Genomic DNA, 55,984 nt, shown 5'->3' with positions numbered 1-55,984 from the left:
TCTCGAAGGGCAACGGCGAGATCATCCGGCTCCGCCGCGGAGCATCCATCGCGGACTTCGCGGACAAGCTCGAAGCACTGAACGGCTACACCGTCCAGCCCGGCACCCTGGTCACCATCCTGTTCAACCTGGGCGAGATGGCCACGGCCACCGAGTCCCTGGACGAGGCGACCTTCGAGGTGCTCGGCGAGGAGCTGGGCTACAAGATCCAGATGGTCTCGCCCGAGGACGAGGACAAGGAGCTCCTCGAGGGCTTCGGTCTCGACCTGGAGGGTGAGCTCGACGCCGAGAGCGACGACGACCTCGAGATCCGCCCGCCGGTGGTCACCGTCATGGGACACGTCGACCACGGTAAGACCCGTCTGCTCGACGCGATCCGCCAGTCCAACGTCATCGAGGGCGAGGCCGGCGGCATCACCCAGCACATCGGCGCGTACCAGATCTGGACCGAGCACGACGGCATCGACCGTGCGGTGACCTTCATCGACACCCCGGGTCACGAGGCGTTCACCGCCATGCGTGCCCGTGGTGCGCAGGTCACCGACATCGCGATCCTCGTGGTCGCCGCCGACGACGGCATCATGCCGCAGACGGTGGAGGCGCTGAACCACGCGCAGGCCGCCGGTGTCCCGATCGTGGTCGCGGTCAACAAGGTCGACAAGCCCGAGGCCAACCCCGGCAAGGTGCGCCAGCAGCTCACCGAGTACGGACTGGTCGCCGAGGAGTACGGCGGCGACGTGCTGTTCGTCGATGTCTCCGCGCGGCAGGGAACCGGCATCCAGGAGCTGATCGACGCCGTCCTGCTGACCGCCGACGCCGGCCTCGACCTCACGGCCAACCCGAACAAGGCCGCCCGTGGTGTCGCCATCGAGGCGAAGCTCGACAAGGGCCGTGGTTCGGTCGCGACCGTGCTCATCCAGTCCGGAACGCTGCGTGTCGGCGACGCGATCGTCGCCGGCACCGCCTACGGCCGGGTGCGCGCCATGCTCGACGAGAACGGCGAATCGGTGGAGTACGCCGCACCGTCGCGTCCGGTGCAGGTGCAGGGTCTGAACTCCGTGCCCCGCGCCGGCGACGTCTTCATCGTCACCGAGGAAGACCGGATGGCGCGTCAGATCGCCGAGAAGCGCGAGGCTGTCCAGCGCAACGCGCTGCTGGCCAAGGCCCGCAAGCGCATCTCGCTCGAGGACTTCACCCGAGCCCTCGAGGAGGGCAAGGTCGAGACGCTCAACCTCATCATCAAGGGCGACGTGTCCGGTGCCGTCGAGGCGCTGGAGGAGTCGCTGCTCAAGATCGAGGTCGACGACTCGGTGCAGCTGCGCATCATCCACCGCGGTGTCGGTGCGGTGACCGAGTCCGATGTGAACCTGGCGACGATCGACAACGCGATCATCGTGGGCTTCAACGTCCGCCCCGATCCGAAGGCCCGTGAGGCCGCAGCCCGTGAGGGTGTGGACGTGCGGTTCTACTCGGTCATCTACTCCGCGATCGACGAGATCGAGAGCTCGCTCAAGGGTATGCTCAAGCCGGAGTACGAAGAGGTCAAGTCGGGTGTCGCCGAGATCCGCGAGGTGTTCCGCTCCTCGAAGTTCGGCAACATCGCCGGTGTCATCGTCCGCTCCGGAACGATCACCCGAAACGCCAAGGCACGCGTCATCCGCGACGGCGTCGTCATCGCCGATGGCCTCGCCATCGAGTCGCTGCGCCGCTTCAAGGACGACGTCACCGAGGTCCGCACGGACTTCGAGGCGGGTATCGGCCTGGGCAAGTACAACGACATCCAGATCGGCGACGAGATCGAGACGACCGAGCTCGTCGAGAAGCCTCGCGGCTGATCGAATCCGTACGATGTGAGGGGCGCCGCGAGGCGCCCCTCATTCGTCCTCAGAGGGGATAGGAACATGGCTGGAGAACGACAGGCACGACTCGCGGATCGCATCCGCGTCATCCTCGCCGAGCGTCTCGAGAAGGGACTGCGCGATCCGCGTCTCGGGTTCGTGACCATCACGGAGGTGCGCGTCTCGGGCGACCTGCAGCACGCCTCCGTGTTCTACACCGTGCTGGGCACGGATGAGGAGCGCGTGGCGAGCGGCGCCGCACTCACCTCGGCGACCGGGCTGCTGCGCAAGGAGGTCGGGCGTCAGCTGAACGTGCGGCTCGTGCCCACGCTCGAGTTCATCCCGGACGCGCTGCCGGAGAGCGCCGGACACATCGCCGACCTTCTGCGCGAAGCGCGTGAGCGCGACGCCGAGGTGGCCAAGCTGGCCTCGTCGGCGACGCACGCCGGTGAAGCCGACCCGTACCGGCGCGACGACGAGGACGAGGACTGATCCCGATCAGCGGGGGAGCATGAGCGTTCCGCCGACGGCCGCGACGGGGCCGTCGGCGATGAGCGAGTCGATCGCGCGGTCGCGCTGGACGGGATCGGGCCAGTCGGCGACGACCTCATCGGCCGCCCGGCGATGGTCCTCAGCGGTGCGCAGCGCGCGGAGCACCGCCCCGCGCGCCTGACGGTCCGAGCCCTCGAAGCGCGCCTGCCGACGACGCGTGTCACCGGTGTCCGGTCGCCCTGCGGTCAGCCACGCGCATCCGGATGCCAGCGGGCACACCTCGCATCTCGGCGCACGCGCCGTGCAGACCACCGCGCCGAGCTCCATCATGGCGGCGTTGAAGATGGTCGACTCCTCGACATCGTCGGGGAGCAGCTCGGCCATCCGCGCGAGATCCCGCTTCGCGGGCGGGCCGGGCTGGGAGCGGCCGTCGACGGCGCGCGCGATGACGCGCCGCGTGTTCGTGTCGACCACCGGGTGCCGGTCTCCGTAGTGGAAGACGGCCACCGCCCGGGCGGTGTACTCGCCGATCCCGGACAGAGCCAGCAGCGCGGGCACGTCGCGGGGCACGACCCCGCCGTGGCGCTCCACGATCTCCAGCGCCGCCCGGTGCAGCCACAGCGCGCGCCTCGGGTAGCCGAGGTTGGACCACTGATGCACGACCTCCGCGGGGGTGGCGTTCGACATCGCAGACGGGGTCGGCCAGCGGCGCAGCCACGCCTCCAGGTGCGGGATGACCCGGGCCACCGGCGTCTGCTGCAGCATGAACTCGCTCACCAGGGTTCCCCAGGCGCCGTGATCCGCAGCGAACTCCGCGCGCCGCCAGGGCAGGTCACGTGCCGTCGCCGCGTACCAGTCCAGCAGCTCGCCACGCCACACGGGCGCGGGCGTCGATGAGGGCGCGAGCATCCGACCAGCCTATGCCGACGGCATCCCCGCTCGTCCCGTCGGCGCACCGAGGCGCACGCTCTAGGCTTGAGGAATGGTCTCACCCGGCATCCTGCTCGTCGACAAGCCCGGCGGGCTGACCAGTCACGACGTGGTCGCCCGCACACGACGGGCCTTCGGCACGCGCAAGGTCGGGCACGCCGGGACGCTCGACCCGATGGCGACGGGGCTGCTGGTGATCGGTATCGAGGGGGCCACCCGGCTGCTCACCTACATCGTCGGCGCCGACAAGACCTACACCGCGACGATCCGGCTCGGCATGCGCACCTCCACGGACGACGCCGAGGGCGAGATCGTCGAGCGCGTCGAGGCCGGTGCCCTCGACGCGGTGACCGACGCAGGCATCGCCGCGGGCATCACCGCCCTCACCGGCGCGATCTCTCAGGTGCCGAGCTCGGTCTCGGCGATCAAGGTCGACGGCAGGCGCGCCTACGACCGCGTTCGGGCCGGCGAAGAGGTCGAGCTCGCGGCCAGGCAGGTGACCGTCTCGCGCTTCGACGTGATCGATATCAGGCGCGAGGACGGCGTCGTCGACGTCGACGTCGTCGTGGACTGCTCCTCGGGAACCTACATCCGCGCCCTCGCCAGGGATCTGGGCGCGGCGCTCGGCGTCGGAGGCCACCTCACGGTGCTCCGGCGCACCCGGGTGGGCGGCTTCGCCATCGCCGACGCGGTCGGGATCGACGCGCTCTCCGATGCGCGGACACTGACCCCCGCCGAGGCGGCAGCGCGCACCATGCCCGTGCTGCCGGTGACGGCAGACGAGGCGACCGACCTGCGCCACGGCAAGCGCCTGCACGGGCAGGCCGGGCGGCTGGCGGGACCGGAGGTCGCCGCGATCGACCCCGAGGGCCTGCTCGTCGGCGTCGTCGAGGCTCGAGGAAAGGACATCAAGAGCGCCATGAACATGCCGGAGGGGCAGCGATGATCCTGTGGTTCACCATCACCCAGATCGCCGTCGCGTGCGCCGCCGGGGTGTTCTGCCTCATCGCCGGACTCGCCGGACGTCGTCCGAGCGACTGGACCGTCGGCAGCCTGCTGCTGGTCGAGCTGCTGCTCATCGTGCAGGTGATCATGGCGATCATCGCCCCGCTGGCGGGCAACCCGCCCACCGGCGACCTGCTCGAGTTCTGGGTGTACCTCGTCTCGGCCGTCCTGCTGCCCATCGGCGGTGCGGCATGGGCCCTGCTCGACCGCACGCGGTGGAGCACGGTCATCCTCGGGGTGATCGGCCTGTCGCTGGCGATCATGCTCTGGCGGATGAACGCCATCTGGACGATCCAGGTCGCGTGACCGCGCCGGTCGGGGCCGTCGTCGCGCGTAAGATGGACGACGCAATGTCCCACACCGTTTCGCGCGCCCGGATGACGGGCATCGGCCGAGTTCTCGTCATCGTCTACGCCGTGATGGCGCTGGCGGCCACCGGTCGCAGCTTCGTCCAGATCGTCCGCCGCTTCGATGAGGCACCCCTCGCGTACAGCCTCTCGGCGCTCGCGGCAGCGGTGTACATCCTGGCGACGCTCGCCCTGGTGCTCGCCCGCCGGCGCGGCTGGTACACGGTCGCCTGGGTGGCGATCGTGTTCGAGCTGACCGGCGTGCTCGTGGTCGGCGCGCTCAGCCTGCTGGTGCCGTCGCTGTTCGGCCACGACAGCGTCTGGTCGTACTTCGGCATGGGCTACCTCTTCGTGCCGCTCGTGCTGCCGGTGTTCGGCCTGTGGTGGCTGCGCACGCACCGCCCGCAGGCGGAGGCCGCATGATCGTCTTCCGTGATCCGGCTGAGGTTCCTGCCGACTTCGGTCCCTGCGTCGTGGCGATCGGCAAGTTCGACGGCGTGCACGTCGGACACCGAGCCGTCATCGAGCGGATGCGGGAGGACGCCCGCGCCATCGGCGCCCGCACGGTCGCCGTGACCTTCGACCGCAATCCGCTCGAGGTGCTGCGCCCTGAGCTGTGCCCGGAGAACGTCGTCGGCACCGAGCGCAAGGTCGAGCTCCTCGGAGAACTCGATCTCGACGCGACGCTCGTGCTGACATTCGACCGCGCGCTGGCATCCCTGCCGGCGGAGGACTTCGTCTGCGACATCCTGGTCGACTCCCTGCACGCGGCCATGATCCTCGTCGGCCGGGACTTCCGCTTCGGCCGGGGAGGTGCGGGCGATCCGGACCTGCTGCACAGACTCGGTCCGCAGCACGGCTTCACCGTCGACGTGGTCGACGACGTCACTCCCGAAGGCGGTGGCCGCCGGGTGTCGTCGACGTGGGTGCGCGAGCTGCTCGCCGCGGGCGACGTCGCGCAGGCGGCGAGCGTGCTCGGTCGGCCGGTCACCGTGAGCGGCGAGGTCGTGCACGGACTCAAGCGCGGCCGCGAGCTCGGGTTCCCGACCGCCAACCTGTCGGAGATGATCGACGCCCTGGCCCCGGCCGACGGAGTGTACGCGGGCTGGCTGCACGACCACGCCACGGGCATCCGCCATCCCGCCGCGATCTCTGTAGGCACCAATCCCACGTTCGACGACGTCGAGCGCCGCCAGGTGGAGGCGCACGTGCTCGACGAGACCGGACTCGATCTGTACGGGCATCGCGTGACCGTCGAGTTCACCGACCACCTGCGCGGGATGGTGGCGTTCGAGGGGATGGATGCGCTCATCGTGCAGATGGCGGATGACGTGTCGGTCGCCCGTGAGCGACTCGGCATCGCTTGATCCGGCAGGCGACTCGCCGTATCATCTGGGTCGGAGAGGGCCGGATGGCCTAAACTCTTAGCAGTGCTCGTCGACAGCCGCAGTATGCGTGCAGCCGAGCACCGAGATCCGCACGGTCCTGGCTGGCGCCACACGCGGATGACAGCAACGAACCGAAGGCCGCTTCGGCACTTCGGCACTCACGCTCAGGAGGAGCATGCCGAGCACGGCGACCGCCGCCCAGCGGCGAAAGAAGACGTCCCGTCGAGATGAAGAGGCGCCGCTGATCCCGATCCTCGCGCGCAAGGTGCGCGAGATCGAGGCCAAGGCGCAGCGGGCCAAGCTGGGCCCGACCAACCGGGTGAAGTTCCAGGTGATCGCTTTCCTGGTGCGCGAGGAGCGCGCCAGGGTGAAGGCCGACCCTGAGGTGACCGACGCCGCCCGCGCGGAGCTGCTCAAGCGGCTCGACGGAGTCGCCACGATCCTCGCGAAGACGGCCGCCCGCGACACCTCGCTGATCCAGCTGCTCGAAGCCGACCAGGCCACATCGCCCGTCGCGAAGCGGATGCGTCGCGACTGGCTGCTGGAGTCGGGGGCCGAGCTGGCACCCGAGGAGCTGGTGATCACCGACATCGCGCCGATCGTGCAGACCCCGGTGGTCCCGGCCGCTCTCGCCGAGAAGCAGGTCACCCCGCCGTCGATCGAGTCGCGTCTGCTGGCTTCGCCGTTCCTCGCCCCCGACCTCACCCCCCGGCCCGCGGCCGTGCCACGCCGGCGGCTCGACGGGTGGGAGCTGATGGGGCCGCTGTACAAGGCGTTCGAATCCGGCGCCGGCGGGGGAGCGGCGACGATGGACCTGCCCCCGACGCCCGAGTACGACCACATCTCGCCCAAGGGCCGCGAGGTCATGGTGCACCAGTCTCGCTTCGTCGAGGCGGTGCGCTCCGGGCATCGCAGCTTCCTGCTCGCCGACGAGCCGGGCCTGGGCAAGACCGCGCAGTCGGTGCTCGCCGCCTCGGTCGCGAACGCCTACCCTCTGCTCGTCGTCGTGCCGAACGTGGTCAAGATGAACTGGGCGCGCGAGGTCGAGCGGTGGACGCCGCAGCGTCGCGCCGCCGTCATCCAGGGCGACGGCACCGACATCGACGCGTTCGCCGACGTCTTCATCGTCAACTACGAGATCCTCGACCGGCACCTGTCGTGGCTCGGCTCGATCGGCCTGAAGGGCATGGTCGTCGACGAGGCGCACTTCATCAAGAACCTGTCGTCGCAGCGCTCGCAGAACGTGCTGGCCCTCGCGGCCCGCATCCGCGACCGGGAGCGCAAGCCGCTGATGCTCGCTCTGACGGGAACCCCGCTGATCAACGACGTCGAGGACTTCGACGCGATCTGGCGCTTCCTCGGCTGGACGAACGGCGAGAAGCCCGAGCCGGAGCTGATGGCGAAGCTGGATGCCACGGGTCTGACGCCTGCCGACAAGTCCTTCTACGCCGAGGCGCGCGAAGCCGTGATCTCGATGGGCATCGTGCGGCGGAAGAAGAAGGATGTCGCCGCGGACCTGCCCGACAAGCTCATCGCCGATCTGCCGGTGCAGCTGGACGACGAGTTCGGCCGCGGCATCCGGGCGGCGGAGCGTGAGCTGGGTGAGCGGATGGCCGCGAAGTACCGCCGGATCGTCGAAGCCCGCACGGCTGCGCACGGCCCGGCCGTGTCGACCCGGATCGACGAGGATATCGTGCGTCTGGTCGCGCACAACGAGCTCGAGGAGTCGAAGGCCGCCGGAGCGGGTGGTGACAACGTGTTCACCATGGTGCGCAGGATCGGGCAGGCGAAGGCGTTGCTGGCCGCAGACTACGCCGCGCAGCTGCAGCGGTCGGTCGGAAAGGTCGTGTTCTTCGCGAAGCACATCGACGTGATGGATCAGGCCGAGGCGCACTTCGCCGCAGCGGGGATCAGGTCGGTGTCGATCCGAGGGGACCAGACCACGCCCGTGCGTCAGCAGGCGATCGATGCGTTCAACACCGACCCCGAGGTGGGCGTCGCGGTGTGCTCGCTCACCGCCGCCGGAGTCGGCGTGAATCTGCAGGTCGCCTCGAACGTCGTGCTCGCAGAGCTGAGCTGGACCGCGGCCGAGCAGACCCAGGCGATCGACCGCGTGCACCGGATCGGCCAGGATGAGCCGGTCACCGCGTGGCGCATCATCGCCGCGCACACGATCGACACGAAGATCGCCGAGCTGATCGACCAGAAGCAGGGGCTCGCCGCGCGTGCCCTCGACGGTGAGGCCGTCGTCGAGGAGCCGGGCGAGTCGGTGCAGATGGCCGCGCTGATGCACCTGCTGCGGGAGGCTCTCGGCTCCTAGGGCCGTGCACTCCGATGCGGGCGTTAAGAACTTTGATTCTTAGCGCCCGCATTCGTCTGTTCTGCGGAGATCCGCCCAAGAATCCCGCATCGCGGCCACAGTGCTGGCAAGATCATTCGTTTTCGCGCGTGCGGAATGGCTTTTCGACACCGAGGGGCGCTAGGGTCGAGAACGGGCAGTGTCGCCTCTTCTACCCGTTCCCCTGACGCACGAAGGCAGCAGCATGAAGATCGGCATCCTCACCAGCGGCGGCGACTGCCCCGGCCTCAACGCGGTCATCCGCGGCATCGTGCTCAAGGGCACCACGACGTACGATCTCGAGTTCGTCGGAATCCGCGACGGCTGGCGAGGCGTCGTCGACGGTGACTTCTTCCCCCTGACCCGCCACGAGGTGAAGGGCCTGTCGAAGGTCGGCGGCACGATCCTCGGTACGAGCCGCACCAACCCGTACGAGGGCACGCGCGGCGGAGCCGAGAACATCGCCAAGACCCTGTACGGTCACCGGATCGACGGCATCGTCGCGATCGGCGGCGAGGGGACCCTCGCGGCCGCCGACCGTCTGGCCAAGGACGGCATCAACGTGCTCGGCGTGCCGAAGACGATCGACAACGATCTGCGCGCGACCGACTACTCGTTCGGCTTCGACACCGCCGTCAACATCGCGACCGACGCGATGGACCGCCTGCGCACGACCGGGGACTCGCACCAGCGCTGCATGGTCGCCGAGGTCATGGGCCGGCACGTGGGCTGGATCGCCCTGCACGCCGGGATGGCGGCCGGCGCGCACGTCATCTGCATCCCCGAGGTGCCGATGTCGATGGACGAGATCTGCTCGCTGGTCAGCAGCGCCGCCGCCCGCGGTCGCGCACCGCTCGTCGTCGTGTCGGAGGGCTTCACGCTCAAGGGCATGGACGAGGCGTACAGCGACAAGGGCCTCGACGCGTTCAACCGCCCCCGCCTGGGCGGGATCAGCGAGATCCTCGCCCCGGAGATCGAGCGGATCACCGGCATCGAGACGCGATCGACTGTGCTGGGGCACATCCAGCGCGGCGGATCCCCGTCGGGGTTCGACCGGGTCCTCGCGACCCGACTCGGCCTGCACGCCGCCGACGCCCTCGTCGACGGAGCCTGGGGGCAGATGGTGGCCATGCGCGGCACCGACATCGTCCGGGTGCCGTTCGCCGAGGCGCTGGGCGAGCTGAACACCGTGCCGCGCAGCCGCTACGACGAAGCGGCCGCGCTGTTCGGCTGAACCCTGCAGACGACGCTCGGGCACCCGGTCGGATGCCCGAGCGACCGGTCCGTCAGGCGGCCAGGCCGAGCACGTCCAGCATCCACGCGATCTCGAACGCGCGCTCGCGCCAGGAGTTGTAGCGTCCGCTGACCCCGCCGTGGCCCGCCGACATCTCGCACTTCATCATCACGTCCTGCGCGCCCGCGTAGCGCAGAGCCGCAACCCACTTGGCCGGCTCGACGTACAGCACGCGGGTGTCGTTGAGCGATGTCATCGCCAGGATCCGCGGATAGCCGACACCCTCGCGGATGTTCTCGTACGGCGTGTACGACTTCATGTACGCGTACACCTCGGGGTCGTGAAGCGGGTCGCCCCACTCGTCCCACTCGACCACGGTGAGCGGCAGCGAGGGGTCGAGGATGGAGGTGAGCGCGTCGACGAAGGGCACGCCGGCGAGGATGCCGGCGAACAGGTCGGGGGCGAGGTTGGCGACGGCGCCCATGAGCAGTCCACCCGCGCTGCCGCCTTCGGCGACGAGCCGCTCGGGGGCGGTCACGCCGGTGTCGACGAGGTGCTGTGCGCACGCGACGAAGTCGGTGAAGGTGTTGCGCTTGTGCAGCTCCTTGCCCTGCTCGTACCAGTGTCGGCCCATCTCGCCGCCGCCGCGCACGTGAGCGACCGCGAAGATCACACCGCGATCGAGCATCGACAGGCGCATGGTCGAGAACCCCGGATCGATCGAGTGCTCGTACGATCCGTAGCCGTAGAGGTGGAGGGGGCGCGGCTCGACACCGGGCTCGCCGAACGAGCGCTGCCACACCAGCGAGATCGGCACCAGGGTGCCGTCGGGCGCCGTCGCCCAGACCCGCTGCTGACTGTAGTCGGCCGGGTCGTACCCGCCGAGGACGGCCATCTGCTTGCGCAGGTGCTTCTCGCCGGTCGCGACATCGAGGTCGAGCACCTGGGGCGGCGTCACGAACGATGTGTACGTCATCCGCAGGAAGGGCGAGTGCCACTCGGGGTTGGCGCTGAAGTAGGCGTCGAACAGGGGTTCGTCGAAGTCCACCTCGTCGAGCTCACCCGTCGCGAGATCCATGATCGCCGACCGCACCAGGCCCTCGCTGCGGTACTCGACGGTGGCGAAGTCGCGGAAGCAGTCCACGTCGATGATCCGCCTGCCCTGACGGTGCGGGATCAGCACCCGTCGCTCTCCCTGCGGCTCGGATGCCGCCACCGAGACGAGCTCGAAGTCCAGGGCGTCGGCGTTGTGCAGGATCAGCAGGCGATCCTGCCCGTCGACCACCGCGTGATCGACCGAGTACTCCACGCCGTCTCGGCGCGGCCACACGACCCGCGCCTGGGCGCTCAGCGGATCGGAGCTCAGTTCGGCGATGTCGATGAGCAGCTCCTCGCTGGTGATCTTCGAGCCCAGGCCGATCACGAGGTACCGGCGGCTGCGGGTGATGCCCGCGCCCATCCAGAATCGCTCGTCCGGCTCATGGAACAGCTGCACGTCGTCGTGCACAGGGGTTCCGATCCGGTGCAGCCACAGGGTGTCCGGGCGCCACGCCTCATCGCGGGTCGTGTAGAGCACGGCCGTGCCGTCCGGTGTGAAGAACGCCTGCCCGGTGTTCGGGATCACGTCGTCGAGCATCTCGCCGGATGCCAGGTCGCGCACATGCACGGTGTACAGCTCCGAGCCCTCGGCATCCACGGACCAGAGCAGTCGGGTGCCGTCATCGGAGGCATCGAACGCGCCGAGGGAGAAGAACTCGTGTCCGGCTGCTTCGACGTTGCCGTCCAGCAGCACCTCCTCACCCGGCACCGGCACTCCGGGCTCGAGCACCGGGGGCGTCCAGTCGTCGTCCTGGGCGGCGGTGCGGCAGTGGATGCCGTACTGCGCGCCTTCCTCCGTGCGGCTGTAGAACCACCAGTCGCCGCGTCGCGTGGGGACGGACAGGTCGGTCTCCTGCACCCGTGAGCGGACCTCCTCGAACAGGGTCTCGCGGAGCCCCGCGAGATGAGCGGTTCTCGCGTCGGTGTAGGCGTTCTCCGCCTCCAGGTGCGAGATCACCTCGGGATCGTCCTTGCCCCGGAGCCACTCGTAGGCGTCGTCGAAGCGGTCGCCGTGGTGGGAGCGCGTGGTGATGCGGCGGGCCGCCGCGGGCGGCTGGATGCGGGAATCGGTCACCCTGCCACGCTACCCGGCGAGTTGACCGCGACCGGGCAGGGTGGGAGGATTCATCCGGGTCCTTAACGGATGACAAACCCACGGTGAACTCTTCGTTCGTCACACGCCGATCTCTCGGCCCCTCCCTGGCAGTCCCAACGAAAGAGTCCGGTGGAAACCGCAGCCCTCATCGTCGTGCTGGTCATCGCGCTGGCGCTCTTCTTCGACTTCACCAACGGCTTCCACGACACCGCGAACGCGATGGCCACACCCATCGCCACCGGTGCGCTGAAGCCGAAGACCGCGGTGCTCCTCGCCGCGGTGCTGAACCTCGTCGGAGCGTTCCTCTCGACCGAGGTCGCGAAGACCGTGTCCGGTGGCATCATCCGCGAGGACGCGATCAGCCAGATGGGAGCGCAGGTCTTCCTCCCGCTGATCTTCGCGGGACTCATCGGCGCGATCACCTGGAACATGCTCACCTGGCTGCTGGGTCTTCCGTCCAGCTCGTCGCACGCGCTGTTCGGCGGCCTCATCGGCGCGACCCTCGTCGGGGTGGGGGCCACGGGCATCGACTTCGGGATGGTGCTGTCGAAGATCATCCTCCCCGCCGTGATCGCCCCGCTCACCGCCGGCATCATCGCGTTCATCGCCACCAAGGTGGCCTACGGGGTGACGCGCCGGTACGACGGCAAGCCCGACGGACGCTCCGGGTTCCGCTGGGGCCAGATCTTCACCTCGTCACTGGTCGCGCTCTCGCACGGCACCAACGACGCGCAGAAGACGATGGGCGTGATCACCCTGGCGCTGATCACGATCGGCTGGCAGACCGGAGACCCGAACAGCTCCGACTACCACAACCCCGAGTTCTGGGTCATCGTCGCCTGCGCGTTCACGATCGCCCTCGGCACGTACCTCGGCGGATGGCGCATCATCCGCACCCTCGGCAAGGGCCTCACCGAGGTCAAGCCCGCACAGGGCTTCGCCGCCGAGAGCTCCACCGCGGCGACGATCCTCGCCTCCAGCGCCCTGGGCTTCGCGCTCTCCACGACGCAGGTCGCCTCGGGATCGGTGATCGGCTCCGGCCTCGGCCGGCGCGGCGCCTCGGTGCGCTGGGCCACGGCCGGTCGGATCGCGATCGGCTGGCTGCTCACGCTTCCTGCGGCGGGCGGCGTCGGCGCCCTCGCCGCCCTGCTGGTCATCTGGTTCGGCAACTGGGGTGTCGCGATCGACGCGGTGCTCGCGCTCGTGATCATCGTGGGCCTGTTCATGTACTCCCGTCGCAACGCGGTGACGTCCGCGAACGCCATGAGCGACGTCGCGGAGTCCGGACTCGCGGTGGACCACCCCGAGGTGCCGGCGCCCACGCGCCGTGCCAGCCGCATGGAGCTCGTGCGCGCCCTCGAGCGCGCCGAGCGCAAGGCCGATGAGGCCGAGCGTGCCGCGCGTCGGGCGAAGAAGCTCAAGAAGGCGGGCGCATCGCCTGCCGAGGTCAAGGCGGCGAAGCGCGCGGCCGACAAGGCCGCGCTGAAGTTCGCCGATGCCGAGAAGGCCGCCCAGGAGTGGGAGAGCGCGATCGCCAGCCGCAAGGCGCGGGCCAAGCTCGCCGAGTGGGATCTCGCCGTCGACGAGCAGGAGGACGCACGATGAGCATCGACTGGGGCGCCTTCGTCAGCGTGTTCCTCGCGGCGCTGCTGGGCGCGGGCACGATCGTCCTCTTCTACGCGCTGGGTCTGCGGATGCTCGTGCGGGCAGGGCGCGTCCCTGTGGTCACCCCCGCGGAGTTCACGGATGCCATCACCGTGCTCTCCGAGAAGGAGATCAGACGCGCCGCCAAGCAGGCCGCCAAGGCGGCGCGCAAGAGCCCGCTCAGCGAAGGACAGAAGACGCTCGCCTTCGCGGCCGCGATCGGCTGCTTCGTCGTGTGCGGCGCGGCCGTCCTCGGCGGCATCCTGCTCATCGTCGTCGGCCACTGACACGCGTCCGCCCGAGAGGGCGGTTCTAGGCTGGTGGCATGTCAGCCTCGTTCGCCTTCGGCAGCCACGCCCCGGCGTCGCACGTCATCGTGCACATCAGCGATCCGCACCTGCTCGCGGGCGGTGCGCGGCTGGGAGGCCGGTTCGACGTCGACGACACCCTCCATCGCACGCTCGACGCCATCCGCGCGATGAGCAGCGATCCGGCGGCGATCGTCGTCACCGGCGACCTCGCCGATCTCGGCGAGCCCGACGCGTATCGCCGCCTGCGAGCCGCGGTCGAACCGCTCGCGGCCGACCTCGGCTGCCCGGTCGTATGGGTGGCGGGCAACCACGACGAGCGCCCGGCGCTGCGGCAGCACCTACTCGGTCTCCAGCCCAGCGAGCAGCCGATCACCGGGGCGTGGGACCTCGGCGGGCTGAGACTGGTGGCCCTGGACACGAGCGTTCCCGGCTGGCACCACGGCGACCTCGACGCCGCCCAGCTCGACTGGCTGCGCGACGTGCTGGATGAGCCCGCACCGCACGGCACGATCGTGGCCATGCATCATCCTCCGATTCCGAGCCACATCCCGCTGTTCGACATCCTCGAGCTGCGCCACCAGGACGAGCTCGCCGACGTGCTGCGGGGCAGCGACGTGCGTGCCGTCCTCGCCGGTCACCTGCACTACTCCTCGCATGGACTGTTCGCGGGCATCCCGGTCAGCGTCGCGTCCGCCACGTGCTACACGATGAACGTCGCGCGTCCCGCCGTGGAGGTGAACGGGATGGATGGCGCGCAGTCGTTCCAGCTGGTGCACGTGTACCCCGACACGATCACGCACACCGTGGTGCCGGTGGCCGAGGCGCCCACCGGTGATCACTTCACCCGCGAGTGGGCGCAGCGCATGGCATCCCTCACGCCGGAGCAGCGACTCGAGGCGTTCTCCCGCAAGCCCCCGCGCTGAAGCGTCGTAGACTGGGGCCATCCCCCGAATCCCTGATCGCCACTACCCACAAGGATGTGACATGGCCTCGTCTGAGCCTGTTGTTACCCGCACAGAGACCGATTCGATCGGAAGCATCGAGATCCCGGGTGACGCCTACTACGGCGTGCACACGCTGCGTGCCGAGCAGAACTTCCCCATCACCAAGCGCCCCATCTCGGTGTATCCCGATCTGGTGCGCGCACTCGCGATGGTCAAGCAGGCCAGCGCTCGCGCGAACAAGGAGATCGGGGTCCTCGACGCCGAGAAGGCCGACCTGATCGACGCCGCGTCTCAGCGGGTCATCGACGGCGAGTTCCACGACCAGTTCATCGTCGGCGTGATCCAGGGCGGGGCCGGCACCTCGACCAACATGAACGCCAACGAGGTCATCACCAACGTCGCCCTCGAGATGGCGGGTCGGGAGAAGGGCGATTACGCCTTCCTCTCGCCGATCGACCACACCAACCGCAGCCAGTCCACGAACGACGTGTACCCGACCGCGGTGAAGATCGGCCTCTCGCTGAACCTCGTCTCGCTGCTCGACGAGCTCGACCTGCTGCGCACGTCCTTCCTCGGCAAGGCGAACGAGTTCCACGACGTGCTCAAGGTCGGCCGCACCCAGCTGCAGGATGCCGTGCCGATGACCCTCGGCCAGGAGTTCCACGGCTTCGCGACGACCCTGGGCGAGGATCACAGCCGCCTCACTGAGAACGCGTCGCTGCTGACCGAGATCAACATGGGGGCCACCGCGATCGGCACCGGGATCACCACCCATCCCGACTACGCGCCGACCGTGCTGAAGCACCTGCGCGAGATCAGCGGGCTCGACCTCAGCACCGCGACCGACCTCGTCGAGGCCACCAGCGACACCGGCGCGTTCATGTCGTTCTCGTCGTCGCTGAAGCGCAACGCGATCAAGCTCTCGAAGATCTGCAACGACCTGCGCCTGCTCTCGTCCGGCCCGCAGGCCGGTATCGGCGAGATCAACCTGCCGGCCATGCAGGCCGGCTCCAGCATCATGCCGGGCAAGGTCAACCCCGTCATCCCCGAAGCCGTCAACCAGGTCGCGTTCGCCGTCGCGGGTGCCGACGTCACGGTGACGATGGCGGTCGAGGGCGGCCAGCTGCAGCTCAACGCCTTCGAGCCGGTCATCGCGCACTCGATCTTCCAGTCGATCACGTGGATGCGTCAGGCGATGTGGACGCTGCGGGTGAACTGCGTCGACGGGATCACCGCGAACCGCGAGCGTCTCGGCGCGATGGTGGGCGCATCGGTCGGCGTCGTCACGGCGCTGACGCCGTTCATCGGCTACGCGGCATCCGCGGCGCTCGCCAAGACCGCACTGCTCACCAACCGCAACGTCGCCGACCTCGTCGTCGAGGCAGGGCTGATGTCGCGCGAAGAGGTCATGAAGCAGATCTCGCCGGCGCGCCTGTCCGGGCTCGAGACCGTCACCGCGGCGATCCCCGTGATCGCGGCGGAAGACCTCCCGCAGTCGTAGCGCCGGAGATCGAGACGAGGCGGGTGCCCTGGGGCATCCGCCTCTTCTCGCGTTCGACCGACGCGGATCAGCCCAGGGTGCGGCAGTGCGTCGTGAGCTCGCCGATCCCGTCGACACCCACCGTGACCGTGGAGCCGTCCCGCAGGAAGATCTGCGGATCGCGCGAGTAGCCGGCGCCGCCGGGGCTGCCGGTGGAGATCAGGGTTCCCGGCTGCAGGGTGGCCGACGACGACAGGTGCGCGATCAGCGTCGCGACGCTGCGCACCATCTGCCCCGTGCTGGCGTCCTGCACGGTCTGCCCGTCGACGACGGCCCAGATGTGCAGGTCCTGCGGGTCGGGGATCTCATCAGCCGTGACGACCACGGGACCGGTCGGGGTGAAGCCGTCGAACGACTTGCATCGCGACCACTGCGCCTCCGCGAACTGGATGTCACGCGCTGTGATGTCGTTGACGACCGTGTAGCCCCAGACCGCGTCGAGCGCCTCGTCGACCGTGAGGTCTTTGGCGGGACGGCCGATGATCACGCCGAGCTCGGCCTCGTAGTCGACGGATTCGCTCAGGGCGCGCGGCCACGACGTCGTCTCGTCGTGCGCGCCGAGCGAGTTGGGCCACAGGGTGAACACCGTGGGGGCGGTGTCGGTCTTGAGGCCCAGCTCGCTCGAATGAGCGGCGTAGTTCAGGCCGACGGCGAGGATGACCGGCGGCGCGACGACGGCGGGGCCGAAGCGCATGCCCGACACCGGATGCCGTGGCGCATCGCCCGAGGCGAAGGCGGCTCGCAGCTGCGCGAGCAGCTCGTCGCCGCCCTCGATCAGCTGCTGCAGGGTCGACGGAGCGGGGGAGAGGAGGTCGCTGACGAGGATGGCCTCCGCGCCGTCGATGACGGCGAGCTGCAGGTCCTCGGAATCGCGAGCGCGCAGATGGGCGAAACGCATGCCTCTACGCTACCCGTCGCGATGCCGCCCGTGGCAGAGGCGGCCTCTAGGCTTTGCTCATGAGCTTTGGAGCACGGCCCCCGGCCGCGCAGTCGTCGGACCCGTTCCCCACGCTGCTCGCCGGCCGTTCCCGGTACACGCCACCGGCGCCGTCCGCACCCGCACCCGCACCCGCCATGCCGGCCCTGCCGATGCCCGCGCGGCGCGGGCGGAGCGCGTCGGTGTGGGCGTTCGGCGTGCTCGCCTTCCTGATGATCGCGCTGATCGCGTACTTCGCGCTGTTCCTCGGCGTGGGGGCGTCGATCGTCGGGCTCGTCCTCGCGTTCGTGCCGCTCGCGATCGTGCTCACCGGCGTGCGGATGATCGATCGGTGGGAACCCGAGCCGAAGAACCTGGTCGTCTTCGCGCTCGCCTGGGGCGCCGTGGCGGCCGTCGGCATCACCCTGCTGGTCGATCTGGCGTTCGCGCTGGCTGTCGGGCAGCGCAACGAGTTCTTCGCCGCGGTCATCCAGGCGCCCGTGATCGAGGAGCTCGCGAAGGGCCTCGGGGTGCTGCTGGTGTTCGTCATCGGCCGTCGAGCCTTCGACGGGCCGGTCGACGGCGTGGTCTACGGAGCGCTGGTCGGTGCCGGGTTCGCGTTCACCGAGAACATCCAGTACTTCGGCACCAGCCTCACCTCCGGCGGTGCCGCTGACCTCACGGTCACGTTCATCCTCCGCGGGCTGGTCTCGCCGTTCGCGCACGCCATGTTCACCGCTCTGACCGGATTCGCCATCGGCCTGGCCGCACGTCGGGGTGCGAGCACAGCGTCCGCCGTGGGGTCGGGTGCGGTCGGCCTGGTCGGCGCCGTCGGCCTTCACGCGTACTGGAACGGCTCGTCTCTGCTGGGCGACTTCCTCGCGCTGTACATCACCACGCAGGTTCCGCTGTTTATCGGGTTCATCATCGCGATCCTGGCGCTGCGCCGGGAGGAGACGCGTCTGACGCGCCTGCGCCTGAGCGAGTACGCCGCCGCCGGATGGTTCACCCCGCAGGAGGTCGAGATGCTGGCGACCCCGGCGGGCCGGCGGACGGGCCTGCGCTGGGCATCCGGTCTGCGCGGCGACCGCCGAACGGTGATGCAGTCGTTCATCCACGATGCCGCGGCGCTCGCCGCCGTGCGGCAGCGGGCGATCACCGGTCGCGACCCGCTGGCCGCGGCGGACGAGCACGCTCTGCTGATGCGTACCAGGGATGCCAGGGCGCGTCTGCTCGCGTACTGACGGCTCCGCACCGGGCGAAGACAGACTCAGCGCCCGGTGCTGCGGCGATGCCTGCAAGACTCCCGGGCGCTGAGTTGATCTACAGACAGGGTGCCTCGACCTCGGTACGAAGTCAAGACCTCCGGATGGATCGCGACCTCAGACGCTCTCCACGATCACGTCGAGCGCGACGCCGTCGCAGGACAGTCGGGGAAGGTCGGCGAGCCTGCTGCCGCGCACCGAGTCACCCGTCGCGCAGCGCGGATCGGTGGAGACCACGACCCGGCCGACACCGTTGACGAGGGTCACCTGCTGGCCCAGCGAGGCGAAGCGCGGAATGATCTCTCGCTCGACCTCGGCGACGAGCAGGTCGAGCCCTGCCACACCCAGCAGGCGCCCGCCGTCACTGGCGGGAACGGCCACGGTGATCGTGTACTCGTCGCTGCATAGGTAGTCGACGTACGGGCCCGCCACGTGCGGTCCTCCCGTGCTCATCGGCACGCGGTACCACTCGAGTTCGCTGTAGTCGATGTACTCCTTGTTCACGGTCTGCGAGGCGAGCACCAGCTGCCGGCCGCCTTCGCCCTGCCACCAGGCGAGGTGGCTGCGGGCGTCGGCGAGAAGATCGATCGCCGCGATGAAGCCGGCGCCGTAGACCGGCACGGCGTCCAGCGCCAGGGTGCGCGCGGCGTACGGCTCGACGATCGCGTCGAACCGGGGCCGGGTCAGCGAACCCTCGCCGAGCGCGACCGAGAGCTCCGCGGCACAGGAGGCGACCCAGCTGTCGAGCATGCGGATCGGAGCGCCGAAGTACTCCTCGACCATCCGGACCGCATCCGCAGGTTCGGGTGTCATGGGGGCGGGTGTGGTGGCGGCGGGTGTCGTGGGGGTGTTCATCGCGTCCTCCAGTGCACGTCGATGGGCGGGACTCATGAGGTGCTCGCGGGCGAGCTCTGCAGGTGGATGAGAGCGTCGATGACGCCGACGACCAGACCTTCGGTGCGCGCTCCCGCCGTGTCGGGATCGCCCTCCTCGACCGCTCTGATGATGGCGGCGAGCGCCGCCGACTGACTGCGCAGTCCCGCGCCGTCCGGTGCGGCGAGACGGAGGTAGGGCGAGAACTCGGCCTGCAGCTTCATCTGCTCGCGGGTCAGACGGGCCGACTGGCTCAGCGAGACGAGCTCGACGAGCACATCATCGAGGAGGCGGCGCTGCTGGTCGACGTCGAGATCGTCGACCAGCTCGAGGCGACGGCGCACCCGGCCGGCTTCGCTGACATCCGCGCGCCGTGCGGCGAGACGGACGGCGGCGGCCGTGATCGCACTGTAGTGCGCGCCCATGTCACGCAGCGCGAGCCGCGACATGCGCATGAGCGCATCGTGCGCGAAGGCGAGCGGATCGGCGTCGTCGACGACGAAGCTGCCCCCGTTGCGTCCACGACGCGTGACGATCAGTCCCTGGCCGCGCAGCGTGAGCAGAGCCTCCCGCACGGTGACCGGTGCGACACCGAAGCTGCGCGCGAGGTCGGATTCGGATGGGAGCCGCTCACCGGCCCGCAGGTGACCGCGGTGGATGGCGTCCACGAGCCGGCGCACGACGAGCTCCGCACGGCCTTCATCCCCGATCGACTGGAAGAGGGCGCCCTGCAGCCGGTGCGGGTGACGGCCCCGCTGACGATCCGGATCGGTGCGCGCACCGGCGGGGGAGGTCAGCGAGTCCATCTCTGGATTCTTCCACGTCGTCGATCCGCGGAGAAGAGTTGAAATATGACCTACGGTCTTATATGTTTAACCGACCTTCCGTATCGATGAGGATCGAGGAGCACGAGATGACGACTGCCGCGCTGGCCACCGATGCCGACAGCGACGCCGCAGCTCCCGGCAGCGTGTCACTGTCGGGCCTGACCAAGTCCTTCGGCGACTTCACCGCGGTGCGCGATCTCGATCTGCACGTCGCGCCGGGGGAGTTCCTCTCCATGCTGGGCCCGTCGGGATCCGGCAAGACCACCGTGCTGCGCATCATCGCCGGGTTCGAGGAGGCGACCTCCGGCACCGTCCGTCTCTCCGGCGTGGACGTCACTCGCACCCCGCCGCACGCCCGTGACGTCAACACGGTCTTCCAGGACTACGCGCTCTTCCCCCACATGACCATCGCCGAGAACGTCGGCTACGGACTGCGCGTGAAGGGGACCAGCAGGAGCGAACGCGTCGAGCAGGTCGCCGAGTCGCTGCGGCGCGTGCGTCTCGACCACGTCGCCGACCGCCTGCCCCATCAGCTCTCGGGCGGCCAGCGCCAGCGCATCGCCCTGGCCCGCGCGCTGATCCTGCGGCCGCAGGTGCTGCTGCTCGACGAACCCCTCGGAGCCCTCGACAAGCAGCTGCGCGAGCAGATGCAGATCGAGCTGAAGCAGATCCAGCGGGAGGTCGGCATCACCTTCGTCTTCGTCACGCACGATCAGGAGGAGGCGCTGACGCTGAGCGATCGCGTCGCCGTGTTCAACAACGGTCGCATCGAGCAGGTCGGCACCGCCCGCGAGGTCTACGAGGAGCCGCAGACGGAGTTCGTCGCGCGCTTCCTCGGGCTGTCGAACCTCATCGGCGCTGAGCTCGCGCAGGAGCTCACCGGCACCCGCCGCACCATGAGCATCCGTCCGGAGCGGGTGCGGATGCTCGGTGCTTCCGACGCGCTCGCCGACGGCGACGTGGGGCTGACCGGCACGATCGCCGAGATCGTCTACACCGGACCGGCCACCCGCTACCTGATCACCTCCGATGCCGGCGTCGACATCATCGCCGAGCGACCGAACGCCCATCACATCGCCGGTCTGGACGTGCCGCGGCGAGGCGATCGGGTGCGTGCCGCCTGGAACCCGGCGCACGCAGCACGACTTCCCTGAGCACCACCCTGTTCCCACCCGCGCACCGCGATCACAAAGGAGAGATCCATGCGAAAGAAGATCCTGGCCGTCTCGGCCCTCACCGCAGCCGCAGCCCTGGCGCTGTCTGGCTGCTCGAGCACCACGGAATCGACGGACGGCTCCGGCGGCCTGTCGATCGACGTCCCCGATGTTCCGATGATGGACAAGCTCGGCGAGAACGAGAAGGAGGTGAACATCATCGCCTGGTCGGGCTTCGTGGAGCCCGCGTGGACCGACGCGTTCACCGAGGCGACCGGATGCACGGTCAACCGACGCGTCGCCGGAACGAGCGACGAGATGGTGCAGCTGATGCGCACGGGCGACTACGACCTCGTCTCGGCGTCGGGCGACGCGAGTCTGCGCCTGATCGCCGGCGGCGACGTGCAGCCGCTGAACCTCGAGCACATCCCGAACTTCGGCGACGACATCGTGGAGGGCATGAAGGGTCAGATCTACGACACCATCAACGGCAAGTCCTACGGCATTCCGATCGGTCGCGGCGCGAACATCCTGCAGTACAACAGCGAGATCGTCACCGAAGAGCCCACCAGCTGGGACGTGGCGTGGGAGAAGGACAGCCCGTACGCCGGCAAGGTCATCGCGTACGACGCCCCGATCTACATCGCCGACGCCGCCGTGTACCTGATGGCGCACGAACCCGACCTGGGCATCGAGAACCCGTATGCGCTCGATGAGAAGCAGCTCAAGGCCGCTGTCGACCTGCTCAAGCAGCAGAACGGCATCGTCTCGGAGTACTGGTCGGACCCCGCGGCTCAGATCACCTCGTTCGCCGGTGGCACCACCGTGCTCGGCACCTCGTGGGAGGTGCTGCGCAAGCTCACCGAGGATGACAAGTACAAGAGCGTGCTGCCCGAGGAGGGCTCGACCGGATGGTCAGACGCCTGGATGCTGGCCGCGAAGTCGAAGAACCCGAACTGCGCGTACGCGTGGATGGACTACGCCTCCTCGCCCGAGGTCAACGGCGCCATCGCGATGAACTTCGGCATGGCGCCCGCCAACGCCGCCTTCTGCGACACCAGCGAAGAGGCGAAGGCGCACTGCGAGTACTACAACGCCACGAACGAGGAGTACTTCAAGAAGGTGTGGTTCTGGACCACCCCGATCGAGCAGTGCATCGACGGCCGCACGGACGTGAAGTGCACGAACTTCCAGCAGTGGACGGACGCCTGGACCAGCGTCAAGGGCTGACCCGGCCCGCCCGGGGCGGGGGAGACGACTCCTCCGCCCCGGATCGCACCCTCTCGACTCCGACAGGAACGACATGAAGCGCCGCGCACGCATCGCCGGTCTGCTGGCCCTGCCGATGGCCTGGCTGATCGGCATCTACATCTTCTCGCTCGTCATGCTCCTGGTGACGGCGTTCTGGATCACCGATCCATTCACCTCGAAGGTCAAGCCGGGCTTCACCTTCGGCAACTTCCAGCAGCTCGTCGCGAATCCGGCATATGCCTCCACGGCTCTGCGCACCCTGGGGATCGCGCTCGCCGTCACCGCTCTCGCGATCCTCATCTCGGTCCCGCTGGGCATCTTCATGGCGAAGGTCGCCTCGCCCTGGCTGCGAGCCGTGCTGGCCGTGTCGATCACCCTGCCCCTCTGGGCCGGCTACCTGGTGAAGGTCATCGCGATGCGCATCACCTTCACCGAGCAGGGATTCTTCAACTGGATGCTCGCTCCGCTCGGCATCAGGGGGCCCGGCTTCACCGTCTTCACCGTCGTGCTGACTCTCACCTACCTCTGGCTGCCGTACATGGCCGTGCCGGTGTACACGGCCATCCGCCAGCTGCCGGCCAACCTGTTCGACGCCTCCGCCGATCTGGGGGCTGGGTCGTGGCGCACGATCCGCACGGTCGTGCTGCCGCTGATCAAGCCGGCCATCATCGCCGGCTCGGTGTTCACCTTCTCGCTCAGCCTCGGCGACTACCTCGTGGCGAAGTTCGTCGGCGGCGACACGCAGATGATCGGAAGCGTCATCGCCTCGAACATCAACCTCAACCCGCCCCTGGCGGCGGCGTTCTCGGTCGTCCCGATCGCCTTCGTCGTCATCTACCTGGTGAGCGTGCAGCGCACCGGCGCTCTGGAAAGGATGTGAGCCGACCATGCTGAGACTGTCGCGCACCTCCAAGATCGTGCTCGGTGCCATCGTCGCGATCATCCTCGCGTTCATGTACGTCCCGCTCATGCTCGTCGTGCTGAACTCGTTCAACTCGGCCCGCATCGCCAGCTGGCCGATCACGGGGTTCAGCCTCGAGTGGTGGGGCAGGGCGTTCACCAGCCAGCCCGTCCGCGACGCGGTGCTCAACTCCGTGCTGGTGGCCACCGGCGCCACGGCGATCGCCCTCGTCCTCGGGACGCTGGTGGCCTTCGCGCTGCAGCGCTACCGGTTCTTCGGGCAGCGCTCGGTGAACCTGCTCGTCGTGCTGCCGATCGCGCTGCCCGGCATCGTCACCGGTGTCGCGCTGAACAACACCTACAACCAGATGCTCGAGCCGATCGGCATCCAGGTCGGCTTCTGGGGGATGATCATCGCACACGGCACCTTCTGCATCGTGATGGTGTTCAACAACGTGCTGGCGCGACTGCGGCGCATGAACCCGAGTCTCGAGGAGGCATCTCAGGATCTCGGCGCGACGCCGTGGCAGACCTTCCGGATGGTGACCTTCCCCCAGTTCCGCAGCGCCCTGGTGGCCGGGGCGATCCTCGCCTTCGCGCTGAGCTTCGACGAGGTGTACGTCACGATCTTCACCGCCCCGCCCGGAGTCGACACGCTGCCGCTGTGGATCATGAATCAGATGGCGCGGCCGAACGAGGCGAACGTGGTGAACGTCGTCGCGACCGTCGTGATCCTGGCATCCTTCATCCCGGTGTGGGTGTCTCAGCGCCTCTCCCGCGACATCACCGACCGGGACTGACGCGGCGGATCGCATTACGCGGTCAGCGGACGCACCGCATTGACCGGGGCACGCGCGCCGAGGTTGGATGGAGTCATGACTGAACGCACGAAGCCCGAGTTCGACGCCCCCACCGGACCCGCCCCCGCAGAGCTCGTCATCCGCGACATCGTCGAGGGCGACGGCGCCGAGGCGCGCCCCGGCGACACCGTCACCGTGCACTACGCCGGTGTCGAGTACGACTCCGGTGAGGAGTTCGACTCCTCGTGGGGTCGCGGCGAGACCATTCAGTTCCCCCTGCGGGGTCTCATCCAGGGCTGGCAGGACGGCATCCCGGGCATGAAGGTCGGCGGGCGCCGTGAGCTGGTCATCCCGCCGCACCTCGCGTACGGCCCGGCCGGATCCGGCCACTTCCTCTCCGGGAAGACCCTGATCTTCATCATCGACCTCGTCGCCGTCGGCTGAGTCGATCCAATCCGAAGAACCCCCATCCACCTCGGTGGATGGGGGTTCTTCATGTGATGGGCCCTACCGGGAATATATGCAGACGCATGTAAGTTATCCTCGGTACGGCGTGAGTGCGCCGACGAACCTCAAGGAGAAACACACATGTCGATCGAGATCCCCGGCTACCGTCCCGGCACTTGGGTCCTGGACCCCAGCCACAGCGAGGTCACCTTCAGCGTGCGCCACATGATGATCTCGAAGGTGCGCGGCTCCTTCGCCATCAAGAACGCCACGCTCACCGCTCCCGAGAACCCGCTCGAGGCCACCGTCGAGGCGAGCGTCGACGTGGCCTCCGTCGACACCAAGGACGAGGGACGCGACACCCACCTGCGCTCGGCGGACTTCTTCGACGTCGAGAACTTCCCGACCATGGAGTTCGTCTCCACCGGAGCACGCGTCGAGGACGGCGACTTCTTCGTCGACGGCGACCTCACCATCCGCGGCATCACCAAGCCGGTCAGCTTCGAGTTCGACTTCGGCGGCTTCGGCACCGACCCGTGGGGCAACTACAAGGCGGGCGCCTCGGCGACGACCGTCATCAACCGCGAGGACTTCGGCCTCACCTGGAACGCTGCCCTTGAGACCGGTGGTGTGCTCGTCGGCAAGGACATCACGATCAACCTCGACCTGCAGGGCGCCCTGCAGGCCTGAATCCGACCGCGTTCCCGGGCCCGGGGGCCGAGCCGCCGACGGCTCAGGCCTCCGGGCTCAGTGCGTCGTACGCGCGGAAGCGCGGGGTGAGCCGCGCGATCGTCACGGCCAGGCCGATCACGAGCATTCCGCCCAGCAGCGGTGGGAGCCACAGTGCGGTGAGTGTCGCCAGAGTGCCGGCGTACAGCGCCCCGAGCCGGGGGCCGCCGGCGACGACGATGATGAACACACCCTGCAGACGTCCGCGCATCGCGTCGGGCACCGCCGCCTGCATCATCGTGTTGCGGTAGATCGAGCTGATGTTGTCGGCCGCTCCCGAGAGGGCGAGCGCGACGCAGGCGACGGCGATGAGCGGGACGGCGGGGGAGTGCTCGGATGCCGGCGGCAGGAACACCCCGATGAGCAGAATCGCCCCGAACAGCGCGACCGTGGCGCCGTAGGCCTGCACCGCCCTGGCGATGCCGACGCCGTGCCAGCGGTACTGCACGATCCTGCCCGAGAACAGGCTCGATGCGAAGGTGCCGACCGCGACCGACGCCGTCAGCAGTCCCGTCGTCACGGCGCCGCCGCCGAGCAGCACCGTGCCGAGGGCCGGGTAGAGGGCGAGCGGGTTGCCGAAGGTCATCGCGGCGATGTCGAGCAGGTACTGCGCGCGGATGTTGCCCGCCCGGCGCAGGAAGCGCCATCCGTCGACGATGGATGCCAGCCCCGGGCGGACGATCATGCCCTCGGGCAGCAGCGTCGGCAGCGTCCACAGCCCGAGGAACATGCACAGCATGAGGACGACATCGATCGTGTACGTCCACCCGAAGCCGGTGAGGGCGACGAGCACACCCGCCACAGCGGGGCCGACCATCACGGTCAGGCCGAAGGCGACGCCGTTCAGCGCCGATGCCGCCGCGAGTTGGTTCAGCGGGATCAGGCGCGGCACGATCGCCGTGCGGGTCGCCATGCCCACCGAGTTGGCCGCCGCGATGACCATGCTGAGCCCGTACAGCCACCAGATCGTCTCCGCGCCCGTCCACGTCAGCCCCGTGAGCAGTGCCGTCGCCACGAAGGCGATGGTCGCAGCGATCAGAGCCACGCGCCGCCGGTCGAAGGCGTCGGCCAGCATCCCGCCGTAGAGCCCGGCGAGGACCATCGGCACGAGGCCGGCGACCGCGATCATCGAGACCGCGAAGGTGCTGGCGGTCAGCTCGAACACGTGCAGCATCACGGTCACGATCGTGAGCTGGCCGCCGATCCCGGCGAGGGCCGAGCCGATCCACATGCGCGCGAAGGCCGGGCTGGATCTCAGCGGGCTGAGATCGATCAGATGGGCGCGGGAGAACGGCACCCGTCGAGGTTACCGGTGCGCATCCGGCCGTCCGGATGCTGGTAGACTGTCGAGGTTGCCGTTTGATCGGCCGCGGATAAAGAGAGCCCACGCATTCGGCGTCGGGCACCGCGCAGCAAGCAGAGAGGGGATCGAATCTATGGCACTGGAAGCAGACGTCAAGAAGGCGATCATCGAAGAGTACGCGACGCACCCCGGTGACACCGGATCCCCCGAGGTGCAGGTCGCAATGCTGACGCAGCGCATCAAGGACCTCACCGAGCACCTCAAGGCACACAAGCACGACCACCACTCGCGCCGTGGCCTGTTCCTGCTCGTCGGTCAGCGCCGTCGCCTGCTGGGTTACCTGCAGGACGTCGACATCAACCGCTACCGCTCGCTCATCGAGCGTCTCGGTCTTCGTCGATAAGGCATATCGACCAGCGTTCAATCGCGCAGAACATTCTTGGAGAGCCGCCCCACGGTGTGGGGCGGCTCTCGTCGTATGCCCCCGCGTCACGCCCCGATCAGGTCGGCGTGATGGATCGCGGCGACGTCGGAGTGCGCGCGCAGGCGCGACTTCAGCGCGTTCTCGCCGTACAGGCTGTGGATGGGATTGGCGGGATCCTGCGTCACCCCGCGCGCGTGCGCGGCGAGATCGGCCGGCAGATCGATCAGCGGCAGCTTGGTGTCGAGAGCGGGGTTGAAGAAGAACGGGATCGAGAGCCGGTCGTGGGGCGCTCGCGGTGAGACGACGCGGTGATTCGTCGCCTTGAGGTACCCGTTCGTGGCGTACTCGAGCAGCTCGCCGATGTTCACCACGAAGGCGCCGTCGACGGGCGGCGCGTCCACCCACTCGCCGTCGCGCTCGACCTGAAGCCCGCCCCGCCCCGGCTCCACCCACAGCAGGGTGAGCACGCCGCTGTCCTTGTGGGCGCCGACGCCCTGCTGCGGCTCGGGATCGGTCGTGCCCGGATAGCGGACGATCTTGATGAGCGTCGACGGCTCGCCGAAGTGGTCGTCGAAGTACGACTCGTCCGCGCCCAGCGCGAGCGCCCACGCGCGCAGCAGCTTCCGCGCGATGCCGGACAGCGCGGCGTGCCACTCGCCGACCACGGCGCGCAGCTCGGGCTGCGCCTCCGGCCAGAGGTTCGGTCCGATCAGGCGGTTGAACGCCGGGCCGCCCACGACGGCAGCCCGTTCCGGGCCGATGTCGATCTGCTCGCGCCAGTCGACGGCGCCCTTCGTCCGCTCTCCGCCGACGCGCGTGTACCCGCGGAAGTGCGGACTCTTCACGTTCTCGATGGCGAGCTTGTCGGCATCGGGAAGGGCGAAGAAGTCCCTCGCGGCGCTGTGCAGCCGCTGCTCGAGATCGGCAGGGATGCCCGTGCCGGTGAGGTAGAAGAAGCCGACGTCCCTCGTCGCCGCGCGCAGGTCGGCGCGGAACCGCGCGGCCGCGTCGTCGCCGGCGTCCAGCTGGGACAGGTCGAGGATGGGAAGGGAGAGATCGCTCATGCGTCGACGGTAGGACCCGATCCGGTCGTGCGCACGAATGTTGCCTTCTCTTACCGGTCGACGCGCGATCGGCCGGGCGGCCGGGTGCTAAAGTTCCTTAGGTAAGGCACCCCTTACCGATCCGCCGGCAGAATCGAATCCCGTGTTCGCAGCGCTCCTCATCGGCCTCCGCGAAGGCCTCGAAGCCGCTCTCGTCGTAGGCATCCTCGTCGCGTACATCCGCCGACTCGGCCGAGCCGACGTGCTGGGACGGATGTGGGTCGGCATCGGTCTCGCCATCGCCCTGGCGCTCGGGATCGGCGCCGTGCTCACCTTCGGTGCCTACGCGCTCACCACCGAGGCGCAGGAGATCATCGGCGGCTCGCTCTCGCTCGTGGCGGTGGGCATGGTCACCTGGATGATCTTCTGGATGCAGAAGGCCGGCCGGACGATGAAGTCGACCCTGCAGGGCGGCGTCGATCGCGCCCTCGCGCACGGCAGCCTCTGGGCGCTCGTCACCGTCGGGTTCGTGTCGGTGGCGCGCGAGGGGATCGAGACGACCCTGCTGCTGTGGTCGATGGTGCAGTCGTTCGGCGACGCGCCGCAGTCTCTGCTCGGCGCGCTGCTCGGTCTGCTCATCGCCGTCGTCGTCGGCTGGCTGCTCGCGCGCGGTGCCGTGCGGCTCGATCTCCGGCGGTTCTTCGCCTGGACGGGCGGCTTCCTCGTCATCGTCGCCGCCGGTGTGCTGGCCTACGCCGTGATGGACCTGCAGGAGGCCGGCGTGCTCGGCGGCCCCTTCACCGCCGTCGCCCCGACCGATGCGGTGACCGGCGCTGTGCTCACCGGGCTCGCCGGCTTCCCGTTCGGCTGGGCGTTCGACGTCACGTCCGTGATCGCACCGGGTGGCGCCTGGGCGACCATCCTGCAGGCGACGGTCGGTTTCATGCCGCACATGACCTGGCTGCAGGTCATCGCGTGGGCGCTGTACATGGCCGTCGTCGGCACCTTCTTCGTTCGCGGGCTGACCCGCTCGCGTGCTGCTCGACCTGTCCCGGCTGCCGCCTCGGCACCGCAGGCCGAGCGCGCAGACCTCGTCACCAACTCTTCTGGAGCAGCATGACCCTCTCCTCCCGCACGCTGAGCGCGCTCGCGCTCGGCGCCGTCGCCGTGACAGCACTCAGCGGCTGCGTGGCCAAGCAGGCAGCCGATCCGGCGGCGTCGTTCACGGTGTCCTCGACCGACAGCGAATGCGCGGTCTCGTCCGGCACGGCCAAGAGCGGCACGCTCACGTTCGACGTGACCAACGCGGGAGACCAGGTCACCGAGTTCTACCTGCTGGCCGAAGACGGCCTGCGCATCGTCGGCGAGGTCGAGAACATCGCCCCGGCCGCGTCGCGCACCCTCACGGTCGTCGCGCAGCCCGGAGACTACTTCACCGTCTGCAAGCCGGGGATGATCGGCGACGGCGTGGGGAAGGCCGCGTTCACGGTGACAGGCGACAAGGTGAGCATCGACGGACCGGACGCCCAGCAGAAGCAGCAGGCGGTCGACCTGTACGCCGCGTTCGTGAAGGACCAGGTCGGCGCCCTCGTCCCCGACGTCGCAGAGCTGGTGGCGGCGTACACCGCCGGCGACGACGAGAAGGCGCGTGAGCTCTTCCCGCTGGCGCGGGCATCCTACGAGCGCATCGAGCCCGTCGCCGAGGCGCTGGGCGATCTCGACCCGCGCATCGACTACCGAGAGGTGGATGCGCTCGCCGAGGGGCTGGAGTGGACCGGTTTCCACCGCATCGAGAAGGATCTGTGGGTTCCTGCGCGGGACGCACTCAACTCCGACGGCGAGACGCCCGCCTGGCAGGACTGGGCCCCGTCGACGCCCGAGGAGCGCGGCGAGTACGGCGATCTGCTGATCGCCGACGTGCAGGAGCTGTTCGACTACGTGCACTCGGACGAGTTCACCACGGCGCTGGCCGATCAGGGCATCGCGGGCATCTCGAACGGCGCCGTCGCGCTGCTCGACGAGGTCGCGACGGGGAAGATCACCGGCGAGGAGGACTGGTGGTCGCACACCGACCTCTACGACTTCGCCGCCAACGTCGAGGGGTCGAAGATGGCCTTCTCGCTGGTGCAGGACCTCGCGGCATCCAAGGGTGCCGATGGCGAGAGCCTCGTCGACGAGATCGCCGCGGGCTACGCGGACCTCGAGAGCGCCCTCGCCCAGCACGGATCCCTGGAGAGCGGCTTCGTGCCGTTCACGGAACTCACCGATGATCACAAGCGCGAGCTCATCGATCTCATCAACGCCCTGGCCGAGCCGCTGTCGCGGTTGACCGCCACCACCCTGTCCTGACGGGGAGCACACGCATGCCGCATGACGACGATCAGCCCCGCGCGGGCCTCAGCCGGCGAGGCCTGCTGGGCTTGGCCGCGGGCGGGGGAGCCGCTCTCGCGCTGGCCGGCGGCGGCGTCGGGTTCGCTCTCGGCGCCTCGCGGACCGAACCGGACGCCCAGGGCGCGCACGCGTTCTTCGGTGCGCATCAGGCGGGTATCACCACCGAGGTCCAGGAGCACCTGCACTTCGCGGCTTTCGACATGATGCCGCGCAGCGACCGCCGCGATCTGATCGAGCTGCTCGAGGACTGGAGCTACGCCGCGTCGCGGCTCACGCAGGGGCTCGAGGTGAGCGCGTCGGGTGCCGTCGGCGGCGGGCCCGATGCTCCTCCGGACGACACGGGAGAGGCGCTGGGGCTGCACGCCGCGAACCTCACGATCACCTTCGGGTTCGGGCCGAGCCTGTTCCTGAACGAGGACGGCGACCGATACGGCATCGCCGACCGACGTCCGGCCAAGCTCGAGCGACTGCCCGCATTCCTCGGCGACGATCTGGATCCGGCACAGTCCGACGGCGACCTGTGCATCCAGGTCTGCGCGGACGATCCTCAGGTGGCCGTGCATACGATCCGCAATCTGAGCAGGATCGCCTTCGGGCGCGCCAAGCTGCGCTGGTCGCAGCTCGGCTTCGGCAAGACATCCCGCACGAGCGCACAGCAGCAGACGCCTCGCAACCTCTTCGGCTTCAAGGACGGCACCGCGAACATCCTCGCCGACGATCAGGACGCGCTCGCGTCCCATGTGTGGGCCGGCGACGGGGATCCGGGCTGGATGGCTGGCGGGTCGTATCTCGTCGCGCGCAAGATCGCGATGCTCATCGAGACGTGGGACCGTGTGCGCCTCGGCGAGCAGGAGCGGATCTTCGGGCGCGACAAGGTGGAGGGCGCACCGCTCAGCGGCGGCACCGAGATGACGCCGCCGAAGCTCAGCGGTCTCGATCCGCACAGCCACGTGCGACTGGCGCACCCGGACGCGAACGGCGGGGCGCGGATCCTGCGCCGCGGCTTCAACTACGTCGGCGGCAACAACGCGCTGGGCCGCCTCGACGCCGGGCTGTTCTTCCTCTCGTATCAGCGCGATCCCGCGCAGTTCATCACGCTGCAGAAGCGGATGTCGACGGATCTGCTCATCGAGTACATCCGCCACGTCGGGTCGGGCGTGTGGGCCGTACCGCCGGGAGCGACCTCCGGATCGTACGTGGGCGCGGCGCTGTTCGCCTGAGCCCGGCTCAGCGACTGCGTCGGGAGCCCGTCGGATCGCTGCGGTGGTCACTCCCTGATGACAGCTCGGAGTCGCGGAACATCCAGCGCGGGCGCGGTTCGACCAGCGGACGGAACAGCGAGCGCACCGGCTTCGAGGAGAGCGCGAACGCGATGCCGACCGACAGCGCGATGATCAGCGGCAGCCAGATCCAGGTGGGGTTCAGGCCGCGCAGCACCCCGGATTCGCGGAACGGGTAGAGCACGAACGAGTGCAGCAGGTACACGTACATCGTGTACTGTCCGAGCGTCGTCCAGCGCTGCTGTCGTCGCGGCAGCAGAGCGAAGAAGCACGCGCTGAGCACGACGGCGAGCAGGATGAGGCCGAGGCGGATGGCACCGGCCCACCACTGATCGCCGGCGAGGTCGGCGTACGAGTCGTCGTAGAACAGCCAGTGCCTGAGGTCGATCGCCTCCCAGACATCCAGCCACAGCCAGCACGCCGCGCCCCATGCGACCAGCACGGCGGCAGCGCCGGCTCGCACCCACCACGGGCGGTACTCGATGAGGTGCAGCCGACGCACCACGTCGCGCTCCCTGAGCCACCAGCCCAGGGTGAAGAAGAACATCAGGCCCAGCGTGCGCGAGAGTGAGAACGTGCTGTCGACGTTTGTCACGTACCCGACGCCGATCGAGATCGCCAGGGCCCAGGCGAGCGGCCACCGCAGCAGGGCGAGGTAGGGGAGCACCAGGCGGAAGATGCCGAGGGCGAGCAGGAACCACAGCGTCCACGAGGGCTGGGTGAGATTCGGATCGGCTTTTCCCTCGACCAGCCACTTGGTGAGCGTCCACAGGCCTTCGAAGATCACGTACGGTACGAGGATGTCGGTGATGACGCGAGCCATCTGGCGCTTCGTGGGGCTTCCCGCCTTCGAGAAGTAGCCGGAGATGATGGCGAAGGCCGGCATGTGGAACGCGTACACCCACAGGTAGAAGGCGTACGAGACGTCGGAATCGTAGATGAGTCGCTGCGTACCGTGCCCGATGACGACCAGGACGATGCACGCGAATCGCGCGGTGTCCCAGAACGGCACCCGTCGACGAGGCCGTGCGGCGGTGCCGGTGGACGCGGTGGCGGGCGGATGCTGCTCGGCACTGCTCATGGCACGAGGTTAGCGCCTGCGGGTGTGCGGGAATAAAGTGGCTGCCTCGGCGTTCCATCAAGTACATTCAAATGAATAGAACGGATGCACCCGTGCATCCGGAAGCGGAGTGAGAACAGTGAACGAGCAGAACGCGGTGCAGTTCGGCATCATGTCGGTCAGCGACATCACGCAGGATCCGACGACCGGAGTGACCCCGAGTGAGGCCGAGCGCATCAAGGCGACCGCCGCGATCGCCAGGCACGCCGAGGAGGTAGGTCTGGACGTCTTCGCCATCGGCGAGCACCACAACCCGCCGTTCTGGTCGTCGAGCCCGACGACGTTCCTCGCGCACGTCGCGGCGCAGACCGAACGGCTGATCGTGTCGACCTCGACGACCCTGATCACCACGAACGACCCGGTGCGCCTCGCCGAGGAGTACGCCATGCTGCAGCACGTCACGGACGGGCGCATGGACCTCATGCTCGGCCGCGGCAACACCGGCCCGGTGTATCCGTGGTTCGGCAAGGACATCCGCCAGGGGCTGCCGCTCGCGATCGAGAACTACGCGCTGCTGCGCAAGCTGTGGGACGAGGACGTCGTCGACTGGGAGGGGAAGTTCCGCACCTCTCTGCAGGGCTTCACCGCCACCCCGCGCCCGCTGGACGGCGTGGCGCCGTTCGTCTGGCACGGATCCATCCGCACTCCCGAGATCGCCGAGCAGGCCGCGTACTACGGCGACGGATTCTTCGCGAACAACATCTTCTGGCCCAAGGAGCACTACCAGCGCCTCATCGAGCTGTACCGGCAGCGGTACGCCCACTACGGCCACGGCACGCCGGAGCAGGCGATGGTCGGCATCGGGGGACAGGTGTTCATGGCCGCGAACTCCCAGGACGCGGTCACGCAGTTCCGCCCCTACTTCGACAACGCGCCGGTCTACGGCCACGGCCCCAGCATGGAGGACTTCACCGAGATGACGCCGCTGACGGTCGGGTCGCCCCAGCAGGTCATCGACCGCTACGCGTCGATGCGCGACACGTTCGGTGACTTCCAGCGTCAGCTGTTCCTCATCGATCACGCCGGTCTGCCGCTGAAGACGGTGCTCGAGCAGCTCGACATCCTGGGCGGCGAGGTGGTGCCGGTGCTGCGTCGCGAGCTCGCGAAGAACCGTCCGGAGAGTGTGCCGGATGCGCCCACGCACGCCGCTCGGGTGCGCGCGGTGTACGGCGACGGGCCCTCGCGACAGGCGCGTCCGTCCGCCAACCGCGGAGACAACCTCACCGCCGGATCCCCGTATCAGGACGCCCCTGCACCCGTCGGTGCGGCGTTCGGCCTCGGCCGGAAGGGGGCCTGAGATGAGCGAGCGCCGCATCGCCGTCGTCTCGGCCGGCCTGTCGAACCCCTCGTCGACGCGGATGCTCGCCGACCGCCTGGCCGCCGAGACCGCGCGGGCCCTGCGCGAGCGGGACATCGATGTGAAGGTCGACGTCATCGAGCTGCGTGACCTCGCGCACGACATCACGAACAACCTGCTGACCGGCTTCGCGCCGCCGGCGCTGGAGACCGCGATCAACACGGTCGTCTCCGCCGATGCGCTGATCGCGGTGACGCCGATCTTCTCGACGAGCTACTCCGGCCTCTTCAAGTCGTTCATCGACGTCCTCGACCCGGACGCCCTGACCGGCATGCCCGTGCTCATCGGTGCGAACGCCGGAACCGCACGGCACTCGCTGGCGATCGACTACGCGATCCGACCGCTGTTCGCGTATCTGCATGCCGAAGCCGTGTCGACCGGCGTGTTCGCCGCGTCGAGCGACTGGGGCGGCGCCGGCGACGAGGTGGCACCTCTCGCCAAGCGCGTCGAGAAGGGCGCACGCGAGCTCGCCGAGGCGATCGCCAGACGAGGAGTCGCCGAGGTGGCCGACCCGTACGATCCCGCGACCTACCTGGGCGAGGGGCGTTCGTTCGGGCACATGCTCGGCGGGCTCGCGGGGGAGTGAACGACGATGGCCGCGGCATCCCTGCCGCGGCCATCACCGCGGAAGCAGCTCAGCCGCTCTTGCGGCGGAACTCGCGCTTCATCTGCGGCGCGTGAGTGCCATGAACGGCGGAGTCGCCGTCCAGGTGCGCCTCTCCGCCCCGGCTCTGCGCGTTCTTCTTGTCGAGCGCTTCCCTGAACTTGCGCTTCATCTCATCGGATGAGACTGCCTTGTCTTCGCTCATGATCGTCAGCCTAGGCGAAGACGGCGCACTCCGGCGGCGAGCCCTTCCGCATCGCGCCGCGAGAACACGGCCTGGACGCCCTGACTGATAGGATCGATCGTGGTGCACTCTGCGCCGCACAACTTCACATCGATTCACGGAGCGGTCGGCTGAGAAGCTGGTCCCCTGTGGTGGGTTCCTCGTCGCGCACGGCGCCGGGTGATCTTCTACTGGTGGCCAGCGCAGGCGAGATCGGCGGGGATCCCCGCGCGCTTATATCTGCCCGCATCCGCTCCTTCGCGAGAACTCGCGCGCCACACGGGCGAGCGAGCCTAAACAAAGAAGGAGAGACCTCTTGGAAGGTCCTGAAATCACCGCCACCGAAGCCGTTCTCGACAACGGCCGATTCGGCACCCGCACCGTCCGCTTCGAGACCGGACGCCTCGCCCAGCAGGCTCAGGGCTCGGTCGCGGCCTACCTCGACGACGAGACCATGCTCCTGTCGGCCACCAGCGCGGGCAAGCACCCGCGTGAGGGCTTCGACTTCTTCCCGCTGACGGTCGACGTCGAGGAGCGCTCATACGCCGCGGGCAAGATCCCCGGCTCGTTCTTCCGCCGCGAGGGCCGCCCCACCACCGAGGCGATCCTCGTCTGCCGTCTGATCGACCGTCCGCTGCGCCCGTCGTTCGTCGACGGCCTGCGCAACGAGGTGCAGATCGTCATCACCGTGCTGTCGATCGCTCCCGGCGAGTACTACGACGCGCTGGCCATCAACGCCGCCTCCGCCTCGACGCAGATCTCGGGTCTGCCGTTCTCCGGCCCGATCGCCGGTGTGCGCCTCGCCTTCATCCCCGGTCAGGGCGAGCACGCCGACCAGTGGGTCGCGTTCCCCAACGCCGAGCAGGTCTCCGAGGCCGTGTTCGACCTGATCGTCGCCGGCCGCGTGGTCACCAAGGCCGACGGCACCGAGGACGTCGCGATCATGATGGTCGAGGCCGAGGCCACCGAAGGCAGCTGGAACCTGATCAAGGCCGGCGCGACCAAGCCCAACGAGGATGTCGTCGCCGAGGGCCTCGAGGCCGCGAAGCCGTTCATCGCCCAGCTCGTGAAGGCTCAGGCCGAGCTCGCCGCCACGGCATCCAAGGAGCCCGGCGTCTACCCCGTCTTCCCGGCGTACAGCCAGGAGGTCTACGACTTCGTGGCCGGTCGCGCCTACGACGAGCTCACCGGCGTCTACCAGATCGCCGACAAGCAGGAGCGCCAGAACGCCGACGACGCGATCAAGGACCGCGTCAAGGCGGAGCTCATCGAGGCGACCGAGGCCGGCCAGCTGCCCGCGGCTGCCCCGCTGGAGTTCTCCGCGGCGTACAAGTCCGTCACCAAGAAGATCGTCCGCGGACGCATCCTCACCGACGGCGTGCGCATCGACGGCCGCGGCCTCGCCGACATCCGCCCGCTCGACGCAGAGGTGCAGGTCATCCCGCGCGTGCACGGCTCGGCGATCTTCCAGCGCGGTGAGACCCAGATCATGGGCGTCACCACGCTGAACATGCTCAAGATGGAGCAGCAGATCGACTCGCTCTCGCCCACCACGAGCAAGCGCTACATGCACCACTACAACTTCCCGCCCTACTCGACCGGCGAGACCGGCCGCGTCGGGTCGCCGAAGCGTCGCGAGATCGGGCACGGCTTCCTCGCCGAGCGCGCGCTCGTGCCGGTGCTGCCCAGCCGCGAGGAGTTCCCCTACGCGATCCGTCAGGTCTCCGAGGCGCTGAGCTCCAACGGCTCCACCTCGATGGGATCGGTCTGCGCGTCCACCCTGTCGCTGCTGAACGCCGGTGTGCCGCTGCGCGCGCCGGTCGCCGGCATCGCGATGGGCCTCGTGTCCGACGAGGTCGACGGTGAGACCCGCTACGCCGCTCTCACCGACATCCTCGGCGCCGAGGACGCCCTGGGCGACATGGACTTCAAGGTCGCGGGCACGAGCGAGTTCGTCACGGCGATCCAGCTCGACACCAAGCTCGACGGCATCCCGTCGTCCGTGCTCGCGGGTGCGCTGACGCAGGCGCGCGACGCGCGTCTGACGATCCTCAACGTGCTGAACGCCGCGATCGACGCTCCCGACGAGATGGCGCCGACCGCGCCGCGCGTCATCAGCGTGCAGATCCCGGTCGACAAGATCGGTGAGCTGATCGGGCCGAAGGGCAAGACGATCAACGCGATCCAGGACGAGACCGGGGCTCAGATCTCCATCGAGGAGGACGGCACCGTCTACATCGGCGCGACCGACGGCCCGTCGGCCGAGGCCGCCCGCGCCCAGGTGAACGCGATCGCCAACCCCACCAACCCGGAGGTCGGCGAGCAGTTCCTCGGCACCGTCGTGAAGATCGCCACCTTCGGCGCCTTCGTCTCGCTGCTGCCGGGCAAGGACGGTCTGCTGCACGTCACCGAGGTGCGCAAGCTCGCCGGCGGAAAGCGTGTCGAGAACGTCGACGACGTCCTCTCGGTCGGCCAGAAGCTGCTCGTGCGCATCACCAAGATCGACGACCGCGGCAAGCTGTCGCTCGAGCCGGTCACCGACGACGCGCCCGCGGAGGGCGAGTCGGAGACCGCTGAGGCGTGAGCCGTGCGGATGCCCGCTGAGCGGCATCCATGACCGAGGAACCCGGGATCGTGCGCCCACCGCCGCGATCCCGGGTTTCTTCGTATCCGATGTGATCGAACCGTTACGAGAACTTCGCGCCGGTGATGCTGTGGTGACCTGAACCCTGCGCGCGCTCGCCTACCCTCGAAGTACGCACCGGAGGTGCGCAGCTACGGGGGTGGCGATGTGAATCTCTTCGGTACAGGGACGGCCGGCACGGCGGGCGCGCCGACCAGCACCGCGCCCGGCCTCGACTCGCATCCCTCCGCGCCGATTCCCGTGGTTGGGCCCGGTGTGGGGGAGGGCATCCGGGTGCCTCTCGGCGAGACCGGACTCTCGATCTTCCCGCTCATGCTCGGCGCCGCCGAGTTCGGCTGGAGCATCGATCAGCACACCAGCAGCGCGATCCTCGACCGCTACGTCGAGTTCGGCGGCAACGCGGTGCACACCGCCGACGGGTTCTCCGGCGGTCGAAGCGAGCACATCATCGGGCAGTGGCTTCGAGCCCGCGGCCTGCGCGACCGCATCAGCCTGGGTGTCCGCATCGGATCCCACGCCGACAACCCGGGTCTCGGCTCGGTGAACCTCGTGCGCGCGGTCGAGGGCTCGCTCACGCGACTCGCCGTCGACTGCATCGATGTGGTGTACCTGGATGCCACGCTCGACAGCAGCTCGGTGCTGGAGGACACCCTCGCCACGGTGGAGTGGCTGCGCGACGCGGGGAAGATCCGCTCGGTGGGCGCGTTCCGCTTCCCCGCGGAGCGCCTCGTCGAGGCGAGGATCCTCGCCTCCGCCGGATATCCGCGCATCGAGGTGGTCGACGAGCCGTACAACCTCGTGCGGCGGCGCGGATTCGAGGGCGATCTGCGCCTGGTCGCCGGCGCTCAGAACCTCGCCGTCACGCCTTCGCACGCGCTCGAGCATGGATTCCTCTCCGGTCAGCACCGCAGCAAGTCCGCGGCCGTGGGCGTCCGCGGCGAGCAGATGAAGGGCAACCTCAACCGCCGTGGCATCCGCGTGCTGCGGGTGCTCGACCGCGTCGCCGCCGAGCTGTCGGTTCCCGTCGCGGCCGTGTCGATCGCCTGGCTGCTCGCGCAGCGCACGGTGGTGGCGCCGATCGTGAACGCATTCGCCCCCCAGCACGTCGAGGAGCTCATGCAGGGAGCAGGCGTCTCCCTGCTGCGCTCGCAGGTCGCCGAGCTCACCCGCGCCGGTGACTGAACGCGCAGTCCGCGCGGATCGCGCCGCGCCTGGGCGGCGTGTCGGCGGGGTGACCTAAGCTGGAATCGCCCCTCCGAGGGGGAAGGGCTGAAGTGAGCGGGCAGTGACGCACTACATATATCTGGTCAGACACGGTGAGCATCAGGACGCCGAGCACGGCGTCGATGACGGACCCCTTTCGCCCCGAGGGCAGCGTCAGGCGGAGCTGATCGCCGATCGCCTGTCCGGTCTGCCGCTCGATGCCGTCTGGCATTCCCCGCTGCTGCGTGCCGCCGAGACGGCACGCGCGATCGCGGCGCGGCTGCCGTCGGTCGACCCGGTGCCGTCGGCTCTGCTCTTCGACTGCGTTCCCAGCGGCATGAACGAGGACGTGCCATCGGTGTACGAGCCGTTCTTCGGGTCTGTCAGCGATGCCGAGATCGAGGCGGGCTCGGCGCAGATGGCCGATGCGGTCGGCGAGTTCCTGCGGCGCCGCAACGGCGACGTGCACGAGGTGCTGATCACCCACAACTTCGTCATCTCGTGGTTCGTGCGCGAGGTGCTCGGTGCCCCGGACTGGCGGTGGATGACCCTCAACCAGGCGCACTGCGGGCTCACCGTGATCGCCCAGAAGCAGGGGCGGCCATGGACGCTGCTCAGCCACAACGACCTCGGCCATCTGCCGATGGAGCTGCGCACCGGGCTGCCCGAGGGCGCCCTCGTCTGACTCGCCGACGCCCCGGGTCATCACGACAGATCAGCGCGGCGGTCGAATCTAGACTGGGATCATGACGACACAGGTCGCCCTCGTCGGCGGTACAGGCTCCCTCGGACGCATCATCCACGGGGTGATCGACCAGCTCGACGGTTTCGAGGTGCGCTCCGTGCTCGGGTCGGGCAGCGACCTGGCCGAGATGGACGGCGCCGATCTCGTCATCGACGCCTCGATCCCCGCGGTGAGCATCGACGTGGTCCGAGCGGCAGTGCAGCGCGGCATCAACGTGCTCGTCGGCACCTCAGGATGGTCGCAGGAGCGCATCGCGCCGGTGCGCTCACTGGTCGACGCCGCCGGCACCGGTGCGGTGTTCATCCCGAACTTCTCCCTGGGCTCCGCGCTGGGGTCGGCCCTGGCAGCCGCAGCCGCCCCGTTCTTCGCCTCCGCGGAGATCATCGAGGCGCATCACGATCGCAAGATCGACTCGCCCAGCGGCACCGCGGTGCGCACCGCCGAGCTGATGACCGCCGCGCGCGAGGCGCAGGGCCCGTTCCAGGCGCCGCACGTCGACCAGCGGGCCCGCGGACAGCAGGTCGCCGGCGTGCCCGTGCACTCGCTGCGTCGCCCGGGTGTCATCGCCAGGCAGGAGGCCATCCTGTCGGGCCCGGGAGAGACGCTGACGATCGTGCACGACACGGTCGACTCCGCGGCGGCCTACGCCCCGGGGATCCGGCTCGCGGTTCCATTCGCGCGCGACGCGCGGGGGGTCGTCGTCGGGCTGGAGAACATCGTCGACATCGGCATCAGGGCCCGCGCGTGAGCTCACGCATCGGGGTGGCCGTGATGGCCGCGGCGCTGCTGCTCTACGTCGTGGTCGCGGGCTGGCTGGCGGTGATGTTCCTCCGCGTGGCGACGCCGGTGGCGATCGGGATGGCCATCGCGTTGATCGTGATCGCCCCGATCGGAGCGTGGGCGCTGGTGCGCGAGCTCATCTTCGGCTTCGCTGCGGATCGGCTGGGACGCACGCTCGACGCAGAGGGCGGCATGCCCGAGGCTCCAGAGCGTCTGACACCGAGCGGTCGCCTGATGCGCGAGGACATCGAGCCGCTGATCGCGCAGTACGGCGCGGCTGTGCAGTCGGAGCCGGGCGACTGGCGCGCCCGATACCGCCTGGGTGTGGTGCAGGATGCCGCCGGGCGGCGGAAGGATGCCAGAGCCAGCATCCGCGAGGCGATCAGGCTCTCGCGGACGCGGCTCTGACGACGGGGATCAGGCGAGGCTGGCCTCGAGGGTGATCTCGATGCCGGCGAGTGCCTGCGAGACCGGGCATCCGGTCTTGGCGCCCTCGGCGATCTCCTGGAACTTCTCCGGGGTGAGTCCGGGAACGCTCGCGTTCACGTTCAGGTGGCTGCCGGTGATGCCGGTGCCGGGCTTGAACGTGACCGATGCCGACGTGTTCACACGCTCAGGCGGGGTGCCGTTCTCGGCGAGCGCGTGCGAGAGCGCCATGCTGAAGCACGAGGCGTGCGCTGCGGCGATGAGCTCCTCCGGGGTCGTGGTCGACTCGGATCCTTCGCTGCGCGACTTCCAGTCGATCGGGAAGGTGCCGAGGTTCGAGCTCGAGAAGGCCACGGTGCCCGAGCCCTCCATCAGGGATCCGGTCCAGGTGGTCGCGGCTTCGCTGGTGACGGTCATTGTTCCTCCGAGAATCGCTCGTCGCATCGCCACGCGGGTTCGCGTCGCCCGGCCAGCCTATCCAGACGGGGGCTGCGTCGGAACAGATCAGGTGGCTGCGCCGCTGCGAGCGAACAGACCCGCACGCTGCAGCAGCAGATAGATCTGGCAGCCCAGGCAGAAGCCGAACGCCGCGTTGAGGAATGCGGCGACGAACGCCGCCGCCGTGGCGATCGGGAGGGCAAGAGGCACACCCGCCAGGTGCAGCACCAGCCCCGTTCCGACGACGAACAGGCCCACGCCCTGGGCGAAGCGCGGTGGACGCGGATCCTCGAGGTCGGCAGGAGGGGCCAGACGGGGGCGGACGGCCGTGCGGAACAGCACCGCCCAGGGCGAGGTCGACGGAGAGACGAGCCCCCACACGAACAGCGCCGCAGCGATCGCCGCGACGACGAAGCCGGGGTCGGATGCCCGCTGGCCGACGGATGCCGTGCCGATCGCCCACTGATCACCGGGGAAGACCGACGATGACAGCGGCTGGTAGGCGAACCACCCGAACGTGGCCTGCGCGCTCGACGCGGCCACGCCGGTCAACGCCAGGACGGTTGCGATGAGGAGCAGGGCGGAGGTGATCCATGCGGCGAAGCGCGGAGCCCGCGGGTCGATTCCGGCGGGTGCGGTCATGCGGTCTCCTGGAGGGCGGGCAGCTCGTCGAGAGCGCTGATGATGTCGTCGCGGCGCGGCACACCGACGAAGCGGGCCGCGACGCGGGCCTGCGCGTCGACGAGCAGGGTCGTGGGGGTGCTGAGGATGCGGTTCTCGGCGGCCAGGTCGGCGCGGCGGGTGAGGTCGACATCGTGCACGTCGATCGCATCGCGCTCGGCGAGCACGTCATGCAGCATCCGGCGCACCTGCGGGCAGCGAGCGCAGGTCTCTGTACTGAAGAGGACGAGGGTCGCGCGGCCCGGCTCGAGGCCGAGGCGGTTCACGTCCAGGCGGCCCGCTGCGCGACGACGGCGCCCGTCTCCCGCGCGCCAGACGAGCCCGATGACGACCGTCACGAGCAGCAGGGCTCCCACCATCAGCAGGGCGGTCGTCAGAGGCATACGTCGAGGCTACGTCGAACGACACCGTCGCAGCCGAGTGTGACATCCCGTGACGTATCGTTGCTGGCATGAGTGCAGTCGTGCCGACACCCTACGAAGATCTGCTGCGTGACGTGCTGGAATCCGGCACCCACAAGGACGATCGCACCGGCACGGGCACCACCAGCGTCTTCGGTCGGCAGATCCGGTTCGACCTCGCGCAGGGATTCCCTCTGATCACCACCAAGCGCGTGCACTTCAAGTCGATCGCCTACGAGCTGCTGTGGTTCCTGCGCGGCGACTCGAACGTGCGCTGGCTGCAGGAGAACGGCGTGAGCATCTGGGACGAGTGGGCCGACGAGTCCGGCGACCTCGGCCCCGTGTACGGAGTGCAGTGGCGCTCCTGGCCGACGCCTGACGGCGGCAGCATCGACCAGCTGTCGCAGGTCATCGACCAGATCAGGGCGACCCCGGACTCGCGCCGGCTCATCGTCTCGGCGTGGAACCCCGCCGACATCCCCGACATGGCGCTCGCTCCGTGCCACGCGCTGTTCCAGTTCTACGTCGCCGACGGCAGGCTGTCGTGCCAGCTCTACCAGCGCAGCGCCGACCTGTTCCTCGGGGTCCCGTTCAACATCGCCTCGTACGCGCTGCTGACCCTCATGGTCGCGCAGCAGACCGGTCTCGAGCCCGGCGACTTCGTCTGGACCGGCGGCGACTGCCACATCTACGACAACCACGTCGAGCAGGTGCGCGAGCAGCTGTCCAGGGAACCGTACCCGTACCCCGCGCTGAGGTTCGCGCGCAGGCCGGAGTCGATCCTCGACTACCGCTACGAGGACTTCGTCGTCGAGGGCTATCAGCACCACCCGGCGATCCGTGCGGCGGTGGCGGTGTGAGCGCCGTGCCCACCCGGGGAACCTGGACGGGACTCATCTGGGCGCAGGCAAGAGGCGGCGTGATCGGCGCCGACGGAGGGATGCCCTGGCACGTGCCGGAGGATCTCGCGCACTTCAAGGAGACCACCTCCGGCACGCCCGTGATCATGGGCCGGCGCACCTGGGACTCCCTGCCCGAGCGCTTCCGCCCCCTGCCGGACCGCGAGAACATCGTCGTCACGCGCAGTCAGGACTGGAGCGCGGAGGGCGCGCGCCGGGCAGCCGGCATCGCGGAGGCCGTGCGCGGTCAGGAGCGGGTGTGGATCATCGGGGGAGCGGAGATCTTCCGGCAGGTGATCGGCGACGCCGACCGCCTCGAGGTCACCGAGCTCGACATCGAGGTCGACGGCGACGCGTACGCGCCGTCGGTCGACGGCTGGCGTCTGATCGACGAGGGGGAGTGGCAGACGTCCCGCACCGGCATCCGATACCGCTTCCTCGGATACGAGCACTGATGCCCACCGCACTCATCACCGGAGCCAGCGCCGGACTCGGCGCGGAGTTCGCGCGCCAGCTCGCCGCGCGTCATGCCGACCTCGTGCTCGTCGCGCGCAGCGCAGACGCCCTCGAGACGCTGGCGGCGCAGCTGCGCGACGAGCACGGCGTGCACGTCGAGGTGATGGTCGCCGACCTGGCGATCGACACCGAGGTGCAGCGCGTGGCGGACCGCGTCGCCGATTCCGCCGCGCCCGTCGACCTGCTCGTCAACAACGCCGGTTTCGGCCTGCCCCTGCACTTCGCGGACAACCTGATCGACGACGAGGTGCGGCACCTGCGTGTGCACGTCGAGGCGTCGATGCGCCTCATGCACGCCGCCATCCGCGCCATGCGCGGCCGAGGCGGGCGGATCATCAACGTGGCGTCCGTGGCCGGCTTCATCTCCCGTTCCACCTACTCCGCGTGCAAGTCGTGGCTGATCGGGTTCAGCCGGTGGGCGAACGACGAGTACGGGCGCGACGGCGTCAGCGTGACGGCGCTGTGCCCCGGATTCACGCACACGAGCTTCCATGAGCGGATGGGACTGACCCCGGGGCAGGAGGGCGTGCCCGCCATCATGTGGCTCGATGCGCCGCGCGTCGTGCGCGCCGGACTGCGGGATGCCGCGCTCGGACGACCCGTGTCGATCCCGTCGCTGCGGTACAAGCTCATCGTCGCGCTCGCGCGCCTGCTGCCCAGCCGGCTGACCTCGGGCGTCGCGCGTCGAGGCCGCGTCTGACGCGCGGTCCGGATGCCAGGCACTGAAACGCTACGCTGAGAGGATGACGCACGCGGATAATCCCTTCGGACAGGTGCTCGTCGCGCTGGTCACCCCGATGACCGCCGACGGAGAGGTCGACTGGCCCGCCACCGAGAAGCACATGGACCGCGTCATCAGCGACGGTGCCGACGGCATCGTCGTCACCGGCACGACCGGTGAGACCTCCACCCTCACCGACGACGAGAAGATCCGTCTCGTCGAGGTGGGCAAGGACGTCTCGGCCGGACGCGCGAAGATCATCACCGGCGGCGGATCCAACGAGACCGCGCACGCCATCGAGCTGTACAAGGCCAGCGAGAAGGCCGGCGCCGACGGCATCATGATCGTCACCCCGTACTACAACAAGCCGACGCAGGCGGGCATCCTGACCCACTTCCGGCTCGTGGCCGACGCCACCGACCTCCCGGTCATCCTCTACGACATCCCCGGTCGCACCGGCGTGCCCATCAAGTACGAGACCATCCTGCGCCTCGCCAAGCACCCCAACATCCTCGCGGTGAAAGACGCCAAGGGCGACTTCAGCGAGGTCAGCCGCGTGCTGAACCAGACCGACCTGATGTACTTCTCCGGCGACGACTCGAACGTGCTCCCGCACCTGTCGATCGGGGCAACCGGCATGATCGGGGTCACCGCCAACATCACCTCCGCGCCGTACCGCACGATCGTCGACGCGGTGAACCGCGGCGACCTCGCCACCGCGACCGCCGAGCACAAGCGGCTCGAGCCGCTGGTGCGGGCCGCGATGACGCACGTGCCGGGCACGGTTTCGGCCAAGTACATCCTGCACGGGCTCGGTCGCATCAACAGCCCGCGCGTGCGTCTGCCCCTCGTCGGACCGGAGGAGTGGGAGGCGGCTCTCATCGAGGACGAGCTCGCCCTCGTCACGGACGTCGCCGGCGCGGACTTCTCGAACTTCCGTCCCGACCGCAACGCGGCCGCGGGCGGCGCACTGCCCAAGGTGCACGGCACCACACGATGAGCGCGGTTTCGCGCTGACGACGACATGACCGGGCCTCGTCTGCCCGCCTGAGGAGACCGAATGTCCTTCCCCCTCGCCGAACCCGAGCCGCTCGCCCCCGGAACGCTGCGGGTCACCCCGCTGGGCGGTCTGGGCGAGGTCGGGCGCAATATGACCACGTTCGAGTACGAGGGCAAGATCCTCATCGTCGACTGCGGTGTGCTCTTCCCCGAGGAGCACCAGCCCGGCGTCGATCTGATCCTGCCCGACTTCGAGCCGATCAAGCACCGGCTCGACGATGTGGTCGGCGTGGTGCTCACGCACGGCCACGAAGACCACATCGGCGCGGTGCCGTACCTGCTGCGCCTGAAGCAGGACATCCCGCTGATCGGGTCGGGGCTCACGCTGGCGCTCGTCGAGGCGAAGCTCAAGGAGCACCGGATCAAGCCCTTCACCCTCACCGTCAAGGAGGGTCAGGAGGAGGAGGTCGGACCGTTCGACCTCGAGTTCATCGCGGTCAACCACTCGATCCCGGATGCCCTGGCTGTCGCCATCCGCACCCCGGCCGGACTGGCCCTCGCCACCGGCGACTTCAAGATGGACCAGCTGCCCCTCGACGGGCGGATCACCGACCTGCGCGCCTTCGCGCGTCTGGGCGAGGAGGGCGTCGACCTGTTCCTCGTCGACTCCACCAACGCCGACGTGCCCGGCTTCACGCCCACCGAGCGGTCGATCGGACCTGTGCTCGAGCAGGTCATCGGCAAGGCACGACGTCGGGTCATCGTCGCCAGCTTCTCCAGCCACGTGCACCGCGTGCAGCAGGTCATCGACGCCGCGCACGCCCACGGGCGTCGCGTGGCGTTCCTCGGCCGCAGCATGGTGCGAAACATGACCATCGCCGAGCAGCTGGGCTATCTCAAGGTGCCCGCGAACGTGCTGATCGACTACAAGAAGGCCCGCGATCTGCCCGACGACAAGATCGTGTACATGTCGACCGGGTCGCAGGGCGAGCCCATGGCGGTGCTGAGCCGCATGGCCAACCTCGACCACGCGATCGAGCCGGGCGACGGCGACACCGTCATCCTCGCCTCGAGCCTCATCCCCGGCAACGAGAACGCGGTGTACCGCGTGATCGACGGGCTCACGAAGCTCGGCGCCGACGTGGTGCACAAGGCCAACGCCAAGGTGCACGTCTCCGGCCATGCCGCCGCCGGCGAGCTGATCTACTGCTACAACATCCTGAAGCCGAAGAACGTGCTCCCGGTGCACGGCGAGTACCGTCACCTCATCGCCAACGCCAAGCTGGCGCAGGCCACCGGTGTGCCTGAGGAGCGCACGATCGTCGGAGGCAACGGCACCATCATCGACCTGCGCGACGGTGAGGCTCGGGTCGCCGGTCAGCTCGACATCGGCTTCGTGTACGTCGACGGGTCGACCGTGGGAGGCATCACCGACGCCGACCTCAAGGACCGCCGCATCCTCGGCGAAGAGGGCTTCGTCTCGATCATCGTCGTCGTGGACTCCTCGACCGGGCGCATCGTGTCCGGCCCCGAGATCCACGCGCGCGGCGTCGCCGAGGACGACCGGGTCTTCGACGACATCACGCCGAAGATCGTCGCCGCGCTCGAAGAGGCCGCCCGCAACGGGGTGCGCGACAACCACGCGCTCTCGCAGATCATCCGCCGTACGATCGGACGCTGGGTGAACCAGAAGCTGCGCCGTCGCCCGATGATCGTGCCGCTCGTGATCGAGGCCTGATACCGCGCAAAGCCGCGTCACTGCGGGCGGTTGTCCGCGGTCGGCCGTACCGTGGAACACATGGCCAGGAGCACCACCAAGTCCGAGCGCGCGTCCGAGAGCGCGAGCTCGTCTCGCCCGAAGCGGCAGACGCCCGCTCGATCGAGCGCGAAAGCCGCTCCGGCCCCGAAGAAGTACATCGACGAGGCCGAGCGGCCGCCACTCGGCGTGCGCATGTGGCTCGGGCTCGCGCACGGCGTCGGTGGACTGTTCCGCGCCTTCGGCCCGGAGAATCTCGAGAAGGACCAGCGACGCGACGGCTTCCCGCTGCTGCTCGTGCTGTTCGCGATCGTCGGCGGTGTCGTCGAGTGGTTCTTCATCGGCAACGTCGTCGCGCAGAACATCAGCGCGTTCACCTGGGGTCTGCTGGTCGGTCGGGTGGCGTTCGTGCTTCCCGTGCTGCTGCTGCTCCTCGCGGGGTGGCTGTTCCGGCATCCCTCGTCGGTGCATGACAACGGGCGGATCGGGATCGGGTTCGGACTTTTCGTGCTCTCGCTCGCCGGCATCCTGCACGTCGCATCTGGCGTCGTCGGCGCGACCGGCACGATCGTCCGGCCGCAGCCGCGCGACGGGATGCCGGAGCTCAGCGCCGCCGGGGGCCTCTTCGGATGGATGCTCGGCGAGCCGCTCGCCTTCCTGACCCCGGTCGTCGCGTACATCGTCCTCGCGATGCTGACGGCGCTCAGCATCCTGATCCTGACCAAGACGCCCCCGAACCGCATCGGCGAGCGACTGGGCGACCTGTACGCGTGGATGTTCGGCGCGGAGCGTCCGCTTCGCCCGACCGCTGAAGAGGCCGCCGCAGCCGACGACGACGCCGCCGAGAAGGACGATGCGCTCCCGTGGTGGCGACGCAACAAGAGCGGGCGAGAGGAGACGCCGGACGACGACGTCGACTCCCAGGCCATCACGGCGCTCTTCGACGAGCCGGCGCAGAAGACGGCGTACGACCAGGCGGTCATCGTCGACGACGAGCCGACCGTGCACGCCGGAGCGGATGCGGCGACCGAGGTGCTCTCCGACGTCAGCGCCCTCACCGGGCTGCTCGGCGAGCAGAACACCACCGCACTGCTCGACGACTCGGGCTCCACGGGAGAGCTGCCCGGCCTGGACGGCTTCGGAACGGAGGGCCCGGGGGAGAAGGGGATCCACGCGCCGGCCGCGCCCTACGTGCTCCCCTCGACCGCCGTCCTGAAGTCCGGACCGCCGCCGGTGGTGCGCTCGGATGCCACCGACCGCACGATCGAGCAGATCACCAGCGTGCTTGAGCAGTTCAAGGTCGATGCGAAGGTCACCGGCTTCTCGCGCGGTCCGACGGTCACGCAGTACGAGGTTGAGGTCGGCCACGGCGTCAAGGTCGAGAAGATCCTGCAGCTGAGCAACAACTTCGCCTACGCGGTCGCATCGAACGACGTGCGGATCCTGTCGCCCATCCCGGGCAAGAGCGCGATCGGCATCGAGATCCCCAACATCGACAAGGAGACCGTCGCGCTCGGCGACGTGCTGCGCTCGACCGCGGCGCAGAAGAGCACGCACCCCCTGACGATCGGCGTCGGCAAGGACGTGGGCGGCAACATCGTCGTGGCGAACCTGGCCAAGATGCCGCATCTCCTCGTCGCAGGATCGACCGGGTCGGGAAAGTCCAGCTTCGTCAACTCGATGATCACCAGCCTGCTCATGCGCGCCAGGCCCGCGGATGTGCGCATGGTGCTGATCGACCCCAAGCGCGTCGAGCTGACCAACTACGCGGGCGTCCCGCACCTGATCACCCCCATCATCACGAACCCGAAGAAGGCCGCCGAGGCGCTGCAGTGGGTCGTGAAGGAGATGGACATGCGCTACGACGACCTGGCGTCGTTCGGCTACCGTCACATCGACGACTTCAACAAGGCCGTCCGCGCGGGCGAGGTGCAGGTGCCGCCGGGCAGCGAGCGCGTGCTCAAGCCGTACCCGTACCTGCTGGTCGTCGTCGACGAGCTCGCCGATCTGATGATGGTCGCCCCTCGAGACGTCGAGGACTCGATCGTGCGCATCACTCAACTGGCGCGAGCATCGGGCATCCACCTCGTGCTCGCCACGCAGCGCCCCAGCGTCGACGTGGTCACGGGTCTGATCAAGGCGAACGTGCCCTCACGTCTGGCGTTCGCCGTGACGAGCGTCACCGACAGCCGCGTCATCCTCGACGCTCCCGGCGCCGACAAGCTGATCGGTCAGGGTGACGCCCTGTTCTCGCCGATGGGGTCGTCGAAGCCCTTCCGGCTGCAGGGCGCGTGGGTGGACGAGGCCGAGATCTCCGCGGTCGTCAAGCACGTCACGCAGCAGGCCAGGCCGGAGTACCGTCCCGACGTGCAGGAGTCGGCCGAGGCACGCAAGAAGGAGGTCGACGAGGACATCGGCGACGATCTCGAGCTGCTGCTCGCCGCGGCCGAGCTGATCGTGTCGTCGCAGTTCGGGTCGACCTCGATGCTGCAGCGCAAGCTGCGCGTCGGCTTCGCCAAGGCCGGTCGACTCATGGATCTGCTCGAGTCGCGCGAGATCGTCGGGCCCTCCGAGGGCTCGAAGGCCCGCGACGTGCTGGTGACCTCCGAGCAGCTGCCCGGCGTGCTCGCGAAGCTGCGCGGAGAGGATGCACCGGCGCCGGCCGCGCCTGCCACCGCGTCTGCGAGCGCATCCGCCGGCGGTGATCCGTACGGGCGGGACCCGGTGGCCGAGCAGTTCGAGGGCCTGCCCGTGGTCGAGAGCGATGACGACGGCGACGAAGACGCCTGGGGACTGACGGGACGCGACTGATGACCATTCCACGGCAGCTTCCCAACGCGATCACGATCGCCCGCATCCCCCTCGCGGTCGTCTTCTTCATCCTCCTGCTGCTGGCCGGCACGTTCGGCGCCGACGACATCGTGCTTCGCTGGGTGGCTGCCGGCCTGTTCGTGCTCGCCATCTCGACCGACTGGATCGACGGCTACCTCGCACGCAGATACGACATCGTGAGCGATTTCGGGAAGCTGTGGGATCCGATCGCGGACAAGCTGCTCACCGGCGCGGGCTTCATCGGACTCGCCATCCTCGGCGAGGTCCCGTGGTGGATCATCATCGTGATCCTCGTGCGGGAATGGGCGATCACCATCCATCGCTTCACTCTCGTGCACGAGCACGTGGTCGCGGCGGCCTGGATGGGCAAGATCAAGACCGTCGTGCAGGGCGTCGCGCTGAGCTGGGCGCTGCTTCCGCTGCACGGTCTCGTCGGTCAGGCCGCCTGGGTGGTCGTCACGCAGGTGCTGATGATCCTGGCGCTCGTGCTCACCGTCGCGAGCGGGATCGACTATCTCGTCGCGCAGGTGCGCGGCCGCCGGAGGAGCGGATGACCCAGGCTGAGCTGCTGGTCGCCGCTCTTCGTCAGCGGGGCTGGACGCTGGGCGTGGCGGAGTCGCTCACCGGAGGTGCGGTCTGCTCTCAGGTCGTATCCGTTCCCGGTGCCTCGGCGACCCTGCTGGGCGGGGTCGTCGCGTACGCGACACCGGTCAAGCACACCCTGCTCGGGGTCGACGCCGCGCTGCTCGCCGAGCACGGGGCCGTCCATCCCGACGTGGCCGCGCAGATGGCCCAAGGCGTGCGGCGCGCCGTGGCCGTCGACGGGCGCCCGGCCGATGTCGGCATCGGGACGACGGGGATCGCCGGTCCCGACTCGCCCGATGGTCAGCCGGTCGGCACGGTGCACATCGGGATCGCCTCACCGGACGGCGTCCGCAGCATCCCGTACCGGTTCGAGGGAACGCGGGCTGAGATCCGCGAGTGGGCGACGGTCGCGGCACTGGCGGAAGCGCTGGCGGCGGTGCGGGAATAGCCCCGCGGCGGGCGAGGTTCTCCTCTACGTGACACGTCGCGTACTCACAACTCAAGCACAGCGAGAAACAGTAGATTCAACGACACCCGATCGGGTTAGACTGGCCGTCCCCTCGGAGCAGACTCCAGGTGACGCAAAGGAGAGGAGGTTCCGATGATCCTCGTCAGACAGGAAATCGGCGATGTGCTGCGGGACTTCCGCCTGCAGAAGGGGCGCACCCTGCGCCAGGTCGCGAGCAAGGCCTCCGTGGCCCTCGGCTACCTGAGCGAGGTCGAGCGCGGTCAGAAGGAGGCGTCGAGCGAGATCCTCGCCTCGGTCGCCGAAGCGCTGGATGTGCCCATCTCGACGATCATGCGCGAAGTGGGCGACCGCATCTCCGTTCTCGAGGGCCTCAGCCCCTTCCCGGATGTGGTTCCGGACGACCTCGTCGCCGAGGTCGAGCCCGAGCTGTCGCTGCACTGACGCCCCGGCGCACCCTCCCCATGCGACGCAGCGAGTTCCTCCGCGCGGTCGACGACGAGTTCGGCGGCCGCGCGGACTCGCTCGTGCACGACCTCATCCTCGGCTCGCTCGGGCGGACAGCACGTGAGGCACTGGATGCCGGTGTGCCGCCGCGCGACATCTGGGTCGCGCTGTGCGACGAGGCGGACGTACCACCCACGCGTCGGTACGGTGTGGGACGGCTCGAGCCGCGCGAGCGCTGAAACGAAACTCGGACAGCTCATTCCGGCGTGTCGTCGAAGATGTGTTCGACGGCCGCGTAATGTTCTGCACAAGTGGTCCTGAGGTCATCTTCTCCACATCAGACGCTGTCGCCGACCGAATGTCGGTGGCCGCTCCTACGGTGAAGGATGTGGCACTGAGCCATGCGCCTTGTCGCAGAGTCACTCCATCCGGAACGGCCGCGACAGCCTACAGGCGGCAGAACTTCGAGATACAGAGGAGCACGTCATGCCATCCACCGACGACCGCGAGAAGGCCCTGGACTCCGCACTCGCGCACATCGAGCGTCAGTTCGGCAAGGGATCGATCATGCGACTGGGCAGCGACGAGCGCGCCCCCGTCGAGGTCATCCAGACCGGGTCGATCGCCCTCGACGTCGCCCTCGGCATCGGAGGTCTGCCCCGCGGACGCATCATCGAGATCTACGGACCCGAGTCGTCCGGTAAGACCACGCTGACGCTGCACGCGATCGCCAACGCCCAGCGTGCGGGGGGCATCGCCGCGTTCATCGACGCCGAGCACGCGCTCGACCCCGAGTACGCACGCAAGCTCGGCGTGGACATCGACCAGCTGCTCGTCTCGCAGCCTGACACGGGTGAGCAGGCGCTCGAGATCGCCGACATGCTGATCCGCTCCGGCGCGATCGACCTCGTCGTCATCGACTCCGTCGCCGCCCTCGTCCCCGAGGCGGAGATCAAGGGCGAGATGGGCGACTCGCACGTCGGTCTGCAGGCCCGACTCATGTCGCAGGCGCTGCGAAAGCTGACCGGTGGCCTGAACCAGACCAAGACCACCGCGATCTTCATCAACCAGCTGCGCGAGAAGATCGGCGTGTTCTTCGGCTCGCCCGAGACCACGGCCGGTGGTAAGGCGCTGAAGTTCTACGCCTCTGTCCGCCTCGACATCCGTCGCATCGAGACGCTGAAGGACGGCACCGAGGCGGTCGGAAACCGCACCCGCGTCAAGGTCGTCAAGAACAAGATGGCCCCGCCCTTCAAGCAGGCGGAGTTCGACATCCTCTACGGCATCGGCATCTCGCGAGAGGGCAGCCTCATCGACTTCGGCGTCGAGCACGGCATCGTCAAGAAGTCCGGCTCGTGGTACACCTACGACGGCGACCAGCTCGGTCAGGGCAAGGAGAACGCGCGCAACTTCCTGATCAAGAACGACGACATCGCCATGGCGATCGAGACGCAGATCAAGCAGAAGCTCGGCGTCGGCGTCAAGGCGGAGGCCACCGTCGACGAGCTCGCCGAGCGCCGTCCGGCGTGATGTCCTCGAACGACAGGATCGCTCCTGTCATCCCGCTGTTCGGCGGCACGCGGGGTGCCGGTCCCTCCACGGGCTCCGTGGAGGCCGCACCCCTGCAGCCAGAACCACGGGTCGACGATCCGAGTGATCAGCACGACGTGTCTGCGCCGAGCGAACCGGATGCCGATGAGATCCGTCAGCGCGCGGAGGCGGCGCTGGTGCGCCGACTGCGAGCCAAGCAGCTGTCGGTCTCGGAGGCGCGGTCGGTGCTGCGGGAGAACGGCCTCGATCGGAACGCGGTCGAAGACGTCGTCGACGAGTTCCTGCGCAGGAGCTATCTCGATGATCACACGCTCGCGTCGCTGCTGGTGATCTCCGGATCGGAGCGCAAGGGGCAGGGGCGCATCGCCCTGGCTCGTTCGCTGGCGCAGCGCGGCATCGCGCGAGACATCATCGACGACGCACTCGCAGAGCTGCCCGACGACGATGCCGAGCGGGCACTGGACTTCGCCCGCAGCAAGGCATCCGGCATGAGCCGCCTCGACTACGACACGGCGCTGCGCCGACTGCACGGGCAGCTCGCCCGTCGCGGCTACGGCGGCTCGGTCGCGATGGACGCCGCCCGCACGGCCCTGGGCGAGGTCGGCGTGCGGCGCGCCTCGAGCAGGCCGTCCACAGCGCACCCCTCGGGCGTGCGGTTCGTCGACTCCGAGTGAGCATCCACTCCACGAGCCGCTCGGCCATCTGGCCGGGCGGCTCGTAGAATGGACTCACCATGTCTTCTCTCTCTTCCGAACCGACGATCATCGCGCCCTCCGACGCGGCGATCACCGCCGACGGGCGCCGTCGCTCCTACGAGGTGCGCACCTTCGGCTGCCAGATGAACGTGCACGACTCCGAGCGCCTGTCGGGTTCGCTCGAGAGTGCCGGATACGTGCGGGCGGATGCCGGCGACGAGGCCGACATCGTCATCATCAACACCTGCGCCGTCCGCGACAACGCCGCCGGCAAGCTGTACGGCACCCTCGGCCACCTGAAGTCCCGAAAGGACAAGCACGAGGGGATGCAGATCGCCGTCGGCGGGTGCCTCGCGCAGATGGACCAGCAGGCCGTGCTCGACAAGGCGCCCTGGGTCGATGTCGTCTTCGGCACCCACAACATGGGATCGCTCCCCGGCCTGCTTGAGCGCGCACGTCACAACGGCGAGGCAGAGCTCGAGATCCTCGAGTCGCTGGAGGTCTTCCCCTCGACCCTGCCGACCAAACGGGACTCAGCGCACAGCGGCTGGGTCTCGATCTCGGTCGGCTGCAACAACACCTGCACGTTCTGCATCGTTCCGAGCCTGCGGGGCAAGGAGAAGGATCGCCGTCCCGGCGACATCCTGAGCGAGATCCGTCTGCTCGTCGAAGACGGGGCCATCGAGGTCACGCTGCTCGGTCAGAACGTCAACTCGTACGGTGTCGAGTTCGGCGACCGCCAGGCGTTCAGCAAGCTGCTGCGTGCGGCGGGCGAGATCGAGGGCCTCGAGCGCATCCGCTTCACCAGCCCGCACCCGGCCGCGTTCACCGACGACGTCATCGACGCCATGGCCGAGACACCCAACGTGATGCCCCAGCTGCACATGCCGCTGCAGTCGGGCAGCGACAGCATCCTCAAGGCGATGCGCCGCTCGTACCGCAGCTCGCGCTATCTCGGCATCATCGAGCGCGTGCGCGAGCGTATTCCGCACGCCGCGATCACCACCGACATCATCGTCGGCTTCCCCGGCGAGACCGACGAGGACTTCGAAGACACGATGCGCGTCGTCGAGCAGTCCCGCTTCTCGGGCGCGTTCACCTTCCAGTACTCCATCCGCGAGGGCACGCCGGCCGCGACCATGCAGAACCAGGTGCCCAAGGCCGTCGTGCAGGAGCGCTACAACCGGCTGATCGCGCTGCAGGAGCGCATCTCGCTCGAGGAGAACCAGAAGCAGGTCGGCCGCGAGGTCGAGGTGCTCGTGTCGGTCGGCGAGGGCAAGAAAGACGCCGAGACCCACCGTCTCACCGGTCGTGCGGAAGACAATCGCCTCGTGCACTTCGAGGTGACACCAGGGTCGGAGCTGCCCCGGCCTGGCGATGCCGTCACGGTCAGGATCACGCACGGGGCGCCGTTCCACCTGCTGGCCGACGACCCGACGGGTGCGCCGCTGCGCATCCGCCGCACGCGAGGCGGAGATGCGTGGGATCGCGCACAGGCGGCGTCGTGCGGTGTTCCCGCGGCGGTCGGGGAGGCGGGTGCACCGCGCGCCGTCTCGCTCGGTCTGCCGACCCTGCGCCCCGTCGGATCTTGACCCTCGGGTCTGCTCGCGCTGGCGCCTCGCCCAGGCTCTGGGCGATCGTCGGGGCGACCGGAACGGGAAAGAGCGATCTGGCTCTCGACCTCGCCGAGCACCTGCGTGGTCTGGGCAATCCCGCCGAGATCGTCAACGCCGACGCCATGCAGCTGTACCGCGGCATGGACATCGGCACGGCGAAGCTGTCGACGCACGAGCGGCGAGGCATCCCGCATCATCTGCTCGATGCCCGGGAGGTGACAGACGAGGCCGCGGTCGCCTGGTATCAGCCGCTCGCCCGCGAGACGATAGCCGCGATCCGCGCCCGGGGCGGCGACGCGATCCTCGTCGGCGGGTCGGGTCTGTACGTCTCCAGCGTGATCTTCGATTTCCGCTTCCCGCCGAGGGATGCCGCCGTCCGGGCGCGGCTGGAGGCGGAGCTCGATGAGAACGGCGCCGGAGCGCTCTTCGAACGGCTGCGCGAGGTCGATCCGGGCGCGGCCGCCAGGATCG

At 68.9% G+C, this 55,984-nt stretch carries 56 protein-coding genes (2 of these 56 cut by a window edge); 44 read left to right on the top strand and 12 right to left on the bottom strand.

Annotated elements, in window-relative coordinates; genetic code table 11:
- Both infB and rbfA read left to right on the top strand, forming a co-directional pair.
- Positions 1-1,835, top strand: partial view of a translation initiation factor IF-2 gene (infB, locus tag H9633_RS00855; protein ID WP_318247161.1) — the 3' portion only. 949 nt of this gene lie to the left of the window's left edge; only the last 1,835 of its 2,784 coding nucleotides appear in the window; its start codon lies beyond the left edge, outside the window; the stop codon is at positions 1,833-1,835.
- A gap of 66 nt (positions 1,836-1,901) precedes the next feature.
- Positions 1,902-2,330, top strand: a complete 429-nt coding sequence (gene rbfA, locus H9633_RS00850) for a 30S ribosome-binding factor RbfA (RefSeq protein WP_191711764.1) — start codon at positions 1,902-1,904, stop codon at positions 2,328-2,330.
- Between the two features lie 6 nt (positions 2,331-2,336).
- Here the strand turns inward: rbfA and H9633_RS00845 are convergent, their stop codons facing one another.
- Positions 2,337-3,239 (bottom strand): A/G-specific adenine glycosylase, encoded by a 903-nt coding sequence (locus H9633_RS00845; RefSeq protein WP_191711763.1) that lies wholly within the window; start codon positions 3,237-3,239, stop codon positions 2,337-2,339.
- A 73-nt stretch (positions 3,240-3,312) separates the two neighbouring features.
- Between H9633_RS00845 and truB the strand changes: the two genes are divergently transcribed.
- The 6 genes from truB to H9633_RS00815 all read left to right on the top strand — a co-directional run bounded on the left by truB (position 3,313) and on the right by H9633_RS00815 (position 9,572).
- The gene (gene truB, locus H9633_RS00840) at positions 3,313-4,206 is read left to right on the top strand and encodes a tRNA pseudouridine(55) synthase TruB (protein ID WP_191711762.1); all 894 of its coding nucleotides are present in this window, start codon (positions 3,313-3,315) and stop codon (positions 4,204-4,206) included.
- A complete protein-coding gene (locus H9633_RS00835; RefSeq protein WP_071642296.1) occupies positions 4,203-4,571 on the top strand; it encodes a hypothetical protein in 369 nt (122 codons plus the stop codon). The genes truB and H9633_RS00835 overlap by 4 nt, the downstream gene beginning before the upstream one ends.
- A gap of 71 nt (positions 4,572-4,642) precedes the next feature.
- Positions 4,643-5,035, top strand: a complete 393-nt coding sequence (locus H9633_RS00830; RefSeq protein ID WP_191712884.1) for a hypothetical protein — start codon at positions 4,643-4,645, stop codon at positions 5,033-5,035.
- Positions 5,032-5,979 (top strand): bifunctional riboflavin kinase/FAD synthetase, encoded by a 948-nt coding sequence (locus H9633_RS00825; protein ID WP_191711761.1) that lies wholly within the window; start codon positions 5,032-5,034, stop codon positions 5,977-5,979. Before H9633_RS00830 ends, H9633_RS00825 begins: the two co-directional genes overlap by 4 nt.
- A 196-nt stretch (positions 5,980-6,175) precedes the next feature.
- Positions 6,176-8,320, top strand: coding sequence for a DEAD/DEAH box helicase (locus H9633_RS00820; RefSeq protein ID WP_191711760.1), 2,145 nt, complete (start codon positions 6,176-6,178; stop codon positions 8,318-8,320).
- Between the two features lie 223 nt (positions 8,321-8,543).
- Complete coding sequence (locus H9633_RS00815; RefSeq protein WP_071642302.1) at positions 8,544-9,572, top strand: ATP-dependent 6-phosphofructokinase; 1,029 nt, start codon at positions 8,544-8,546, stop codon at positions 9,570-9,572.
- Between the two features lie 52 nt (positions 9,573-9,624).
- On the opposite strand, the gene H9633_RS00810 is transcribed toward H9633_RS00815, so the two are convergent.
- Positions 9,625-11,745: a S9 family peptidase gene (locus tag H9633_RS00810; RefSeq protein WP_318247160.1), complete on the bottom strand. Its 2,121-nt coding sequence runs from the start codon at positions 11,743-11,745 to the stop codon at positions 9,625-9,627.
- A gap of 150 nt (positions 11,746-11,895) precedes the next feature.
- Between H9633_RS00810 and H9633_RS00805 the strand changes: the two genes are divergently transcribed.
- From H9633_RS00805 to H9633_RS00790, 4 genes are all read left to right on the top strand, one after another.
- Positions 11,896-13,371, top strand: coding sequence for an inorganic phosphate transporter (locus tag H9633_RS00805; RefSeq protein WP_083428659.1), 1,476 nt, complete (start codon positions 11,896-11,898; stop codon positions 13,369-13,371).
- The gene (locus tag H9633_RS00800) at positions 13,368-13,697 is read left to right on the top strand and encodes a peptidase (RefSeq protein ID WP_071642304.1); all 330 of its coding nucleotides are present in this window, start codon (positions 13,368-13,370) and stop codon (positions 13,695-13,697) included. The genes H9633_RS00805 and H9633_RS00800 overlap by 4 nt, the downstream gene beginning before the upstream one ends.
- Before the next feature lie 38 nt (positions 13,698-13,735).
- On the top strand, positions 13,736-14,644 hold the full coding sequence (locus H9633_RS00795; protein WP_191711759.1) for a phosphodiesterase: 909 nt from the start codon (positions 13,736-13,738) through the stop codon (positions 14,642-14,644).
- A 61-nt stretch (positions 14,645-14,705) separates the two neighbouring features.
- Positions 14,706-16,166 (top strand): aspartate ammonia-lyase, encoded by a 1,461-nt coding sequence (locus H9633_RS00790; RefSeq protein WP_071642308.1) that lies wholly within the window; start codon positions 14,706-14,708, stop codon positions 16,164-16,166.
- A gap of 67 nt (positions 16,167-16,233) precedes the next feature.
- On the opposite strand, the gene H9633_RS00785 is transcribed toward H9633_RS00790, so the two are convergent.
- Positions 16,234-17,103, bottom strand: coding sequence for a fumarylacetoacetate hydrolase family protein (locus H9633_RS00785; RefSeq protein WP_191711758.1), 870 nt, complete (start codon positions 17,101-17,103; stop codon positions 16,234-16,236).
- Positions 17,104-17,162: 59 nt separating this feature from the next.
- Here H9633_RS00785 and H9633_RS00780 point away from each other — a divergent pair, with 59 nt between their 5' ends.
- The gene (locus tag H9633_RS00780) at positions 17,163-18,365 is read left to right on the top strand and encodes a PrsW family intramembrane metalloprotease (RefSeq protein ID WP_225211020.1); all 1,203 of its coding nucleotides are present in this window, start codon (positions 17,163-17,165) and stop codon (positions 18,363-18,365) included.
- A 138-nt stretch (positions 18,366-18,503) separates the two neighbouring features.
- On the opposite strand, the gene H9633_RS00775 is transcribed toward H9633_RS00780, so the two are convergent.
- Positions 18,504-19,241, bottom strand: coding sequence for a cache domain-containing protein (locus H9633_RS00775; RefSeq protein WP_225211019.1), 738 nt, complete (start codon positions 19,239-19,241; stop codon positions 18,504-18,506).
- Between the two features lie 32 nt (positions 19,242-19,273).
- Positions 19,274-20,065 (bottom strand): FadR/GntR family transcriptional regulator, encoded by a 792-nt coding sequence (locus tag H9633_RS00770; RefSeq protein ID WP_191711757.1) that lies wholly within the window; start codon positions 20,063-20,065, stop codon positions 19,274-19,276.
- A 107-nt stretch (positions 20,066-20,172) separates the two neighbouring features.
- Here H9633_RS00770 and H9633_RS00765 point away from each other — a divergent pair, with 107 nt between their 5' ends.
- The 6 genes from H9633_RS00765 to H9633_RS00740 all read left to right on the top strand — a co-directional run bounded on the left by H9633_RS00765 (position 20,173) and on the right by H9633_RS00740 (position 25,328).
- Positions 20,173-21,240 carry an ABC transporter ATP-binding protein gene (locus H9633_RS00765; RefSeq protein WP_191711756.1) on the top strand — a complete coding sequence of 356 codons (1,068 nt, stop codon included), beginning with the start codon at positions 20,173-20,175 and terminating at the stop codon, positions 21,238-21,240.
- Between the two features lie 48 nt (positions 21,241-21,288).
- Entirely contained in the window at positions 21,289-22,470 is a 1,182-nt protein-coding gene (locus tag H9633_RS00760; RefSeq protein ID WP_191711755.1) for an extracellular solute-binding protein, read from the top strand.
- Between the two features lie 73 nt (positions 22,471-22,543).
- Complete coding sequence (locus H9633_RS00755) at positions 22,544-23,371, top strand: ABC transporter permease (protein WP_071642324.1); 828 nt, start codon at positions 22,544-22,546, stop codon at positions 23,369-23,371.
- A 7-nt stretch (positions 23,372-23,378) separates the two neighbouring features.
- Positions 23,379-24,191, top strand: coding sequence for an ABC transporter permease (locus H9633_RS00750; protein WP_191711754.1), 813 nt, complete (start codon positions 23,379-23,381; stop codon positions 24,189-24,191).
- A gap of 75 nt (positions 24,192-24,266) precedes the next feature.
- Complete coding sequence (locus H9633_RS00745) at positions 24,267-24,635, top strand: FKBP-type peptidyl-prolyl cis-trans isomerase (protein WP_071642328.1); 369 nt, start codon at positions 24,267-24,269, stop codon at positions 24,633-24,635.
- A 144-nt stretch (positions 24,636-24,779) separates the two neighbouring features.
- Complete coding sequence (locus H9633_RS00740) at positions 24,780-25,328, top strand: YceI family protein (RefSeq protein WP_191711753.1); 549 nt, start codon at positions 24,780-24,782, stop codon at positions 25,326-25,328.
- Between the two features lie 43 nt (positions 25,329-25,371).
- Here the strand turns inward: H9633_RS00740 and H9633_RS00735 are convergent, their stop codons facing one another.
- Positions 25,372-26,598 carry an MFS transporter gene (locus H9633_RS00735; protein WP_191712880.1) on the bottom strand — a complete coding sequence of 409 codons (1,227 nt, stop codon included), beginning with the start codon at positions 26,596-26,598 and terminating at the stop codon, positions 25,372-25,374.
- A 205-nt stretch (positions 26,599-26,803) separates the two neighbouring features.
- On the opposite strand from H9633_RS00735, the gene rpsO reads away from it, so the two are divergent.
- Complete coding sequence (rpsO, locus tag H9633_RS00730; RefSeq protein ID WP_071642334.1) at positions 26,804-27,073, top strand: 30S ribosomal protein S15; 270 nt, start codon at positions 26,804-26,806, stop codon at positions 27,071-27,073.
- 86 nt (positions 27,074-27,159) lie between these two features.
- Here rpsO and H9633_RS00725 read toward each other — a convergent pair whose 3' ends face one another.
- A complete protein-coding gene (locus H9633_RS00725) occupies positions 27,160-28,158 on the bottom strand; it encodes an isopenicillin N synthase family dioxygenase (RefSeq protein ID WP_191711752.1) in 999 nt (332 codons plus the stop codon).
- Between the two features lie 142 nt (positions 28,159-28,300).
- On the opposite strand from H9633_RS00725, the gene efeU reads away from it, so the two are divergent.
- The 3 genes from efeU to efeB are packed head-to-tail and all read left to right on the top strand — an operon-like array spanning position 28,301 to position 31,748.
- Positions 28,301-29,257, top strand: a complete 957-nt coding sequence (gene efeU, locus H9633_RS00720) for an iron uptake transporter permease EfeU (protein WP_191711751.1) — start codon at positions 28,301-28,303, stop codon at positions 29,255-29,257.
- Entirely contained in the window at positions 29,254-30,486 is a 1,233-nt protein-coding gene (gene efeO / locus H9633_RS00715) for an iron uptake system protein EfeO (RefSeq protein ID WP_191711750.1), read from the top strand. Before efeU ends, efeO begins: the two co-directional genes overlap by 4 nt.
- Positions 30,487-30,500: 14 nt before the next feature.
- On the top strand, positions 30,501-31,748 hold the full coding sequence (gene efeB / locus H9633_RS00710; protein WP_191711749.1) for an iron uptake transporter deferrochelatase/peroxidase subunit: 1,248 nt from the start codon (positions 30,501-30,503) through the stop codon (positions 31,746-31,748).
- Positions 31,749-31,755: 7 nt separating this feature from the next.
- Here efeB and H9633_RS00705 read toward each other — a convergent pair whose 3' ends face one another.
- On the bottom strand, positions 31,756-32,889 hold the full coding sequence (locus H9633_RS00705; RefSeq protein WP_191711748.1) for an acyltransferase family protein: 1,134 nt from the start codon (positions 32,887-32,889) through the stop codon (positions 31,756-31,758).
- Positions 32,890-33,025: 136 nt separating this feature from the next.
- Between H9633_RS00705 and H9633_RS00700 the strand changes: the two genes are divergently transcribed.
- Together H9633_RS00700 and H9633_RS00695 are read left to right on the top strand one after the other, a co-directional pair.
- Complete coding sequence (locus tag H9633_RS00700) at positions 33,026-34,225, top strand: LLM class flavin-dependent oxidoreductase (RefSeq protein WP_404802961.1); 1,200 nt, start codon at positions 33,026-33,028, stop codon at positions 34,223-34,225.
- A 1-nt stretch (position 34,226) separates the two neighbouring features.
- Positions 34,227-34,871 (top strand): FMN reductase, encoded by a 645-nt coding sequence (locus tag H9633_RS00695; RefSeq protein WP_071642347.1) that lies wholly within the window; start codon positions 34,227-34,229, stop codon positions 34,869-34,871.
- 49 nt (positions 34,872-34,920) lie between these two features.
- On the opposite strand, the gene H9633_RS00690 is transcribed toward H9633_RS00695, so the two are convergent.
- Positions 34,921-35,094, bottom strand: coding sequence for a DUF5302 domain-containing protein (locus H9633_RS00690; protein ID WP_177243808.1), 174 nt, complete (start codon positions 35,092-35,094; stop codon positions 34,921-34,923).
- Between the two features lie 334 nt (positions 35,095-35,428).
- Here H9633_RS00690 and H9633_RS00685 point away from each other — a divergent pair, with 334 nt between their 5' ends.
- The 5 genes from H9633_RS00685 to H9633_RS00665 all read left to right on the top strand — a co-directional run bounded on the left by H9633_RS00685 (position 35,429) and on the right by H9633_RS00665 (position 40,892).
- A complete protein-coding gene (locus H9633_RS00685; protein WP_191711746.1) occupies positions 35,429-37,696 on the top strand; it encodes a polyribonucleotide nucleotidyltransferase in 2,268 nt (755 codons plus the stop codon).
- Between the two features lie 183 nt (positions 37,697-37,879).
- The gene (locus H9633_RS00680; RefSeq protein WP_256221038.1) at positions 37,880-38,938 is read left to right on the top strand and encodes an aldo/keto reductase; all 1,059 of its coding nucleotides are present in this window, start codon (positions 37,880-37,882) and stop codon (positions 38,936-38,938) included.
- 103 nt (positions 38,939-39,041) lie between these two features.
- Positions 39,042-39,644: a histidine phosphatase family protein gene (locus H9633_RS00675; RefSeq protein WP_071642352.1), complete on the top strand. Its 603-nt coding sequence runs from the start codon at positions 39,042-39,044 to the stop codon at positions 39,642-39,644.
- Positions 39,645-39,705: 61 nt separating this feature from the next.
- The gene (dapB, locus tag H9633_RS00670; RefSeq protein WP_071642354.1) at positions 39,706-40,452 is read left to right on the top strand and encodes a 4-hydroxy-tetrahydrodipicolinate reductase; all 747 of its coding nucleotides are present in this window, start codon (positions 39,706-39,708) and stop codon (positions 40,450-40,452) included.
- The gene (locus H9633_RS00665) at positions 40,449-40,892 is read left to right on the top strand and encodes a hypothetical protein (RefSeq protein ID WP_318247158.1); all 444 of its coding nucleotides are present in this window, start codon (positions 40,449-40,451) and stop codon (positions 40,890-40,892) included. The genes dapB and H9633_RS00665 overlap by 4 nt, the downstream gene beginning before the upstream one ends.
- A gap of 9 nt (positions 40,893-40,901) precedes the next feature.
- Here H9633_RS00665 and H9633_RS00660 read toward each other — a convergent pair whose 3' ends face one another.
- The 3 genes from H9633_RS00660 to H9633_RS00650 all read right to left on the bottom strand — a co-directional run bounded on the left by H9633_RS00660 (position 40,902) and on the right by H9633_RS00650 (position 42,412).
- Positions 40,902-41,327: an OsmC family peroxiredoxin gene (locus tag H9633_RS00660; RefSeq protein ID WP_071642358.1), complete on the bottom strand. Its 426-nt coding sequence runs from the start codon at positions 41,325-41,327 to the stop codon at positions 40,902-40,904.
- An 87-nt stretch (positions 41,328-41,414) separates the two neighbouring features.
- Complete coding sequence (locus H9633_RS00655) at positions 41,415-41,990, bottom strand: DUF4395 domain-containing protein (protein WP_191711745.1); 576 nt, start codon at positions 41,988-41,990, stop codon at positions 41,415-41,417.
- The gene (locus tag H9633_RS00650) at positions 41,987-42,412 is read right to left on the bottom strand and encodes a thioredoxin family protein (RefSeq protein ID WP_191711744.1); all 426 of its coding nucleotides are present in this window, start codon (positions 42,410-42,412) and stop codon (positions 41,987-41,989) included. Before H9633_RS00650 ends, H9633_RS00655 begins: the two co-directional genes overlap by 4 nt.
- A 68-nt stretch (positions 42,413-42,480) precedes the next feature.
- Between H9633_RS00650 and H9633_RS00645 the strand changes: the two genes are divergently transcribed.
- The 14 genes from H9633_RS00645 to miaA form a co-directional block, all read left to right on the top strand.
- Complete coding sequence (locus tag H9633_RS00645; protein ID WP_191711743.1) at positions 42,481-43,290, top strand: thymidylate synthase; 810 nt, start codon at positions 42,481-42,483, stop codon at positions 43,288-43,290.
- An 80-nt stretch (positions 43,291-43,370) separates the two neighbouring features.
- Complete coding sequence (locus tag H9633_RS00640; protein ID WP_225211081.1) at positions 43,371-43,784, top strand: dihydrofolate reductase; 414 nt, start codon at positions 43,371-43,373, stop codon at positions 43,782-43,784.
- Positions 43,784-44,545 carry an SDR family NAD(P)-dependent oxidoreductase gene (locus tag H9633_RS00635; RefSeq protein WP_191711742.1) on the top strand — a complete coding sequence of 254 codons (762 nt, stop codon included), beginning with the start codon at positions 43,784-43,786 and terminating at the stop codon, positions 44,543-44,545. The genes H9633_RS00640 and H9633_RS00635 overlap by 1 nt, the downstream gene beginning before the upstream one ends.
- A gap of 43 nt (positions 44,546-44,588) precedes the next feature.
- The gene (dapA, locus tag H9633_RS00630; RefSeq protein ID WP_071642370.1) at positions 44,589-45,566 is read left to right on the top strand and encodes a 4-hydroxy-tetrahydrodipicolinate synthase; all 978 of its coding nucleotides are present in this window, start codon (positions 44,589-44,591) and stop codon (positions 45,564-45,566) included.
- Positions 45,567-45,626: 60 nt separating this feature from the next.
- On the top strand, positions 45,627-47,303 hold the full coding sequence (locus H9633_RS00625; protein WP_191711741.1) for a ribonuclease J: 1,677 nt from the start codon (positions 45,627-45,629) through the stop codon (positions 47,301-47,303).
- 60 nt (positions 47,304-47,363) lie between these two features.
- Positions 47,364-50,132, top strand: coding sequence for a DNA translocase FtsK (locus H9633_RS00620; RefSeq protein ID WP_191711740.1), 2,769 nt, complete (start codon positions 47,364-47,366; stop codon positions 50,130-50,132).
- The gene (pgsA, locus tag H9633_RS00615; RefSeq protein ID WP_071642376.1) at positions 50,132-50,707 is read left to right on the top strand and encodes a CDP-diacylglycerol--glycerol-3-phosphate 3-phosphatidyltransferase; all 576 of its coding nucleotides are present in this window, start codon (positions 50,132-50,134) and stop codon (positions 50,705-50,707) included. Before H9633_RS00620 ends, pgsA begins: the two co-directional genes overlap by 1 nt.
- Complete coding sequence (locus H9633_RS00610) at positions 50,704-51,186, top strand: CinA family protein (protein WP_191711739.1); 483 nt, start codon at positions 50,704-50,706, stop codon at positions 51,184-51,186. Before pgsA ends, H9633_RS00610 begins: the two co-directional genes overlap by 4 nt.
- 153 nt (positions 51,187-51,339) lie before the next feature.
- Positions 51,340-51,648 carry a helix-turn-helix domain-containing protein gene (locus H9633_RS00605; RefSeq protein WP_071642381.1) on the top strand — a complete coding sequence of 103 codons (309 nt, stop codon included), beginning with the start codon at positions 51,340-51,342 and terminating at the stop codon, positions 51,646-51,648.
- Positions 51,649-51,668: 20 nt separating this feature from the next.
- Entirely contained in the window at positions 51,669-51,890 is a 222-nt protein-coding gene (locus H9633_RS00600; protein WP_071642383.1) for a DUF3046 domain-containing protein, read from the top strand.
- 247 nt (positions 51,891-52,137) lie between these two features.
- Entirely contained in the window at positions 52,138-53,181 is a 1,044-nt protein-coding gene (gene recA, locus H9633_RS00595; protein ID WP_071642386.1) for a recombinase RecA, read from the top strand.
- Positions 53,182-53,318: 137 nt separating this feature from the next.
- A complete protein-coding gene (locus tag H9633_RS00590; protein WP_318247157.1) occupies positions 53,319-53,876 on the top strand; it encodes a regulatory protein RecX in 558 nt (185 codons plus the stop codon).
- Positions 53,877-53,935: 59 nt separating this feature from the next.
- A complete protein-coding gene (gene miaB, locus H9633_RS00585) occupies positions 53,936-55,489 on the top strand; it encodes a tRNA (N6-isopentenyl adenosine(37)-C2)-methylthiotransferase MiaB (protein ID WP_191711738.1) in 1,554 nt (517 codons plus the stop codon).
- A protein-coding gene (gene miaA / locus H9633_RS00580; RefSeq protein ID WP_191711737.1) for a tRNA (adenosine(37)-N6)-dimethylallyltransferase MiaA crosses the window boundary here: on the top strand, positions 55,486-55,984 show its 5' portion. It continues 434 nt past the right edge of the window; only the first 499 of its 933 coding nucleotides appear in the window; it begins with the start codon at positions 55,486-55,488; its stop codon lies off the right edge, out of view. Before miaB ends, miaA begins: the two co-directional genes overlap by 4 nt.

Source organism: Microbacterium commune, from assembly GCF_014836945.1.
Lineage (GTDB): Bacteria > Actinomycetota > Actinomycetes > Actinomycetales > Microbacteriaceae > Microbacterium > Microbacterium commune.
Note: the sequence above shows the minus strand (reverse complement) of the source record. Positions and strands in the feature narration are given on the sequence as shown.

Coding starts and splice junctions, on each gene's coding strand:
- rbfA (WP_191711764.1), top strand. CDS start 1,902: ATGGCTGGAGAACGACAGGCACGACTCGCGGATCGCATCCGCGTCATC.
- H9633_RS00845 (WP_191711763.1), bottom strand. CDS start 3,239: ATGCTCGCGCCCTCATCGACGCCCGCGCCCGTGTGGCGTGGCGAGCTG.
- truB (WP_191711762.1), top strand. CDS start 3,313: ATGGTCTCACCCGGCATCCTGCTCGTCGACAAGCCCGGCGGGCTGACC.
- H9633_RS00835 (WP_071642296.1), top strand. CDS start 4,203: ATGATCCTGTGGTTCACCATCACCCAGATCGCCGTCGCGTGCGCCGCC.
- H9633_RS00830 (WP_191712884.1), top strand. CDS start 4,643: ATGACGGGCATCGGCCGAGTTCTCGTCATCGTCTACGCCGTGATGGCG.
- H9633_RS00825 (WP_191711761.1), top strand. CDS start 5,032: ATGATCGTCTTCCGTGATCCGGCTGAGGTTCCTGCCGACTTCGGTCCC.
- H9633_RS00820 (WP_191711760.1), top strand. CDS start 6,176: ATGCCGAGCACGGCGACCGCCGCCCAGCGGCGAAAGAAGACGTCCCGT.
- H9633_RS00815 (WP_071642302.1), top strand. CDS start 8,544: ATGAAGATCGGCATCCTCACCAGCGGCGGCGACTGCCCCGGCCTCAAC.
- H9633_RS00800 (WP_071642304.1), top strand. CDS start 13,368: ATGAGCATCGACTGGGGCGCCTTCGTCAGCGTGTTCCTCGCGGCGCTG.
- H9633_RS00795 (WP_191711759.1), top strand. CDS start 13,736: ATGTCAGCCTCGTTCGCCTTCGGCAGCCACGCCCCGGCGTCGCACGTC.
- H9633_RS00790 (WP_071642308.1), top strand. CDS start 14,706: ATGGCCTCGTCTGAGCCTGTTGTTACCCGCACAGAGACCGATTCGATC.
- H9633_RS00785 (WP_191711758.1), bottom strand. CDS start 17,103: ATGCGTTTCGCCCATCTGCGCGCTCGCGATTCCGAGGACCTGCAGCTC.
- H9633_RS00780 (WP_225211020.1), top strand. CDS start 17,163: ATGAGCTTTGGAGCACGGCCCCCGGCCGCGCAGTCGTCGGACCCGTTC.
- H9633_RS00775 (WP_225211019.1), bottom strand. CDS start 19,241: ATGAACACCCCCACGACACCCGCCGCCACCACACCCGCCCCCATGACA.
- H9633_RS00770 (WP_191711757.1), bottom strand. CDS start 20,065: ATGGACTCGCTGACCTCCCCCGCCGGTGCGCGCACCGATCCGGATCGT.
- H9633_RS00765 (WP_191711756.1), top strand. CDS start 20,173: ATGACGACTGCCGCGCTGGCCACCGATGCCGACAGCGACGCCGCAGCT.
- H9633_RS00760 (WP_191711755.1), top strand. CDS start 21,289: ATGCGAAAGAAGATCCTGGCCGTCTCGGCCCTCACCGCAGCCGCAGCC.
- H9633_RS00755 (WP_071642324.1), top strand. CDS start 22,544: ATGAAGCGCCGCGCACGCATCGCCGGTCTGCTGGCCCTGCCGATGGCC.
- H9633_RS00750 (WP_191711754.1), top strand. CDS start 23,379: ATGCTGAGACTGTCGCGCACCTCCAAGATCGTGCTCGGTGCCATCGTC.
- H9633_RS00745 (WP_071642328.1), top strand. CDS start 24,267: ATGACTGAACGCACGAAGCCCGAGTTCGACGCCCCCACCGGACCCGCC.
- H9633_RS00740 (WP_191711753.1), top strand. CDS start 24,780: ATGTCGATCGAGATCCCCGGCTACCGTCCCGGCACTTGGGTCCTGGAC.
- H9633_RS00735 (WP_191712880.1), bottom strand. CDS start 26,598: ATGTGGATCGGCTCGGCCCTCGCCGGGATCGGCGGCCAGCTCACGATC.
- rpsO (WP_071642334.1), top strand. CDS start 26,804: ATGGCACTGGAAGCAGACGTCAAGAAGGCGATCATCGAAGAGTACGCG.
- H9633_RS00725 (WP_191711752.1), bottom strand. CDS start 28,158: ATGAGCGATCTCTCCCTTCCCATCCTCGACCTGTCCCAGCTGGACGCC.
- efeO (WP_191711750.1), top strand. CDS start 29,254: ATGACCCTCTCCTCCCGCACGCTGAGCGCGCTCGCGCTCGGCGCCGTC.
- efeB (WP_191711749.1), top strand. CDS start 30,501: ATGCCGCATGACGACGATCAGCCCCGCGCGGGCCTCAGCCGGCGAGGC.
- H9633_RS00705 (WP_191711748.1), bottom strand. CDS start 32,889: ATGAGCAGTGCCGAGCAGCATCCGCCCGCCACCGCGTCCACCGGCACC.
- H9633_RS00695 (WP_071642347.1), top strand. CDS start 34,227: ATGAGCGAGCGCCGCATCGCCGTCGTCTCGGCCGGCCTGTCGAACCCC.
- H9633_RS00690 (WP_177243808.1), bottom strand. CDS start 35,094: ATGAGCGAAGACAAGGCAGTCTCATCCGATGAGATGAAGCGCAAGTTC.
- dapB (WP_071642354.1), top strand. CDS start 39,706: ATGACGACACAGGTCGCCCTCGTCGGCGGTACAGGCTCCCTCGGACGC.
- H9633_RS00660 (WP_071642358.1), bottom strand. CDS start 41,327: ATGACCGTCACCAGCGAAGCCGCGACCACCTGGACCGGATCCCTGATG.
- H9633_RS00655 (WP_191711745.1), bottom strand. CDS start 41,990: ATGACCGCACCCGCCGGAATCGACCCGCGGGCTCCGCGCTTCGCCGCA.
- H9633_RS00650 (WP_191711744.1), bottom strand. CDS start 42,412: ATGCCTCTGACGACCGCCCTGCTGATGGTGGGAGCCCTGCTGCTCGTG.
- H9633_RS00645 (WP_191711743.1), top strand. CDS start 42,481: ATGAGTGCAGTCGTGCCGACACCCTACGAAGATCTGCTGCGTGACGTG.
- H9633_RS00640 (WP_225211081.1), top strand. CDS start 43,371: ATGCCCTGGCACGTGCCGGAGGATCTCGCGCACTTCAAGGAGACCACC.
- H9633_RS00635 (WP_191711742.1), top strand. CDS start 43,784: ATGCCCACCGCACTCATCACCGGAGCCAGCGCCGGACTCGGCGCGGAG.
- dapA (WP_071642370.1), top strand. CDS start 44,589: ATGACGCACGCGGATAATCCCTTCGGACAGGTGCTCGTCGCGCTGGTC.
- H9633_RS00625 (WP_191711741.1), top strand. CDS start 45,627: ATGTCCTTCCCCCTCGCCGAACCCGAGCCGCTCGCCCCCGGAACGCTG.
- H9633_RS00620 (WP_191711740.1), top strand. CDS start 47,364: ATGGCCAGGAGCACCACCAAGTCCGAGCGCGCGTCCGAGAGCGCGAGC.
- pgsA (WP_071642376.1), top strand. CDS start 50,132: ATGACCATTCCACGGCAGCTTCCCAACGCGATCACGATCGCCCGCATC.
- H9633_RS00610 (WP_191711739.1), top strand. CDS start 50,704: ATGACCCAGGCTGAGCTGCTGGTCGCCGCTCTTCGTCAGCGGGGCTGG.
- H9633_RS00605 (WP_071642381.1), top strand. CDS start 51,340: ATGATCCTCGTCAGACAGGAAATCGGCGATGTGCTGCGGGACTTCCGC.
- H9633_RS00600 (WP_071642383.1), top strand. CDS start 51,669: ATGCGACGCAGCGAGTTCCTCCGCGCGGTCGACGACGAGTTCGGCGGC.
- recA (WP_071642386.1), top strand. CDS start 52,138: ATGCCATCCACCGACGACCGCGAGAAGGCCCTGGACTCCGCACTCGCG.
- miaB (WP_191711738.1), top strand. CDS start 53,936: ATGTCTTCTCTCTCTTCCGAACCGACGATCATCGCGCCCTCCGACGCG.